At 42.7% G+C, this 42,345-nt stretch carries 28 protein-coding genes, 1 rRNA gene, 2 pseudogenes and 1 CRISPR repeat array (1 of these 32 cut by a window edge); of the genes and pseudogenes, 13 read left to right on the forward strand and 18 right to left on the reverse strand.

All coding sequences use genetic code 11. The features are described from left to right. A protein-coding gene (gene thrS / locus CIK89_RS07690; RefSeq protein ID WP_094390801.1) for a threonine--tRNA ligase crosses the window boundary here: on the reverse strand, window positions 1–751 show its beginning. 1,193 nt of this gene lie to the left of the window's left edge; only the first 751 of its 1,944 coding nucleotides appear in the window; it begins with the start codon at window positions 749–751; its stop codon lies off the left edge, out of view. 164 nt (window positions 752–915) lie between these two features. On the opposite strand from thrS, the gene ligA reads away from it, so the two are divergent. Further along, window positions 916–2,934: an NAD-dependent DNA ligase LigA gene (gene ligA, locus CIK89_RS07695; RefSeq protein WP_254046235.1), complete on the forward strand. Its 2,019-nt coding sequence runs from the start codon at window positions 916–918 to the stop codon at window positions 2,932–2,934. A gap of 34 nt (window positions 2,935–2,968) precedes the next feature. Continuing rightward, on the forward strand, window positions 2,969–3,271 hold the full coding sequence (locus tag CIK89_RS07700; RefSeq protein WP_094390802.1) for a DUF4491 family protein: 303 nt from the start codon (window positions 2,969–2,971) through the stop codon (window positions 3,269–3,271). 93 nt (window positions 3,272–3,364) lie between these two features. On the opposite strand, the gene CIK89_RS07705 is transcribed toward CIK89_RS07700, so the two are convergent. The 3 genes from CIK89_RS07705 to CIK89_RS07715 form a co-directional block, all read right to left on the reverse strand. Continuing rightward, window positions 3,365–5,791, reverse strand: a complete 2,427-nt coding sequence (locus CIK89_RS07705) for an ATP-dependent helicase (RefSeq protein WP_094390803.1) — start codon at window positions 5,789–5,791, stop codon at window positions 3,365–3,367. A gap of 138 nt (window positions 5,792–5,929) precedes the next feature. Further along, on the reverse strand, window positions 5,930–6,967 hold the full coding sequence (galE, locus tag CIK89_RS07710; protein WP_094390804.1) for a UDP-glucose 4-epimerase GalE: 1,038 nt from the start codon (window positions 6,965–6,967) through the stop codon (window positions 5,930–5,932). A gap of 78 nt (window positions 6,968–7,045) precedes the next feature. Then, window positions 7,046–8,170: a transglycosylase SLT domain-containing protein gene (locus CIK89_RS07715; protein ID WP_158214654.1), complete on the reverse strand. Its 1,125-nt coding sequence runs from the start codon at window positions 8,168–8,170 to the stop codon at window positions 7,046–7,048. Window positions 8,171–8,269: 99 nt separating this feature from the next. On the opposite strand from CIK89_RS07715, the gene hisG reads away from it, so the two are divergent. The 8 genes from hisG to CIK89_RS07755 all read left to right on the forward strand — a co-directional run bounded on the left by hisG (window position 8,270) and on the right by CIK89_RS07755 (window position 17,730). Continuing rightward, window positions 8,270–9,121 (forward strand): ATP phosphoribosyltransferase, encoded by an 852-nt coding sequence (gene hisG, locus CIK89_RS07720; RefSeq protein WP_094390806.1) that lies wholly within the window; start codon window positions 8,270–8,272, stop codon window positions 9,119–9,121. 130 nt (window positions 9,122–9,251) lie between these two features. After that, entirely contained in the window at window positions 9,252–10,538 is a 1,287-nt protein-coding gene (hisD, locus tag CIK89_RS07725; RefSeq protein ID WP_094390807.1) for a histidinol dehydrogenase, read from the forward strand. Beyond that, window positions 10,535–11,578, forward strand: coding sequence for a histidinol-phosphate transaminase (gene hisC / locus CIK89_RS07730; protein WP_094390808.1), 1,044 nt, complete (start codon window positions 10,535–10,537; stop codon window positions 11,576–11,578). Before hisD ends, hisC begins: the two co-directional genes overlap by 4 nt. 11 nt (window positions 11,579–11,589) lie before the next feature. After that, a complete protein-coding gene (locus tag CIK89_RS07735; protein ID WP_371593350.1) occupies window positions 11,590–12,777 on the forward strand; it encodes an MFS transporter in 1,188 nt (395 codons plus the stop codon). 43 nt (window positions 12,778–12,820) lie between these two features. Further along, entirely contained in the window at window positions 12,821–14,290 is a 1,470-nt protein-coding gene (locus tag CIK89_RS07740; protein ID WP_254046644.1) for a Na+/H+ antiporter NhaC family protein, read from the forward strand. Further along, window positions 14,287–14,700 carry a secondary thiamine-phosphate synthase enzyme YjbQ gene (locus tag CIK89_RS07745; RefSeq protein ID WP_094390810.1) on the forward strand — a complete coding sequence of 138 codons (414 nt, stop codon included), beginning with the start codon at window positions 14,287–14,289 and terminating at the stop codon, window positions 14,698–14,700. Before CIK89_RS07740 ends, CIK89_RS07745 begins: the two co-directional genes overlap by 4 nt. 27 nt (window positions 14,701–14,727) lie before the next feature. Further along, window positions 14,728–17,154, forward strand: coding sequence for a glycoside hydrolase family 2 TIM barrel-domain containing protein (locus CIK89_RS07750; protein WP_254046645.1), 2,427 nt, complete (start codon window positions 14,728–14,730; stop codon window positions 17,152–17,154). Between the two features lie 189 nt (window positions 17,155–17,343). Beyond that, window positions 17,344–17,730 carry a rhodanese-like domain-containing protein gene (locus CIK89_RS07755; protein WP_094390811.1) on the forward strand — a complete coding sequence of 129 codons (387 nt, stop codon included), beginning with the start codon at window positions 17,344–17,346 and terminating at the stop codon, window positions 17,728–17,730. Window positions 17,731–18,092: 362 nt separating this feature from the next. On the opposite strand, the pseudogene CIK89_RS13845 reads toward CIK89_RS07755, so the two are convergent. The 8 genes and pseudogenes from CIK89_RS13845 to CIK89_RS07800 all read right to left on the reverse strand — a co-directional run. Continuing rightward, window positions 18,093–18,287 (reverse strand): annotated as a pseudogene (locus tag CIK89_RS13845) (KilA-N domain-containing protein); the annotation flags it as partial. A gap of 703 nt (window positions 18,288–18,990) precedes the next feature. Next, a CRISPR array of direct repeats spans window positions 18,991–19,929; the repeat unit is 36 nt; unit sequence ATCTACAATAGTAGAAATTACTTAGGCATTATAGCC. Window positions 19,930–20,106: 177 nt separating this feature from the next. Beyond that, a complete protein-coding gene (gene cas2, locus CIK89_RS07770) occupies window positions 20,107–20,367 on the reverse strand; it encodes a CRISPR-associated endonuclease Cas2 (protein ID WP_254046646.1) in 261 nt (86 codons plus the stop codon). Between the two features lie 8 nt (window positions 20,368–20,375). Then, the gene (gene cas1, locus CIK89_RS07775) at window positions 20,376–21,353 is read right to left on the reverse strand and encodes a type V CRISPR-associated endonuclease Cas1 (protein ID WP_094390814.1); all 978 of its coding nucleotides are present in this window, start codon (window positions 21,351–21,353) and stop codon (window positions 20,376–20,378) included. After that, the gene (cas4, locus tag CIK89_RS07780; protein WP_094390815.1) at window positions 21,340–21,909 is read right to left on the reverse strand and encodes a type V CRISPR-associated protein Cas4; all 570 of its coding nucleotides are present in this window, start codon (window positions 21,907–21,909) and stop codon (window positions 21,340–21,342) included. Before cas4 ends, cas1 begins: the two co-directional genes overlap by 14 nt. Further along, window positions 21,902–25,723 (reverse strand): type V CRISPR-associated protein Cas12a/Cpf1, encoded by a 3,822-nt coding sequence (gene cas12a / locus CIK89_RS07785; protein ID WP_094390816.1) that lies wholly within the window; start codon window positions 25,721–25,723, stop codon window positions 21,902–21,904. Before cas12a ends, cas4 begins: the two co-directional genes overlap by 8 nt. Window positions 25,724–25,808: 85 nt before the next feature. After that, entirely contained in the window at window positions 25,809–25,988 is a 180-nt protein-coding gene (locus CIK89_RS07790; RefSeq protein WP_094390817.1) for a hypothetical protein, read from the reverse strand. A gap of 11 nt (window positions 25,989–25,999) precedes the next feature. Next, a complete protein-coding gene (locus tag CIK89_RS07795; RefSeq protein WP_094390818.1) occupies window positions 26,000–26,449 on the reverse strand; it encodes an HTH domain-containing protein in 450 nt (149 codons plus the stop codon). Window positions 26,450–26,452: 3 nt separating this feature from the next. Further along, on the reverse strand, window positions 26,453–27,445 hold the full coding sequence (locus CIK89_RS07800) for a helix-turn-helix domain-containing protein (protein WP_158214870.1): 993 nt from the start codon (window positions 27,443–27,445) through the stop codon (window positions 26,453–26,455). 3,071 nt (window positions 27,446–30,516) lie between these two features. On the opposite strand from CIK89_RS07800, the gene rbr reads away from it, so the two are divergent. From rbr to CIK89_RS07820, 3 genes are all read left to right on the forward strand, one after another. Then, entirely contained in the window at window positions 30,517–31,056 is a 540-nt protein-coding gene (gene rbr / locus CIK89_RS07810; protein WP_094390821.1) for a rubrerythrin, read from the forward strand. A 28-nt stretch (window positions 31,057–31,084) separates the two neighbouring features. Continuing rightward, the gene (locus tag CIK89_RS07815) at window positions 31,085–31,249 is read left to right on the forward strand and encodes a rubredoxin (RefSeq protein ID WP_094390822.1); all 165 of its coding nucleotides are present in this window, start codon (window positions 31,085–31,087) and stop codon (window positions 31,247–31,249) included. 83 nt (window positions 31,250–31,332) lie between these two features. After that, complete coding sequence (locus tag CIK89_RS07820; protein ID WP_094390823.1) at window positions 31,333–31,821, forward strand: 3'-5' exonuclease; 489 nt, start codon at window positions 31,333–31,335, stop codon at window positions 31,819–31,821. Window positions 31,822–32,055: 234 nt separating this feature from the next. On the opposite strand, the pseudogene CIK89_RS07825 reads toward CIK89_RS07820, so the two are convergent. From CIK89_RS07825 to rrf, 6 genes and pseudogenes are all read right to left on the reverse strand, one after another. Beyond that, window positions 32,056–32,253, reverse strand: a pseudogene (locus tag CIK89_RS07825) (cell filamentation protein Fic); the annotation flags it as partial. 263 nt (window positions 32,254–32,516) lie between these two features. Then, window positions 32,517–34,391: a leucine-rich repeat protein gene (locus CIK89_RS07830; protein ID WP_158214998.1), complete on the reverse strand. Its 1,875-nt coding sequence runs from the start codon at window positions 34,389–34,391 to the stop codon at window positions 32,517–32,519. Window positions 34,392–34,620: 229 nt separating this feature from the next. Next, window positions 34,621–35,436, reverse strand: coding sequence for a hypothetical protein (locus CIK89_RS07835; RefSeq protein ID WP_094390825.1), 816 nt, complete (start codon window positions 35,434–35,436; stop codon window positions 34,621–34,623). Window positions 35,437–35,446: 10 nt separating this feature from the next. After that, on the reverse strand, window positions 35,447–40,654 hold the full coding sequence (locus CIK89_RS07840) for a DEAD/DEAH box helicase (RefSeq protein WP_254046647.1): 5,208 nt from the start codon (window positions 40,652–40,654) through the stop codon (window positions 35,447–35,449). Window positions 40,655–40,656: 2 nt separating this feature from the next. Then, window positions 40,657–41,724 (reverse strand): DUF1848 domain-containing protein, encoded by a 1,068-nt coding sequence (locus CIK89_RS07845; RefSeq protein WP_094390826.1) that lies wholly within the window; start codon window positions 41,722–41,724, stop codon window positions 40,657–40,659. Window positions 41,725–42,262: 538 nt separating this feature from the next. Continuing rightward, window positions 42,263–42,345 (reverse strand): 5S ribosomal RNA (rrf, locus tag CIK89_RS07850); the annotation flags it as partial.

Raw genomic sequence — 42,345 nt, forward strand, 5'->3', positions numbered from 1 at the left:
CCTTGCCGATCTTACGATGATCGCGCTTCTTGGCTTCTTCCAGCATAACGAGGTATTCGTCAAGCATCTTCTTCTTGGGGAATGATACACCGTAGAGACGTTGCATCTGGTGACGTGTAGCATCGCCACGCCAGAAAGCTCCAGCAACATTGGTGAGCTTGATAGCCTTGATTTCTCCTGTGTTCATGAGGTGCGGACCACGACAAAGGTCGGTAAATGCTCCCTGTGTATAAGTTGTGATGGTACCGTCTTCAAGATCTTGCTCAATGTGTTCACACTTATAGGTCTGTCCTGCTGCTGCAAACTCCTTGAGGGCATCAGCCTTGGCCACCTCTTTGCGAACCACGGGCTCTTTCTTCGAAGCCAGTTCCTTCATTTTAGCTTCAATCTTTGGGAAATCACTCTCTTTGATGCTTTCGCCGTCTTTCAGCAGCACATCATAGAAGAAACCGTTCTCGACAGCAGGTCCGAAACCAAATTGGATGCCAGGATACAACTCCTGCAAAGCCTCCGCCAACAAGTGTGCAGAAGTGTGCCAAAATGTGTGTTTACCTTGCTCATCGTCCCATTTATAAAGCTCAACCTGAGCATCTTCCATAATGGGGCGGTTCAGTTCCACTGTTTCGCCATTCACTCCGCAAGCCAATACGCTGCGTGCCAAAGCTGGCGAGATGCTTTCGGCAATCTGAAGTCCAGTAACGCCCTGCTCATACGAGCGAACAGAACCGTCTGGGAAAGTAATGTTGATCATATCTACAATATATGTTTAAGTTTAAATCGAGTGCGAAATTACAAAGTTTTCGGCAAACGACCAAATATTCCTTCGTGAACTTCCAATTATTGGTGCGACATTCCCCGTATTCTCGTTTTTTTTTCTTAAATTTGCAGTCTATTTATCTTATTCCAGTGTAGATTATGGACAATACAACAATAGCCCCACAACAGCTCCAACGCATGAAAGAACTGGTTGAGCAACTCAACCGTGCATCAGAAGCCTATTACAACGGACAAGGCGAACTGATGACAGATTTTGAGTGGGATGCTCGTTTCGATGAGCTCCGTCAATTAGAACAGCAGACCGCCACCGTGTTACCCGATTCGCCTACCCATAACGTATCGCATGACGATATGGCGGGAAAGAAAGAGGAACATGAATTTGCTGCACTTTCATTGGCAAAGACCAAGCTCACCACAGATCTTGAGAAATGGGCAGAAGGGCTCCCTATATGGATATCGTGGAAACTTGACGGACTGACACTTGTGGTGACTTACGATGGAGGACGTCTGTCGAAGGTGGTGACACGCGGAAATGGTCACATCGGTACCAATATCACCCATTTGGCTCAAGCCATCAGCGGTATTCCGCAACAAATTAAAGAGTTGGGACACACGGTAATACGTGGAGAAGCGGTTATCAGTTATGCCGATTTCGAACAGTTTGAAATGGAAAGAGGCGAAGGGTTCGCCAATCCTCGCAATTTAGCATCGGGAACCCTAACATTGAAAGATACGGATGAAGTACGCCGACGTCATGTACAATGGATTCCATTTACATTAGTCTATTGTGAACACGAAATCGTGTCGTGGGGCGAACGCATGAACTGGCTTGACAGTATGGGATTCAATACGGTGGAGCGAACTGCTGTGCAACAGCCAAACACAAAGAATATACAGGAAGTGATCGACGCGTTCACCCTGCGTGTCACCAACCGGACCTGTCCTTTCCCCGTTGACGGACTCGTCGTATGTTACGATGATACCGACTATGCACAAACAGGTTCTGTCACAGGCCATCATGCCACACGCGCTGGTCTGGCCTTCAAATGGCAAGACGAGGCTGCAGAAACAGAACTCAAAGAGATTGAGTGGTCGTGTGCTGCCAATACCATATCCCCTGTGGCTATTTTCCAACCAGTCAACCTTGAAGGCACGACCGTGCAGCGTGCATCACTCTGCAATATTAGTGAGTGTGAACGACTGGGCATTGGTGGTGCCGGCACACGCATAGAGGTCATCAAAGCCAATAAAATCATCCCCAAGGTCATTAAAGTCTGTCAGACTGTGGGCGAGTTGCATATTCCTGCACAATGTCCAGTCTGTCACGCAGCAACGGAAGTGCGTATCAGCGAGACGAGCGGTACTCGAACGCTTCATTGTACCAACGGTCATTGTCCCGCCAAGCAACTTCGCATCTTTGCCCGTTTTGTATCCAAGGAGGGTATGAACATCGATGGAATTTCAGAGCAAACCATCGCAAAATTTATCAATAAAGGATGGATTAGTGAGTTTGCCGATATTTTCACCCTTGGCGACCATATCCGCGAAATAGCGCAGATGGATGGTTTTGGACAGCGGTCGGCATCAAATATTAAGCAAAGTATAGAAAAAGCACGCCAGACCGAGGCCCACCGTCTGCTCTATGCTCTTACCATTCCACTCTGCGGAGCAGATGTTTGCAAGCGACTACTTGCTGCCTACCCTTTGGAGACACTTGTTAACGAAGCGACAAAAGACGAGGGAGATCTCTTTGCCACACAACGCGAGCCACAAGAAGTGTTTGCCCATGTGGCAGGTATAGGTCCTGAGAAGTCAGCTTCTTTTGTTCGATGGTTCAGAAACACAGACAATCTGTCTCACTATCAGCGACTCATGCAGCAAATTACGGTCAGCCAAGCTTCTTCCCAGCCTACAGGAAGCCGTTGTGAAGGTCTAACCTTTGTGATTACTGGCGATGTGCACCATTACAAGAACCGTAATGCCCTCAAGGCGTACATCGAGAGCCAGGGCGGTCATGTGGCATCGGCAGTCAGCGGTAGTACAAGTTTCCTCATCAATAATGACGTTCAATCAACATCGGGCAAAAACCGTAAAGCACAACAACTGAATATTCCTATTATATCGGAAGACCAATTCGTTGCCGACTACGGAGAATAACCGACTTTCTTATAATTTAAATCATTAAACAACTATGAATTTTTCAGGATTGATAATAGCCGTCATCACCTTTCTGGTTATCGGCATATTCCACCCTATCGTCATCAAGTGTGAATACTATTTCGGCACACGATGCTGGTGGGCCTTTGCCCTTGCCGGTATCGTCTTTATCGCCGCCAGTCTAATTGTTGCTGACAATATCATCAGCCCCATATTAGGCGTTGTGGGATGCTCGTGCCTCTGGAGTATTCTTGAGATTTTCGAACAAAAAGGACGAGTCGAAAAAGGTTGGTTCCCCATGAACCCCAAACGAAAAGACGAATACAAGAAACGTTAAGTGAACTTTGCATCTGCTCTCGATTCGAGGCGCCGTGACCATTGGTCGAGACGCCTTCGGGATGGATTCGGGATTGCTTTATCGTCTTATCGTCTATTGAACAATCTTAAACTTGGCAAATTTCAGTAAGAGTTGCTTGGTACCTGTGTTGCGGAATTCTACTGTAGCTTTGGCATTTTCTCCACTACCGTCAATACGTAGAACAGTTCCCACTCCGAAACGTTGATGCTCGATAACGTTACCTTCTTTTAATGCCGTTGTTGCAGATGATGCTGAAGTAGAAGAAACGACCCTGTTCACGGGTTTGAAACGATTACCACCCGCATTCTGAAGTTGCTGACGGAAGGAGGGAGACAACGGATCAACACTTGACTCCGGTTGACGAGGAGCCACAATACGGGGTTTGGGGTCTGCCTTAAATTGTGAGGCCACCGGATGAGGATTCTGTTGCCATGAAGAACCGCTTCGTGAAGACTGTCCTGAGAAGGAATTCCCATAAACAGATTTTGTTCTTGAACCAGACAGGCTCTCAGCTCGTCCATAATCCTGACGTCCTGACTCCACCCGAAGGAAACGGGTGTCAATATCCTTTATAAACCGCGAAGGAGTGTCATATTCCAACTTACCATAACGCCAACGGTTCTGAGCACATGTCAATATACAATGACGCTCTGCTCTCGTTATAGCCACATAAAGTAAACGACGTTCCTCTTCCAACTCACGTGTAGAACCGGCACTCATGGGAGATGGAAAGATGTTCTCTTCAAGTCCCACGACAAATACCGTAGGAAATTCCAATCCCTTGGCACTATGTACAGTCATCAGCGCCACGCGGTCGTCTTCATCACCTTGTTCGCTGTCAAGGTCTGTCAACAACGCCACATCCTGCAGATAGTCTGCCAGCGACATTTGTTCGACTAATCCCTCTTCACGATGGTTTTCTACAAAATCCTTCAAACTGCCAAGAAATTCTTCAAGGTTTTCCTGACGTGCCACATCATCTGGATTTTTCGAAGCATAGATTTCCTTACTTATACCACTCTCCATGATAATGGCGTGACCTATCTCATAAGCATCTTCAGCAGCCATTCGAACACGCCACCCTTCTATGAGTTGACAGAAGGCATCCAGGCGAGTCAAAGTTGATTTCCCAACAGGAATGGGATGCAGATGCGGTTGTGAGATGACAGACCATAGACTGACGCCATCATGATTAGCAACATCTATAATCTTGCGAAGAGTCGTATCGCCAATGCCTCTTGCCGGATAGTTGATAATACGACGCAAAGCCTCCTCATCGTCGGGGTTGACAACGACACGATAATAAGCCGTAACATCCTTGATTTCTTTGCGTTGATAGAAACTCAGTCCGCCATAGATGCGATATGGGATATTATCTTTCAGCATTTGTTCCTCAAAGGCACGACTCTGCGAATTGGTACGATAGAGTATTGCAAAATCGCAATAACGTCCGTTTTCCGTCTTTCTGATACGTCGGATATCATTACATACGATAATAGCCTCCTCCTTGTCACTATAGGCTGGTTTAAGTACAAGGTGTTCACCTTCGTCATTCTTACTATAAACCGTTTTTGGAATCTGCCGTTGATTATGACGGATCAGACTGTTTGCTGCATCAACGATATTTTGGGTTGACCGGTAATTTCGTTCGAGTTTGAAGAGGCGTGTATTGGGGTATTCCTGTTGGAAATTAAGAATATTGTCGATATTAGCACCACGGAATCCATAGATACTCTGGGCATCATCGCCAACCACACAGATACGTCCTGTGGGTTTGGTGAGTTGCGAGACAATAGCTTGTTGGACGTAGTTGGTATCTTGATACTCATCCACGAGTACATACTGAAAACGGTCGATATACTTCTGCAAGACCTCTTCATTAGCATCGAAAAGCATAAAGGTGTTCACCAGTAAATCATCAAAATCCATGGCATTGGACTGTCTGCAACGCTCACAATACCTTTTATATATTGCAGAAATTGACGGTTGACGACGTATTGCATCATCTTTCGCCCATGCACTCATAGCATAAGTCTGTGGTAACACCAGATGGTTTTTCGCCATGGAGATGCGATCGGCAACAGAAGCGGGTTTATAGATCTTATCGTCAAGATTCATTTCCTTGATGATGTTCTTCACCAGCGAACGGGAATCGCTTTGGTCGTATATCGTAAAGGACGACTGATAACCAATGGCTTCCGCTTCAACTCGCAGGATGTGTGAGAAAACGGAATGAAAGGTACCCATGTGAAGGCCGCGAGCTCTGTCTGTACCAACCAGATTCGCAATACGTTCCTTCATCTCGCGAGCTGCTTTATTTGTAAATGTCAATGCAAGGATATTCCACGGAGCCAGTCCTTTTCTCAAAAGGTATGCTATTTTATAGGTCAGCACACGCGTTTTGCCCGATCCTGCCCCTGCAATAACTAATTGCGGACCATCACACCATTCTACTGCTGTGCGCTGGCTTTCGTTAAGATTGTCGAGTATATCTTCCATTGTCATTTGTTTTTTTTTCAATAGGGTTTTGATAGAATGAGCCCTCGATTCTCATCGGGGGCTCATAACAACACAAACACAAAATAAAAACGCAGTCCCACTATTGAAGACTGGTTAGTCGTAACTATAATTTAAAAATTATTGTATTCCTTCTTCACGAAGCTTCTGCTGCCAGCGCCACGCACTCATGAGCGTGTCTTCCAGAGAAGTTTCGGCTTTCCATCCCAATACTTTGTTGGCTTTCTCTGGATCAGCCCATACCTTTTCGATATCTCCCTCGCGACGAGGAGCGAAAGTCCAGTTGAGCTTAACGCCTGTAACTTTTTCAAAAGTTTCAACGATTTCCTTGGTAGAGCAGCCATGTCCTGTTCCAATATTGAATACCTCAAGGGCTTCGCTGTCGGTATCAAGCACACGCTCCATGGCTTTCACATGAGCCTTTGCCAAATCCACCACATAGATATAATCGCGGATGCATGTTCCGTCAGGAGTATTATAATCGTTACCAAACACTTTGAGCTGTTCACGAATACCCATAGCGGTCTGGGTTACATAAGGTATGAGGTTCATAGGCACGCCATTGGGCAGTTCGCCGATAATGGCTGTTGGGTGCGAACCAATCGGATTGAAGTAACGCAACAGGATAGCCTTGATGGGTGCTCCGCTGTGAATATCGTCGCGGATAATCTCCTCGTTGATCTGCTTGGTGTTACCATAAGGACTCTCTGCCGGTTTGATAGGAGCATCCTCTGTAACAGGAAGGTTCTCTGGATCTGGCTGACCATAAACCGTACAGCTTGACGAGAAAATAATGCCTTTCACATCATGCTTAGGCATGAGTTCCAGCAAATTCACCAAACTCACAATATTGTTACGATAATAAAGTAAAGGCTTCTCAACACTCTCGCCCACAGCCTTCGATGCAGCGAAATGGATAATTCCAGAAATATCGGGATACTTTGAGAACACACGGTCCATCGCAGCAAAATCGCAGCAATCCACTTGCTCGAATGCAGGACGAACTCCCGTAATCTTCTCGATACCATCCACCACCTTTGCATCGGAGTTGGACAGATTGTCAACTATCACCACTTTATATCCGGCATTCTGCAGTTCTACGGTAGTGTGACTACCGATGAATCCTGTTCCACCTGTTACAAGAATTGTTTGCTTCATTTTCTTATGCTTTAAGAGAATCTTTGCAAAGTTACACATTATTTTCTTATAAAAAAAATATATTTGCGGAAATATGACCTATATCTTATATTTCTTTTTTTTATGATGTGCTTTTTGGGGTACTCCTGTGGTATTCATGTGGGCGGCTGTCTTAATGCCACGATAGCCATTCCACCGGCTGATAATACGACGCACATAGTCTTCGGTTTCTGTTCCACGCATATATCCGTTCTTCACCACTGGGTCATTATAATATTGCGGTTGCGATAAAGCAAGGATATACTGACTCACATCATTCCAGCGATGCGGGTCACGACCGTGCTTGCGGGTGAGTGCCATGGCGTCTCTCACATGATACGACCCGCCATTATAGGCTGCCAGTACAAATTTGATACGTTCCGTCCGATTGGGAATATCTCGGAAATGTCCGTCCAGTTCCTCAATAAACTTCACAGCAGCGGCAATATTCTTGTCTGCATCAAACAAATCGGAATGAGCCAGTCCGAGATGGTTTGCTGTTGACGGCATGATCTGCATCAGACCACAGGCACCTGCCCATGAACGCGCTTGCGAGTCGAATGTTGACTCTTGATAACATTGAGCTGCCAAAAGTCGCCAGTCCCATCTGATACGACGGGCATGTTGCTGGAATTGTGCATCATATTTAGAAATCACGCCTCCTTTCGCATTGAGCATCGGCGCAAATACGCGTCGGCGAACCGAACGAGACGACAGCAGATACTGTTCTTCCTTACGTGTCTCGGCAATCAGCTGAGGACGAAACCATGCTTTTATTTCTTTTTCCAATTGAGGTTTATCGGGACCTATCCGCCACGCCAGCCGATCGTCTCGTCCTGCGAACAGCGCCACATCGGCTTCACCATCCTTGATGCGGCGCACCATCTCTGCCGAATCCCGACAGACCTCGACGCGCAGTCCCACGCCAATCTTTTCCGCAAAGCGTTGACACAGCAGGTATTGAGTTCCAAGATAATGACCATGATAATCATAATAGGTCTCTGGACCCGTCATGGTCAAAACAATCATTTCGCCATTACCCACAATCTGCTCCAAGTCAAAATCTGCCGACAACGAATCTTGCTCCTCTCCCCAAGGTGTGAGTTGAGGTTCATCCTGTTGGTGCTTGCATGCAGCACACAAAAGCAAGAGAGCAAAAACGTGTATATATATTCTCTTTCGCATCAATTTATTAAAATTTCGTTGCAAAAGTAATCAATTTTTTGGAAATATTACCAGAATTGCGTACTTTTGCAAAGGAAATCATCAGAAATAGATTTTTATATGTTGAGAATTGCAGTACAATCCAAAGGTCGTCTGTTTGACGACACGATGAATCTGCTCGCAGAAGCAGATATCAAAGTCAGTTCAGGACGACGCACCCTATTGGTACAATCACAGAATTTCCCCTTAGAAGTGCTCTACTTGCGCGACGACGATATTCCACAGAGCGTTGCAAGTGGTGTTGCTGACATTGGCGTAGTAGGTGAAAACGAATTTGTAGAACGTGGCGAAGATGCTGAAATCATCTCACGCTTGGGATTCTCCAAATGCAGACTTTCACTGGCCATTCCTAAAGACATCAATTATCAGGGGTTGGCATGGTTCAACGGCAAGAAAATTGCCACATCCTATCCTAATATCCTGCAACATTTCATGGAGCAGCACAACATCAACGCCGAAATCCACGTCATCACAGGTTCCGTAGAAATCAGTCCGGGAATCGGTTTGGCTGATGGTATCTTCGACATCGTCAGCAGCGGATCCACATTGGTCAGCAACAACCTGAGTGAGGTGGAAGTGGTCATGCAGAGCGAGGCATTACTCATCGGCAACAAGAATATGAGTCAGGAGAAGCGCGAAATACTCGAACAGATGCTCTTCCGCTTTAAGGCCGTCAAAGACGCAGAAGACAAGAAGTACGTGCGCATGAATGCCCCCAAGGCAAGACTACAGGAAATCATCAGCGTATTGCCAGGACTGAAGAGTCCTACTATCATTCCATTGGCCGACGACGACTGGTGCTCCGTACATACCGTACTCGATCAAAAGCGTTTCTGGGAGATTATCGGCAAACTGAAAGAAATGGGTGCACAAGGCATTCTTGTGACTCCTATTGAAAAAATGATACTTTAAGCGAAAGACAAACGCTTCTTTATCACTTATCCTGTCACTTACAGGTTAACCCCCACAAGAGTAGAGCAAGGTAATTGCTCTACTCTATGCTATTAAAAAAGGAAATAACATAACGGAAGGAATTTAAGCTATGAGAACTTATCGATACCCGCAACAAAACGAATGGAAAGAAATTATCCAGCGTCCACATCTGGACCTCTCCAAGCTCCATGCCACGGTGACTGGGGTGCTCAACGACATCAAAGAGCATGGCGATGAGGCTGTCAAGAAGTACGAGGCGCAGTTTGACCACGTAACACTCCATTCTTTGGCTGTTTCAGCACAGGAGATGGACGAGGCAGAACATCTGTTGGATGATAAACTGAAAGCTGCCATCATTTTGGCACATGAAAACATTCATGCCTTTCATGCAGCACAAAAGTTTGAAGGGAAACCCATTGAAACGCGTCAAGGCGTAAAATGCTGGCAAAAAAGTGTGGCGATCGAAAAAGTCGGATTGTATATTCCTGGGGGTACTGCCCCACTCTTCTCCACAGTTCTCATGCTGGCTACTCCTGCAAAAATTGCAGGATGCAGCGAAATCGTACTCTGCACCCCGCCAAACAGCGAAGGCAAGGTGAATCCTGCCATTCTCTATGCTGCACAGGTGGCTGGCGTCAACAGAATCTTCAAGGCTGGAGGTGTACAGGCCATAGGTGCCATGGCATACGGAACGGAAAGCGTACCGAAAGTCTATAAGATTTTTGGACCGGGAAACCAATACGTCATGGCTGCCAAACAACAGGTTAGTCTCGACGAGGTGGCTATCGACATGCCCGCTGGACCGTCGGAAGTATGTGTCATTGCCGACCACCAGGCCAATGCAACATTCGTAGCAGCAGACCTGCTGTCTCAGGCAGAACACGGAATCGACTCACAGGTGTTGCTCATCACCACCTCTGAGGAGAAACTCCAGGAGATACAAGAGGAGGTTAATCGCCAACTGCAAGCATTGCCACGCAAGGAAATGGCAGCAAAAGCGTTGGAAAACAGCAACTATGTCTTGGTAAGCGATCTCGATGAGGCCATGAAACTGTCTAATGCCTATGCACCGGAACACCTCATTTTGCAGGTTGAGGACTATGAGGCCTTAGCAGAAAAGGTCATCAATGCAGGAAGTGTCTTCCTCGGAAAATATGCCTGCGAGAGTGCAGGAGACTATGCAAGCGGCACCAACCACACACTCCCCACTCATGGCTATGCAACAGCCTACAGCGGCGTGAATCTCGACAGCTACTGCCGTAAAATCACCTTCCAACACCTTACAGAACAAGGCATCAGGGAAATTGGCCGCGCCGTGGAACTCATGGCAGAAGCCGAACAGCTTGATGCTCACCGTAACGCAATGACAGTTAGAATAAAATCGCTTAAAGCATGAAACAACTTGAACAACTGGTAAGACCAAATATTTGGAAACTCGCACCTTATAGCTCTGCCCGCGACGAATACTCTGGCAAGCAGGCTCACGTCTTTCTCGATGCCAACGAGAATCCGTACAGCATGACCGACAATAACAGATACCCCGACCCACTCCAGCGAGAACTCAAAGTGGCGCTGTCCAAGGTCAAGGGTGTCGCTCCTGAGCATATTTTTCTCGGTAACGGTAGCGACGAAGCTATCGACCTGCCTTACCGCATCTTCTGCGAACCGGGACGCGACAACGTGGTGGCCATCGAACCTACATACGGCATGTACCGCGTGTGCGCAGATATCAATAATGTGGAATATCGCACAGTGACGCTCAACGAGAGTTTCCAGTTTCAGGCCGATCAAATATTGCAGGCTTGCGACGAGCACACCAAACTGATATGGTTCTGTTCGCCCAACAATCCTACAGGAAACTCACTCGACAGACAGGAGATGCTCCATGTCGTAGAACGCTTCCAGGGTATTGTCATCATCGATGAGGCGTACATCGATTTCTCACGCCAGCAGTCGTTCCGTAGCGAACTGGCAACCCACCCCAACCTCATTGTGCTCAACACCATGAGCAAGGCATGGGCATTGGCAGCAATCCGCTTGGGCATGGCATTTGCCAGCAAGGAAATCATCGATATATTTAATAAGGTGAAATACCCCTATAATATCAACCGGCTGACACAGGCAGAGGCGATGGAAGCCCTTGCCAACCCCTATGACGTGGATAGATGGGTGAAAAGTATTCTCGACGAGAGAGTTCGCATGATGAAAGCATTCCTCGAATTGCCGGTTTGCCAACAGGTATTTCCGTCAGATGCCAACTTCTTTCTGGCTCGCATGACCGATGCACCGTCTATCTATGACTATCTGGTCGATCATGGAATTATTGTACGCAACAGATCACGCATCACACTATGTCATAACTGTCTGCGTGTGACCATCGGACTGAAGAGCGAGAACAACGAACTTATTGCTGCATTACGGCAATACGTACAATAAACCCGATGTCCATGGAAAGACTGTGGAATGCCAATTACGTGAAGGTCATGACAGCCAATTTCTCGCTGTTCTTTGCCTTCTATCTCCTGACACCTCTCCTGCCACTCTATCTCAGCGAAACTTTCGGAGCTACGAAAGACGTGATAGGACTGGTGCTTTCGGGATATACCGTTACGGCATTACTCTTCCGGCCATTCAGCGGTTATTTTGTTGATACGTTTCCTCGAAAGAAGGTGCTCATGGTATGCTTTGCCGCATTCTCCATCTTCTTTGCAGGATATCTGGCTGCAGGAACCTTGTTGATGTTTGCATTGGTCAGAACATTACACGGAGGACCCTTTGGTGCGCTCACGGTTGCCAATTCAACGGTAGCCATCGATGTGCTCCCTTCCTCACGACGTAATGAAGGCGTGGGCTATTATGGCCTGAGCAATAATCTCGCCATGGCCATCGCACCAACATTTGCCATTTATATCTATGCCGAGACCCACAATTTCGAATTGCTGTTTTGGATGGCTTTGATTATAGCGACATTCGGTTGGATGATGGATGCGACAGTTCGGCTAAAGCCCACTACCGTCAATCAGGCACCTAAGCGCATCTCCCTCGACAGATTCTTTCTGGCACGTGGCTGGATGCTGGGGTTCAACATGATATTCTTCGGATTCTGTTTTGGCGTACTGAGCAACTATCTGGCGATCTACGGCAAACAGGTCTTGGGAATGACTGGAGGAACAGGAACGTGGTTTCTGCTCTGTTCCATCGGTCTGATGATGTCGCGACTACAGGGGAGCAAGGCGCTACGCCAAGGCAAACTCACACAAAATGCGACAGAGGGCATGCTCCTCTCGCTGGCAGGATACACCATCTTCGTCGCCTGTCCTGACATGGTCGGCTATTACGGCTCAGCCATACTCATCGGATTAGGCAACGGACACCTGTGGCCTGCCTTCCAGAATATGATAATCTCCATGGCACACCACAACGAGCGAGGCACGGCAAACTCCACCATACTCATCTCGTGGGACGTAGGCGTCGGCATAGGCATTATCGCTGGCGGAGCCATTGCCGAGCACTTAGGCTACGCTACCGCATTCTGGACCGTATCAGTCACTCATGCGCTGGGAGTATTGCTCTATTTCGTGCGAACCAGAAGATTCTTCCTCTCAGGACGTTTAGATCAGCCATCGGCATCCTGACATCGGACAAACGACATCCATCACCCCTATAATTCTAATAAAATTGGAAAAGAAGAAAAAGGAATTGACGCTCAAGAAACGACCATCGGTCTTTCTGTCTATACTGCCGCTAATTGTATTGGTGGTCATGCTGACCTTCACCATCCGATCGTTTGGCAGCGATTCTCTCGAAGGAGCAAGCCAAATCACACTACTCTCTGTATCGGCGCTTTGCGTACTCATCGGAATGGTATTCCTTCATGTGCCGTGGGCAAGTTTTGAGAAAGCCATCACGAAAAATGTGGCAAGTGTGGCAAGTGCCCTCACCATCCTGCTGTTCATCGGTGCGTTAAGTGGCGCATGGATGGTCAGCGGCGTTGTCCCTATGCTCATCAGCTACGGAATACAGCTTATCCATCCCGATATTTTCCTCGCTTCTGCCTGCGTCATCTGTGCCTTGGTAAGCCTTATGACGGGTAGTTCGTGGACCACCATTGCCACCATCGGAATAGCACTGATGGGCATCGGACGCGCACAGGGATTTAGCGACGGATGGATTGCCGGAGCCATCATCAGCGGCGCCTATTTCGGCGATAAGATTTCGCCCCTTTCCGAAACCACCGTATTGGCGTCTGGAAGCATGGGCGTTCCCTTGTTCCGCCACATCCGATACATGCTGATCACCACCATTCCTTCCTTGACCATTGCGCTGATACTCTTTACCATAGGCGGTATTGTGTGTACCACCAACGACAGTCAGAACATCATGTCGTTTACAGTCGCTTTGGAACAGCGTTTCCATATCACCCCATGGCTTCTGGCAGTCCCTGTACTGACCGGCGTGATGATAGCACGCCGATGGCCGCCATTGATCACGCTGTTTCTCTCCACCTTGACAGCCATCATCTTCGGTCTGATCTTCCAGACCGATGTGTTTCGCGACATCGACCCGTCACTCTTCAAGGCTGCCATGAAGAGCGTTTACGGCAGTACGTCTGTGGCTGACGACATCCCCGTGCTGACTGAACTTGTCTCCACGCGCGGAATGGCTGGCATGATGAACACCATCTGGCTCATCATCTGCGCCATGTGCTTCGGAGGTGCCATGTCGGCAGGTGGCATGGTAGGCGGCATCACACGCCTTTTTGTTCATTTGGTGAAGGGACGCACCACCATGGTAGCATCAACAGCCTGCACCGGAATGATGATGAATCTGGCGGTGGCAGACCAGTATCTGTGTATCCTGCTGACGGGAAATATGTTTAAGGATATCTATGACCGTCAGGGTTACGAGCGCTGCCTGTTGAGTCGCACGACGGAAGATGCCGTTACCGTCACTTCCGTCCTCGTGCCTTGGAACACCTGCGGCATGACGCAGGCCACGGTATTGGGCGTTGCCACGTTCACCTATCTGCCCTATTGTTTCTTCAATATCCTCAGCCCGTTGATGAGCATCTTCATTGCTTCCATCGGCTATAAGATAGTGAGACACAAGCCTGATTTATCCACTGACAACAACAATACGCCATCATGATACAGCAAACCACCTTTTCCCTTGCCCCCAAACGCAGGGGGTGCCATCTGGTGACCAACGAGATACTGGCAAACCTCACCGCTCCGTTGCCTGAAACCGGACTCCTCAACCTCTTCGTACAGCACACCTCGTGTGCACTCTCTATCAACGAAAATGCCGATCCAGATGTGAGAACGGACATGGAAGAGATTCTCAATCATGTTGTAAAAGAAAACGAGTCATACTACCAACATGTATTCGAAGGTGCTGACGACATGCCTGCCCATGCCAAATCATCACTCTTCGGTGTGAGCCTGTCTATTCCCATCACTCACGGCAGACTCAACCTTGGAACATGGCAGGGCATCTATCTCTGTGAATTTCGCAATCATGGCGGATCACGACGTATCGTCGCCACCGTCATATCATGATCTGTAATTCATAACCGCCTAAGCATTATGCAATTTCCTAAATCTATTAAAACAAAGTCTTTAATGCTGATCATGGCAGGCGGACTACTGTTCCAACCGCTTCAAGCCGCCGTACGCGACACCATTTCCCTGTCGCGCAACTGGCAGTTTTACAGAGGCGATGTGGCCCACACCGATGAGTTGAAAGACAAGAGCATGGAAGTGGTTCATCTGCCCCACGATTTCCAGATCTCGCAACCATGGGTTGCTCCGCAACAAGATGAGAAGGTCAACAAAAATGATGCTGCCAACAATACCAAGAGCCGACTCAGCAGCAGAGGATTCAAGGAGATGGCTGTTGGTTGGTACAGGCGTACCGTCACCCCAGACAACAGTTGGAAAAACAGACGCATCGTGCTCGATGTTGAAGGCATCATGCTCGTGGGCGATGTCTATCTCAACGGACAACGGATAGGAGGCACAGACTACGGCTATCTCGGTTTTGAAACCGACATCACCGACAAGCTGATCTTCGGTCAGGAAAACGAAATACTCGTCAGGGCAGACACCCAGTCTCCCGACAATTCACGATGGTACACCGGTGGCGGCCTCTATCGTGACGTGCGCCTGATCATCAGCAATAAAGACACGCATTTTGCACGCCACCCTTTATTCATCACAACCGTTGACAACCGACAGGTGTGCATTCAAGCGGAGCTGTTCAACAAAAGAAAGGCAGAACCCCTGACCGTCGGAGTAACGATCGTTGACCAGAGCGGACAGACCGTTGCCCAACACGAACAACCCCTCCACTACTCGCCACGCTGGCGACAGCGTGAATATCCGTTGGACACGATAACCCTTCAGCATCCACAGCTCTGGTCGTGTGAAAGTCCGTACCTTTACACCGCCATCGTCACGATCTACAACCGTCAGCACCAGCCCCTCGACCAGGTATCGCAGTCCTTCGGCGTGAGAACCATCGCGTTTTCTCCACAATATGGCCTGCGCATCAACGGAAAGAAAGTGCTGCTCAAGGGCTTTGCCAATCACCATACACTCGGCGCATTGGGAGCGGCAGCCTACCCTCGCGCCATTGAAAAGCGCCTGCAACTGATGAAGTCGTTTGGCTACAACCACGTCCGTACTGCCCATAATCCATATAGCGAAGAGTTTCTGAACCTCTGCGACAAATACGGAATCATCGTGGTCAACGAACTGTACGACAAATGGCTGCAACAGTTTGCCGGAGGACGCACGTCCTGGCAGAACCTATGGCAGAACGACATCACAGAATGGGTGCAGCGCGACCGCAACCACCCCTCCGTCGTCATGTGGAGCTTAGGCAACGAACTGCAACAGCGGTCCGACCTCCCCTTCAACGATTGGGGTGTTACCGCCTACCGCCTCATGCGAACCCTGCTGCACCGTTACGACACCACACGTCCCACCACCGTAGCCATGCATCCACGCTATAGGAGTCTCGAAACCGATTCGTTGCCAGCTCCGTTGGCTATCGCAACAGACATCGCCTCCTACAACTACAGATACCAATACTTCCCTGGAGACCGCAAGCGTTATCCCGACCATATCTTCTATCAAAGTGAAGCCAACACCTCGATGATAGGCACCAACTTTTTCGGCATGAACCACGATTGGGTGGTCGGACTGGCATATTGGGGTGCTATCGACTATCTTGGCGAAAGCATGGGGTGGCCCGTCAAGGGATGGAACCAAGGGGTGTTCGACATCTCCTTGCAACCCAAGCCATTGGCATATCTCGTCAAGAGCATGTTTACCACCGAACCCACTGTTCACATCGCCATCCTGGATCATGCGCAGCATAGCGAAGAATGGAACGGCATCAATGTGGCTGTTGACCAATTATCAGATCATTGGAACAGGACAGCAGGCGACACCCTCTCGCTCTACACCTATACCAATGCCGAGGAAGTAGAACTGCTGCTCAACGGAAAGTCATTAGGCAGGAAGCGCAACACCCTATTGCCCACACAGCGCAACCGCATCTTCTGGCGAGGTATCGTCTATCAGCGAGGGCGCCTGGAGGCTGTTGCCCGCAACAACGGAAAGATAGTGGCTCGCCACAGGATAGAAACCACAGGAGCGGCGACTGCCTTACAGATAGAAGCCGACAACAGCCAGTGGAAAGCTGACGGAAAAGACCTGCAACATCTGCGCATCACAGCCATTGACCACCAAGGACGTCGGGTGTGGGATGTCAACGACCCATTGGTGTTTAAGGTAGAAGGTCCGGCAGAGATTGTTGCCACAGACAACGGCGATTTGCAGTCCGATGAGGTTCATGTCGGCAAGCGGCGACACCTCTACCACGGCTCAGCGTTAGTCATTCTGCGTTCCACCGGCGACACCGGCCATGTAAGACTCACCGTTGACAGTAAAGGACGCTATCCTCAAACCATCTGGAAAGGCAGCACATCGCACTCACGAAGATAAAAAAATTTAAGTTTCGCAACTGATGGAATTGATTGAAGTTAAAGTTATCACTCCCCACGGTCGCTCGGGAAGTTAAGAGACAATAGCCTTTTGCCGTAAGACGTAGGACATTTGTCCCTTAACTTCTCTCTAACTTCCCTAACTTCCCTTAACTTCCCCACATGCGAAAGTTCAGTAACAAAACAAACAATGAAAAGAAAGATACTATCCCTCGCCGCCATGGTCCTGACGACCATCACCGGCAACGCCCAAAGCCAGGCTTTCAAGAGTCTGACGGTAGAAGCCTACGAACAAGCTATTGCCGACACAACAGTCATCCGTCTTGACGTGCGCACGTCAGAAGAGTTTGTCGCAGGTCATATAGACCGCGCCATCAACATCGACGTTCTCAATCCCGACTTTGAGCAACGCGCCACCACAACCCTTCCCCTCAGCAAGACCATCGCCATCAACTGTCGCAGTGGCAAGCGAAGCAAGCGTGCCGCCCAAATTCTTGTCCGTCACGGCTATCGCGTCATTGAGCTCGACTCCGGCTATCTCGGTTGGGTGGCAGCCGGCAAGAAAATCATGCGATAATACCACACAGCTCCGTTTCGCCAGAAAGTCAAATGAAGCCCTTGCTTTTGCTTTTTGGAAACTGTAATACTGTAACTGTAACGTTTGTAACGCTTAGGACTGATGACATGGACCTGTTCCTATGACATCCTAAAAAAAATAAGCCCCAAAAAACTTGGAACATATCGTTAATATTCGTATATTTGCAACGTACAATGGTACAAATACAGAAATTAATTTTTCATATTTAAAGGATTTTAAAGAGGCCGTATGCGAATACCGCCTCTTTTCTATTTGTACTATCGCCTTCAACGAAATTTCCGTGTTCTCCGTGTGATCCGTGGATTAAAAATTTCTGTGAGACATTAGATCTTTGTCAGCCCATCAATCCATCTTGATGGCGACATTGTGAAGGCATTGAGTCCTGCCTCTTTTCTAAACCCCTCGAATTCGAGGGGATTAAAACTTGGATTGAATAGTTGTTCCCAAATACCCAGGAATTCTATCGTGTTGCGATTGCGCATCCAATTTGCTATTACACCATTTGGGTCACCACTATTTTTCTGGCGTGCAATATCTTAAAAAAGATTTCCTCCAAAGATTTACCTATGGTTTGTTTTGTCGTGACTCAGCATAGTGAAACCGAACGTTTTCGTTAAGCCAGATGAGCAGAATAAAGCTCGCTTTAATTCTGCCATGGCGAGAAAAGGTGCCATGAAATGGAACTCTCACTCTGTCTTCGCTACTCCAAAACATCTAGCCTTCAGGCTACTAAAAAAATTCACGGAGCACACGGAGTACACGGAATCACGGAACAAGCAGCCCCGGGCTGGAAGCCCAACGGCTTCCTTAGCCCAGGGCGACACCCTGCGGACACAACAAAACATTTTACAATCGTCCTGTAAGGACAAAAGTAAAATCCGTGCGACTAAAACATCCGTGTGCAACCTTAAGAGGCTTCACCTACCATACATCTTTCATCATCCAGCTGATGGTGATAAAAACGGCAAAAGCTACAAATAATAATATGTACATAATCTATATTTAAATTGTTGATAATCCAATGTGGTTTCGTTTAACCCCATTTTCCTTCTATATCATAGTAAGGTTTTCGCCTCCAAAATTACACATTTTTCTTCAATCCACAAACTATTTCCACCTTTTATTCCATTTATATAGGTATATTTGAGGCTAAAACGATAATCCATAGTTTTGCTTTATCGAAACTGTTATCTGTAACGCTTGTAATTGATGACATTGACCTGAACCCATGACATTTTAATCTACAATAGTAGAAATTACTTAGGCATTATAGCCTACCACGGTTGAACTCGGCGGTTACTTGTGATCTACAATAGTAGAAATTACTTAGGCATTATAGCCCTACACACATGGTGACGTGACGATGGAATCTACAATAGTAGAAATTACTTAGGCATTATAGCCAACAATCATCCATACGTGTTCTGCCATCAATCTACAATAGTAGAAATTACTTAGGCATTATAGCCCAGTACGAAGAACTCTTTGATGCCGAATCTACAATAGTAGAAATTACTTAGGCATTATAGCCCAAGATATTCGTATCGCCGCTGCTGTATATCTACAATAGTAGAAATTACTTAGGCATTATAGCCCGGAATGGCGACCGTGGCACGCACATTCAATCTACAATAGTAGAAATTACTTAGGCATTATAGCCGCCTCCGATAACGCAGACGGGTATCAAATCTACAATAGTAGAAATTACTTAGGCATTATAGCCAGGAAAGCATGAGACAAGAACAACACCAAATCTACAATAGTAGAAATTACTTAGGCATTATAGCCACGAGTCGAACAACCTGCTGGCCACCAAGATCTACAATAGTAGAAATTACTTAGGCATTATAGCCCTAAAGTCCAGATCGTTGATGCTTTGACCGATCTACAATAGTAGAAATTACTTAGGCATTATAGCCCTACACCAAGGCACAGGCCGATGCTGCCAATCTACAATAGTAGAAATTACTTAGGCATTATAGCCGCTCAGCAGGACGTGGCAGACACCATCACATCTACAATAGTAGAAATTACTTAGGCATTATAGCCTCTTCGCTGATCCACATGTCGCAGTCAGATCTACAATAGTAGAAATTACTTAGGCATTATAGCCGTCCATAGGGATGAGAACGCAATGCCCAAATCTACAATAGTAGAAATTACTTAGGCATTATAGCCTCTATTCGCGTGCAAAGATACAAAAAATATAGCAACTATCAACTATTCAAAGGGTATTATTTTCGACATGTTATACCCCCTATCAACAAAAATCGCACTTCGCAGATTGCGCAACTGATTGTGTTATAACAAGATGTATCATATTTCGCAATTACATATAGACAGAGGTTTGTACTCTCAAAAAAAGACGATTGGTTTGTCTCGATGAATCGCGCTACCATATTTTATCATTCTGTTAGTGTCTGCTTCGAAAACAATCACGCTATCATCTGGCATAAAATGGTTAGCATAAGCCTGTATTTTAGCAATAAGGTTATCCATTATCCTTTTGGAATTGACAACTTCATATACAGAAAGCTGAAGTCTAATAGCGCCATTTTTCTTCAACATTTTTGAGAAATTGGTGCGCATTTTATCGTCTTTTATGTCGTAACTCACAATAATCATTAGAACGAGAAAATAGGATATGATTTAACAGATTTTCTTCCCATAAAACAACGATAATACTGTTGAATATATGCGAAAATATCACTTTTCCTGACTATCAGTGAATCGTAATATACTCGATAGTAATCAGCACAACGTTCATATTTCAAAGAATATTCTCGTTTATTAAGAACAAAATCTTTCTCCGAAAACTGCTTACGATTAAATGCTAATAAAGTTGCATGGTCTATTATACAACGGAAAGGTTCCATTAAATCACAGACCAAAGATTTGCGCTTAAACCAAAGACGATGATACACACCTACATAAAGATCAAACCCATACATACGCACGAAACACTCTATAAAATTAAACAAAATGGTATAGCCTATATCCAAAGCAACATTAAGAACATCAGTTTTCATCCTTGCATGCCTACCGTGCCAGCCATAGTTTTGAAAATAGGCTGCAAAGAATGTTCTTGCAATTGCCCCTTCCAACCCCATAAGTTGGTTATAATCATCAATATCAGAAAGAGTATCAAGAGCAGCAGCACACTGCCTGATGGCTTCTGCCGTCAGTTCATCTTTTCTACGAGTCTTTTGTAAAACTAAACTTTGATTTTGTATCTTATTGCGAACAATTTGTAAAGCTAAAGCCAAATCTGTATCTTTTTGTTCGTGTTGACGTTGCCGAAGCAAATAATTCGCTTCTGCTGAATCCGACCAATAAAAAACTGGACGAAGATTTGGCTTCATAACTACCAAAGCTACTCCATACTTTTTGCATTTATCAATCAATGGAGTTGTCACTGTGATGTGACCAATAATGAAAAGAGCCAACAACTTTTGGAAGGGAAACTTAGTCAAGGTCTTTTTCTTATCACCTTCAATTTCCTCTAGCATCAGTTCTCCGCTATTTACTCGAAGACTTCGGTCGTGCTCAATACAATTGACCACGAATATGGTTCGCATTTCTATGTCTTTATGTGTAAACATTATCCGTATTCGTTTTATCGCAAAGATTGCAATAAATGCAATGGATGCACTTATTTGGATTTACCAGTATCGTAGTAGAAGCAGGATTATAACGTTTGAACTGTTCTATGAATCCTATCAATTCCTGTTTACCAAGCTCTCCCGGCAAGTCAACCGGAATCATTTTATTGGTAGATATTTCATAGAAAGCAAGCTGTTCAACTTCATATCCCATTTCCTTCAAGCAGAAGTATTGTCCCCACAGCTGATAAATCTGACCACGAAAGATGCGTTTGAGATTGTTCTTACGTTCTATCAACAAACGCTTGTCCTGTTTATAGACATCAATCTTGCCAGATATGCCTAACTCATCGCAATAAACCGGGAGCGCCATAATATCACTCTTTCGAGTACTCCCTTTCTTTTCATCCACGCCTTGGTGCGCTAGAGTACCTTTGGTCTGTGGAGCGGCTTTATATAAATCTCCGTCCGACTCCATATACACACAATGCAAGTATATGGAGTACGGACAGAAGATAAAGTCATTCAACGTTGAAAGCTGAATATAATCATCCATTCTTATATGGCTTTTGTTGTGCAAAATTGAGCCAAGCCTTATTGGATATATCAAACTTGACGTTATTCAAATCCTCTGCATTCTTGATTTGCTCAATCAGCATCAGTCCCTTGCGAGCGATGTTGTAAGCACCATTAGCATCCGCATTCTCCGGAAGTTGATCACCACAAGAACGGCTATCGTAGAATATTCCATTCTCATCAGCAACTGGAGAAAGGATATAATCTTCGTCAGTACCAGCCTTACTATTACGCAATTGTAGCAGCAATTTCATAAACTGCATCAAAGGTTCGAGATACTTCTGGCTTTTACCTTCCAAATTACAGATTGCATCTTTTAGATTCTCATGAATATCAATACCTGCTTCTCCAAGTATTCTTTTGAATTCTTCGGTAAGCGCTACTACCTCTGAATCCCAATTATATTGTTTTGCAGAATTTTTAAATGAACGCAAACGCATACCATAAGTACAGAGCGTCCACTTAGTACGTGTACCATGCGCCTTCTGAGTGAATTTATCGTAATCAAATTCAAACTCAAACCAATCTTTCTCCTCGTTGTAACGAATCTCGTCAAATTTACTAAAGAACTCCTGCGCCTCAACTGCATTCGTATATTTCGTATTAAAGAGATTGACAAAACCTGTTGCAGGATCTATTTTGCTAGTATTCCATGCAGGAATATAGAAAAGACACCCATTCTGATGCTCACTTTTCTTGAAATTTTTAAATTCAGAAGTAAGCTGAAGTGCATGCAACAAACCTCCCGTTTCATTGGCACCTTTATGCTTGTCAACATAAAAATTCAACTTGTCAATTAGCATTCTTTCGAATTGTTCATATACGTTACGCTCGATTTTTTGTCTGCCTCTGATAAAACCTGGATTTAAATCTTCAAGTACAACAATTGCATTGTATTCTACCATCATTTTACTAATGATATGTACTACCTGACTTAAATAACCTCGTTTTAAATCTTTGATATTCGCTATCTTCTTCCAATTGCGGCGAGCTTCTTTATTTTCTCCTTCTCGTTCTGTCAGCAAACCTTTATAATCAGTTTCCTTTGCATTATGATCATCCTTGAGAATATTGAGAGACTTCTGCATGACAATATTTCCCTTCAGATCTATTAAAGACAGATAAAGTAAATTACGTTCACCACGATCTATGCCAATAATATTCTTTATACCTCCATTACTAATTATTTCACGAACTTTAGAATTTACATCAATTTTATTGTTATTTGGTTGCGAATAATTCAAATTCATAGACAACTTAAAAAGGTACTTATCTACCGTAAAACGTTTATTCTTCACTATCTCATAGCCAAAAATACTCTTTTTCTTGTCATTAAGCTTGTTCTTATTAGCAACAAACTCATTAGCTTTATGTCTTGCCGTTGTTTCTGCCAAACCTTTAGTTTGGTGACGAAAGAATACCATTCCACTTCCGATATCAAAAACACTCTGTGTCATCCCCAGAAGAGCTTTGAGATACATTGAATGAAGATTCTCTGTTCCTCGACCTTTTCTTAACCCTTTAGAAGCTGTTGCTGCATAAGAAAGATCCTTGTTACTCATCTTAAAAAGAAACAAAGGTTTATTCTCTCTCTTGTTAGCTTCTTCTATTGCTGCAGTGACAATAGGGAAATAGCCGAATGACTTGGACGGTAAATTCATTATTTCATCAATCAATTCGTCAATACCCAATTCTTTTTGAGTAGCTAACTCTATTGCCGCAGGTACACGAATCGAAGAAGTCAATGTCGCAAGAATATGCTGCTTCATAATCTTGTAAGCATCAACAACCTTATCATCATTCATCAAAATTTGATAAAATCCTGCATAATCCAGTTTTAGGCGCTTGAGATATTTTGGCACATTCTCTTTATCTTTAGGAACCACTTCCTTTTCAAATTGGAACTTAACTGCAGCATTTTTAAATGCAGAAAGCAAATTCATCGAATCCAGTCCATAATCTCCAACATAACTATTTCCGAGTAAAGTTTTTGATTTCAGCTGATAATAATCTAATCTCTCGTACATGCCATCATCATAACTGATGGCAGCATCACGACGAAACAGTTTTGTATCAGCAGAAATACCCAAATAGAAATCGTATTCACCAATTTCATTCTTCTTTCTAAAGATATACCCTCCATATTGAGTACCATTATCGGATTTAGTTCTGCTGTCAACCCATCCAGATAACAACTTGCCATTATTCTCAAAACATAGCTTTATTTTCTCAGGGTTATATATCTTACGAGAGAGCCAATTGCGTACTTTATCATAAAGCGGTGTAATGATGTCGAGTTCATCCCATACTTTACGAAGTTTTGCATCAAACTCATTGTCTTTATCAGCTTCATCACCATGACCTAATAAAGGCTTGATAAAGCGTTGTAACCCCTTATAGGCTTCGAGCAACTTTTGGATAAGCTCAACATCTGAGTCTGACTGGGCTATTTCGCCATGTTCCCCAAAGAAAAGATGTGATATAGCACAATAAGCACCATCAATACGCTTAAAGAAATCATCTTTTTCTTTTCCTTCTTCACGACAATAAGCTCCCAACTGCTTATAATATTCATTAATAGTAAAATGCCCTTTCGCATCGACTAACCGATTAAGATAAGCAATAGAAAAACTACCCACCTTTTTATACAATTTATCTATACGTTCATCATACAAATCAGGAGCTTCTCTTTGCTTCTTTGTTGCAGGATAATCCCTTTGTAGTTGGTCTTTGATTGCCAAAGTATAAGTATCATAACATCCAAATATTTTCTGTGAAATGGAAGTCAATCCGGAATCATTTGCAATGTAAATATGTTCAAGATCATAATGCTCTATATTGAGCAATAAGTTGCGAAGACTTTCATCATTATCACCTACTAAAACTTCTCTCAAAGATTCGTAAGCAGCTTTGATGGCAGTCAGCATCTCTTCATCACTTTCAAAACGTTCAGGTAACCATGACGGAGTAACTCTATCACTCAAGATCATTTTATATAATGGTTTGAGCAATGGAACACGAACTGTTTTGTGCTGTTGCTTATAAAGATTTACAGCTTTATTGACTGCCCCTACAATATAGTTATAGTTGCCTATCTTTTTCTGAGTCAATGTATTATTAAAAAAGTCAATCTGAAAAAACTCAGTCAGACGCTTTCCTTCAAGAGTATCAGTAAATTCTGTCTCTATACTAGAAAAGTACTCATTTACTCCTATCCCAGAAATTGCATTAAAGGATGCTATATTATCAAGAAACATCGGCAAATTCTCATGAATAAGTCGATAAGCTATCGTACCGGATTTGGCATCGCCTGAATATAAATTTTTACGATTGTCATTAAACGCATCAAAGTAAGTGGTAAATTTGCTAAATTTGTTCACCACACTCTTCTCTTCCTCACTTACAAAAGCAGGAAGATACTCCTTAATAAGATTTTTCTTGAATAAATTAGTAAATAAAGAATTCTTTCTGAAAGCTTCAGTTATCTGATTACGCATTTTGGTCTTGATTTTGTCAAAATCCTCAGCATCTCTATTAGAGTTTTCTGCCAATGACACATATTTCTCCAAATCATCTTTTTTGATTTTAACACAGTTAAGACACTTATCGATAAAATCCTTATGATAACGATCAATAATATCCTTTACTATTTTGTAATCTTCGGCACGCTGATCATCCTGCTCAATAAGCTTTTTAGCTTCAATGAGCTCTTGCGTCTTACCCACTGGCTTTAATTCTACCCCAATAGTCTTAGTTAAAGAATACAAGCCTGTTAGTTCTTTAATTTCTTTCATATAATTCTCTTTTAAAATGTTCACTAACTAATTACTACTACGAAAAAACAAAATTGAATTTCCGATTTTCCGGTAGGAGTTATTATTATGTACCTCTCATTTTTTCCAGCAAGTTCATCCTTGCTTTATCAGCAATCTCTTTCGCCTCCTGATAGCACCCATCAATTTCTTCATAGGTGTATGCATTCCGAGCCTCAGCGATGCTTTCGGTTGCAACCTCTTCGAACATATCGAAGACAATTTGCTCATTATTTTTTTCCTTCATATCTAACACTATTAAGAATTAGTATTTCCTTGTTCGAGTATCACCCAAACACCGGTTTTATCACTTCCTTCGTGTCTTATGATACCTGCTTTTTGCATTAACGCCAAATCTCTTTCTATAGTTCTTACTGTCACCGACAATGTTTCAGACATTTGCTTAGCTGTCACCATAGGATTTGACTTAATAACAGACACCATAATAGTCTGTCGCTCTGTTAGTTTCACATCGGATGTTTCTCTTGAATTTACACCGACATTTACACCGACATTTACACCGACATCCCCGCCACGCTCTGCGATAACTTCGTCTATCGTCTTGCGCTGAATTATCGCCATCACACCACCTCCATTTTCTTCTATCGTTGGCAATGGCAAGCTGGCACGTTCAAACTCCTCGGCAATCTTCTTGAAACCACGTCCCCATGACTCCTTATATTCTATATTTTGACTTTCATTCTGCATATTCTATTCCTCCATACTTTTGATGATTGAGTTGACTCTCTTCTCCCTTCCCAATGTCTCAGGAAATGCATAGTGGCCATTACCTATTTCTCGAGGATTAGGCTCTATATGCTCGGCATACCATGCCCGTTTATACTCGGTGGTAATAATGCCGTAATCTCTGGTGGCGATGATGGAAGCGGCGAGAGATGCGCCATACAGTTCCTTGATGTCAATCATCTCCTCCAGCGTTATCTTCTCACGCTTCTTGGAACCCAACTCTTCAATAAGCTCCAATTTAGGAAGAAGAAAGAAACTGGCAAAGAGATCACAACGCTTCTCCAGCCTCAGCGGACTATCTTCTGGGAAGAGGAGAAGCAGATGGGCCAGTTCATGTACTGCCGTGAAGCGAAGTTTCTCTACGCTACTCTTTTCCGGATTGAAATCGAGAATCATCAACGGATGCTTCTTATCTGCCCAGGTGCTCATTCCGAAGACATACTCTGGAAGATTAGCAGCAAGTATCATGATACCTTTTCTTTCCAGAAGTCTCAGGATACTGGCAATGGGTCCATCACCACAATGCCATTTTTCACGAAGAAGACTGGATGCCTGGATGGCATCTTCCAGCGTTGATATCTTGGTACCTTTTAGCGGATTCTTGAACTGGGTAGGAAAACCCGCTTCTTTCTCCTTGGCTAGATACTGCTCTGCCCAAAACGAGAGTTTTGCTTCAAGGGCTTGCAACTCGTCTTCGGACAACTTACCATTGGAGGTGGTGCGAAGCATAGGCATGTCTATCTTGAGATTGGTTCCTTCGAAATATTCCTCGCTGATATTGAGGGCTTTGGCTATGGCTTGCAGGGCATCACGCTTAGGGCGCATGATGCCTTTCTCATATCGGGAGATGCTCTGCTTGGTGATGGCTCCGTTGGTCCGCTCTACGAGTTTATCCATACTGAGTCCCATCATCAGGCGAGCTTCCCGCAATCTTATAGAAAATGAGTTATTAGTCATATTTATTAGTCCTTTGATTTGTTGACAAATATAAAAAGAATATCTGAAATTGTCACTAAACAACATAGAAATTTAACATAAAAAAGCACTTGAATACAAGAAGATTTAAGAAAAAATCCGTGTCATCCATGTGAGATTAAAATTTCCGTGATTTCTGTGCGACATTAAAAAATCCGTGTTCTCCGTGTGATCCGTGGATAAAAGATTTCCGTGATTTCTGTGATTTCGACATCATCCAGACATGATATGATGCCTTCATCAAAGAGGAGTTGGACAAAAGAGGGCTTCCGTGAAATAATGGATTGAATTGATGCCAAAATCCGTCGTTCTGTAAATATATCAAACTTACATTATGTTTCATTTGTAAAGTTACAATACCCACATTGTACAAAATGACAATATTGAGGGTTCTTGTAAGGCTTTACATGATTTTTATGGTTTGACCTGTGGTTGAGCCTATAAAGATGGGCTGTTGGGCTTATGGTAGGGTGTTTAGGGGTGGACTCTGGATTCTCTCCGTCGGTTATTTGGGGAACAACAAGGCGTTATAAGCCCGTGGAGGGAGTTTAGGCATGGTTGGGCCATAGGATCCGTCGGGATAGACGAAATGGCTTTATTCGCCGAGAAAATGCTCAGTGTGGGACAGGAAGTGCAGGGTCCCACCTCGGCAGGTTTGAGGTAAAAGGCATTTTTCTGGTTTGTGGTTGCTGAAGGGTACTTTGCCAGCCATAAGCCAGCCATGACGATGGCTACTCGTCGAGTTTTCGATAGTTTCTCGACCGACATTCGTTGCTCTTTCGTTCGTTTTTCGCTTGTTCCTCGTTCGGTTCTCGATCGGTCTTCGATAGACTAACGAATAACGAACGAGAGACGAACGAGAGACGAACGAGGACCTAACGAGAAGTTAACGGGAACCGAACGAGAAGCGATCGGGAAACCGTGGTCTTTCTGTCGGGACCAGATGGTGTGTTGAATTACTTGTTTTGTAAACATAAGCAGCTTTTTAGTTGTTAAATTATTTATTTGATTTTTTGGTTTAAAGTTTTTTTTCTTGTTTTGGAAATCATCCTCGACTTGAAACACAAAGATACAACATGGCCCCCCCGAAATGCAAGAGTTTTGGCAGTTTTGATTCAATATTTAATATTATTTAACTTTATTATAGATATTTTTATTTCCGACTTCGCATAGTTTTTCATAATTCTCTCCTGACAATATAAGCCAAGCGCATATCAAAGCAAATAAATCAAAGACGAAAATGCACTCGAACACCTTCCTCAGAGCGTTTCTTTAACTTTAATCTTTTCCGTGTTCTCCGTGTGTTCCGTGGATAATAAATTTCTGTGATTTGCCTTTGGCTTATTCTGACGCGACTCAACAGAGCAAAACCGAACTTTCACTCTGTCTTCGCTGCTCCAGAATATCTGTGTGATATTAAAAAGGAAGGAAACTTGCAAATAAAAATCCGTGTCATCCATGTAATCCGTGGGACATTTTCGGAGCCCAACGCAAAAATATGGTTTATGGAAACTGTTATACTGTTATATTGTAACGCTTGGATGATTTTTTGCTTTTCCCAAACTGTCAACTGTCAACTGTAACGCTTTAGATTGCAATTCCAATCATACAATTCATTTCCACATCATTGGTATTCCCCTTTCTGTTCCTTGTACCTCCAATCATTGTCCGCCAATTTTGGGACTTAGTGCGGAGTTAGTTATGACTTACTTATGAGGCAACCATGAAACAGGGGGATGAAAAAGGGGAACAGATACTGTTTCACTTGTTTTCATATTCCGGAGCATACCCGTTCAGCTTTCCGGAGTTGCAGTCAGCAGCTATGTCATGAATACAGATCAATGTCATTCCAAAACTATCCGTAGTCAATATCATCATTCACAAGCGTTACAGTTGACAGTTGACAGTTTTCTGAAACGATTTTTTATGGGGTTGCTTCGCAAGAAATCTTTGGGGGAAATCTTGTTTAAGATGTTGCCTACGGCAAGAAATATTTTAGGAAGATAGCAATCTTAAATAGATTTCTGGACCGTTTAGGTCCTTAGATTTTACATGAAGATTTCCTCCAAGATTTCTTGCCGGCAGGCAACTAAAATATAATCTTTAACGAAAATGCAGTCTGAAGTCTGAAGTCTGAGGGAGTGGTCTTTATCATCCTACGAAAATCTTAAGAAAAATCTTTAACCAGAATCTTTCCGTGTGCTCCGTGTGATCCGTGGATAAAAAATTTCTATGTGTCCTTTTCCGGAGCACCAACGTTTCCGTGTCATCCGAATGTCACGGGATCAGGTCATTGACATCATGACTTACAATTCTTACAGCTTACAGTATTACAGTTTTTCGGAAAGGAAAAATAGGTTTCACGAGGACTGGTTTCTGTTTTTGGGGACAAAGCCAATTCACACCAGGCGTTACAGTTTGACAGTTTTGGAAAATAGATTTTTTTAGTTGCCTACGGCAAGATGTTTTGGAGTAGCGAAGACAGAGTGAGAGCTCGCTTTCACTATGCTGAGTCACGACAAAACAAACCATAGGTAAATCTTTGGAGGAAATCTTGTTTAAGAAGTTGCTTCGCAAGAAATATTTTAGAGAGATAGAGGATGTCATTGGACAACGCCAATTCACATCAAGCGTTACAGTTTGACAGTTGACAGTTTGTGGAAAGACACGGATGAACATGGATCTTTTTAAAGTCACACGGAAATCATGTAAAACAGGGGAGAGATACTGTTTCAGGGGTCTGTTTCACTCTTCGCGGTATTGCCTTGACGCTTCCTCCATGTCGTCCACCAATGGCATTAACATACGCACGATTTTATCATCTATAATATAATAAGGTGTAGAATCTTAAGTTCTTCTGTTGTCATAATATATCTGTTATTTGGGCATAAAATTACAAAACAAATGGTAAATTTCAGCAAGCTAAGCGTACAAATATGTCGCAGTACCGAAATTTACTATCTGTTTGCCGATATTTATTTTGCTAATTTAATGATTATCAGTAACTTTGCATCAGATAAAGAAAACAATAACATTTTTTAAAAAATACGACTATGGCAAACAAATATTCAGGCACACAGACAGAAAAGAACCTCGCTGCTGCTTTTGCAGGCGAATCACAGGCTCGCAATAAATATACATATTTCGCATCACGTGCAAAAAAGGACGGATTTGAGCAGATAGCTTCTATCTTCCAGCAAACTGCCGACAACGAGAAGGAACATGCCAAGATGTGGTTTAAGGAGCTTAGTGGCATTGGCACTACAGCTGAGAATCTTGCAGCTGCTGCTGAAGGCGAGAACTATGAATGGACAGATATGTACGAAAACTTTGCCAAGACTGCCGAAGAGGAAGGCTTCAATAAATTGGCACAAAAGTTCCGCCTTGTAGCTGCTATTGAGAAGCGTCACGAAGAGCGTTATCGTGCACTACTGCGCAACGTAGAAGCTCAGGAAGTGTTCAAGAAGAGTGAGGTTAAGGTATGGGAATGCCGCAACTGCGGACATATTGTAGTAGGAACCGAAGCTCCAGAGATATGCCCTACATGCTCACATCCAAAGGCTTACTTTGAGGTACATGTAGATAATTTCTAAATATAAACCACTAAAAAAACAACGAACTATGAAGAAGTATGTTTGCGACGTATGCGGTTGGGTATACGACCCAGCTGTAGGAGTACCAGAGGCTGGAATACCAGCAGGTACACCATTTGAGGATCTTCCCGATGATTTCGAGTGTCCGCTTTGCTCAGTAGGAAAGGACGAGTTCTCTCCTATAGACGACTAAGTTAATAAAAACACATCTACAACCCATAATGCTTCAAACGTGTTATGGGTTGTTTTTCCGTATAATAAAAAATACATCTTACAATGCAGGACTTTGCAGCAATAGATTTCGAAACAGCCAACAACGAGCGCAGTTCGGTATGCTCTGTAGGCATAGTTATAGTTCGTGGTGGCAAGATAGTGGACAAGTTCTACTCACTGATAAAGCCTGAGCCTGATTATTACAACTATTGGTGTAGTAAGGTTCATGGCCTTTGTGCTTCTGATACCGACAATGCTCCTATATTCCCTGAAGTATGGAACCAGATAGAACCCAGGATAGCTGGCCTTCCGCTCATAGCCCACAACAAAGCCTTTGACGAAAGTTGCCTAAAAGCCGTATTTCGTGTCTATCAAATGGAATATCCCGATTACGAGTTCTACTGCACCTGCATGGCATCACGCCGAGTATGGCCAAAAGGACATCACAACCTCGATGTTATTGCTGCACGTTGCGGATACGATTTTACCAAGCACCATCATGCTTTGGCGGATGCAGAGGCATGCGCAGCAATTGCATTGCAAATACTATAACATTATTATCTGGCCGCAAGAACCAAGTATATTACCTTATGAACCATTAGATACCGCGGAGGACAGGTCAATGCCATCCCCACAAGCTATCCGTATCATCAGTTCCAAGCGTTACAGTATTACAGTTTTTGAAAACGATTTTTTTTTGCGTTACAAGCGTTACGTTACAATATTACAGTTTTGAAAAACGATTTTTTGCGTCAAGAGTGAAACGGGAACCTGTTCTCCTGTTTTTACGGCAATGATAGCATCAAGAGAATAATATGTCGTTGTATAGTTCTTGCCATCAGCGGCAGTTGTTTCCATTTTGGAAATAACTGAATCCGCAACAAGTTCACCCTCTTCAAAGATGTTCTTTAGGTGCTTGCTGATTGCCGGTACGTCAACGCCAAATAGTTGTGCCATAGTCTTTTGTGTACGCCAAAGCGTTTCATCCGACACTTCGTACTTGTAGCTCTGACACTATTGCATTGAGCAAGCTCTACTTTTTTGTAGTTGAACCGCAAGTTGCGAAGAATGCAACAAGCCCGACTAACGCAAATATGTTTATGAATTGTTTCATAAGAGGATATCCGATGCTTGACATCTTTCCCACATAGTATTATATTTCCATTTGTCATACAGGTAAGCAAAGACAAAGGATAGTACGGCAATAACTGCCAAAACTATTTTGTTACTTTTAATATTTATAATATTTAATCCGTATAATTTAATTCTTTTAGTCGTAGTCGGGAAGGCTCATCTAAATGCGTGCAACCACTAAAAGTTTCAACTTCTATCTTCGTTACAGAGTTCGGAATGGTGACGCTTTGAAGAGATTCGCAACCACTAAAAGCTTTATCTCCTATGCTCGTTACAGAGTTCGGAATGGTGATGCTTTGAAGAGAATCGCACTGTGCAAAAGCGTAATCTCCTATGCTTGTGACTGAGTTCGGAATTATATAATTGACGCAATCTTTTATTCTACTAACAATAGCTGTCTTATCCTTATTGAACAAGCAAACATCATCATTTTGGAAATATGTTGAGTTACAAATGAAAAAACACATATTGCAACCACGAAAAGCGTTATTTCCGATATTTCTTACAGAGTTTGGAATGGTGATGCTTTGCAGAGATTTGCACAGAATAAAAGCTCCATCTCCTATGCTTGTTACAGAGTTCGGAATGGTGATGCTTTGCAGAGAAGAGCAACCGTCAAAAGCGTAATTTCCTATCTTCGTTACAGAGTTCGGAATAGTGACGCTTTGAAGAGATTCGCACGAGCTGAAAGCTCCATCTCCTATGCTTATTACAGAGTTCGGAATGGTGACGCTTTGCAGAGATTCGCACAAATAAAAAGCTTCATCTCCTATGCCTGTGACTGAGTTCGGAATGGTGACGCTTTGCAGAGATTCGCACAAATAAAAAGCATCACCTCCTATGCCTGTGACTGAGTTCGGAATGGTGACGCTTTGCAGAGATTCGCATTCACTAAAAGCACCATCGCAAATAACTTCTGTTCCTTCTCTTACAGCATATTCTTTCTCGCAGAATGATAAAGAAGCCTTTAATAGCTTTTTCCCATCGCGACTATACTTAACTCCATACCCATCTATAATAGCATACTTAAAATCCTCTTCCGTTGTTTCTGTAGAAAGAACTTCTTCAATTGGCTTTTCTACCTTATTAAGCAAAAACAAGCGGAAAGAAACAGCTGATAGTTCTTGCTGTGAGTGCGCCAAGAGGAACAAAGCATATAATTTCGAAAATTCCGCATCATTCAAAAGAGCACATAGTGATTTCATCATCAGACATTCACCGATGTCCTGGAAATCAGATTCTGAAAACAGAAGTGAATCAGTTTTCGCATTATTCTGCAACAAAGAGGTGTCTAAAGCTATTGCTTTCAGAGACATACCAATAAGCGCCAATGGAAAATCATCGATATGTTCATTGAAACAATCTTCTGTACGCAATGGATGGCGATAGTCAGGACTGCCCAATTCTCGCGCCTTTTGTCCTTGCATAGCGGGCACGTACATACCATCATAGTCAACCAGTACTAATGCCCCATCTTCAGTAACTAAGATATTATCGGGCTTAAGGTCTCCATGAGCAAATGGTTGTGACATCAGCCAGGCAGCCATTCTACAAAACTGATATGTGATAAGCTGCAAAGCATATTTATCGGATATGTGTTGATGAACATACTTATCAAGCGTAACTCCTTCTACCCAGTCCATGAGTAAAACAGGAAATTCAGTATCAGAAGAAACTGTAGAATCAACAAACAATTCTTTTTGGAAGTACTTGATGGAGCACAAATAGTTTGATGACACATATTCCAATTCATCTGTTATCTGCTGATATGCAATATTACGTCCCTCTTGCTCTTTCAAAAAGCACTTCACTGCATATAGTTTCCCAGAGCATTCATCTTTCATCTTGAATACCACAGCAAAGTTACCGCTGGACATCACTATCTCACCAGCTTCATCGTAAACAGGACGAAGATTGGTAAGCTCATTAAAATTGTCTTCTGCATTCTTAATGGCATCTATATATTCTGAAATCAGAGGATAGTTCATAATTATAATGTTTTGAAAAAAGACGCAGTTCATTATATGCCCATTTGCGATCGGCTTTGCCGGAAGAAAGGAATGCCAAAAGGATTTTCTTCTGGTCATTCCAGTCAAGATAAGCAAAACGTCGTTGAATCTCGGAACGTGCATCAACTACTTTGCCCTTCTCACGATTGACAAACCTTTTAATCAGTTTTGCTATAGGACGATTGCGCATACAATTACGGTTTACTGTTTAATGAATGAAATGCAAAGCAGCAAGAATAATGATACCGGCAATAATAATCCAACGATTGATGTTAATTGCTTTAGTCGTAGCTTCGGAAGAAGTCGCTAATTCATTTTGCAAATTCTTAATCTCGTTATTTATATTATCAGTGGCTCTTTTAATTGTGTTGCATGAAGTCTGTATGCCATTAACTGTATTGGTAACGGCATCTACTTTTGTTTCAATGGATTTTATCGTAGGAGTAGTATCTTCGATTATGTTTTTCAACTCCTGATTCCATTGATTCAACTTCTCAGTAATGCTGTCAGCATATTCCTTAATCTTGGAAGGAAGGCCATCAACCTTTTGTTTGATTGATGCAATAGCGACATCTTGACCCTTTTGAGAATCCTTCAAATCCTTGGAAATGGCAGAAAGAGACTCTTTAATGGTTTGAATCTCTTTTGTGGTAGTTTTTATCTCCTCACGAAGGGCATTAAGTTCTTTAACCCTTTCTGCCAACAAGTTATTCTGCTCAGTAAATTTCAGTAAAGAAGCATCGACTGAAGAAGTGAATTTGGAAGTAATAGACTCGCAAGCAGAAGTCATTTTATCCACTGATATCTGCAATTCTTCTGATATTCCAACCTGTGCTCCTTCTAATTGTTTCTCCCATTCTTTGATTTCCTTAACAAAGGAATTGATGGAAGCGACATAACCAGCAACGGCATTTTGCAATTCTTCACTTGCTTGAACAGTGGTTTCAACTTGTTTTCTTGCAGAATCAAGTTGCTTTAGGTTCTGTTCTAACCTTTCCAAAGTAGCGTTAATATCGTATGCCATTTTGATATAATTATTTTAGATATTTCTTTGTTATTTCATTTAATTTATCCTCATGGACAAAAAGTGTTATCGTCTTCTTACCATCGTCAACCAAGTTCTGCTTGATAAACTTGTCATCTTTACGAACTTTGGTTTTAAGATAAGATGTAAATGTGTCAATGTCACTCCAGACCTGCTTATTATCTCTGTTATATAAAGTCATAAAGCCTTCAATATAATTGTTATAAGCATTATTTTTCAGCTTCTGGTTATTTCCTGCACCTAAGAAAGTAATGCAATAAGCAAGCAAAAGTTGCAAAGCAGCATTATCAGGATGTGCTCTCAGACAAAGTAAGGTCGCGCCATACAGATGTTTGACATTATCCACTTCACTGCCAGAGTTATCATTAACAGGGTCAATGATTTCAATATACTTCTTAACGACATCGAATCCATCTTTTCCCTCTATATCTGTATCATCCTTCAGGGAATAAGGTTTTCCGTTGACTTCATAGCCTGTTCGTGCATACTTAGAGTTGAAGTATAAATGAATAAACTCTTTCAGCCATTCGTCGTTACCATTTGCTTGACGTTCAATGATACTGTCCTCACATGCTATACACATGTCCTCGATGGCACGATAACGCTTCTTTTCGAGGTATTCATACACAAAGGCAGTTAAATAACCCAAGCAACGGTCTAAATAATTGCGCCCTGGCTGTTTGTCAATTTCATCCACCTTCTTCTGTGCTTGCTCCAAAGAGTAATACTTACGGAAGAAATTCAACATATACTGTTTGAACTCTTCATCAGTGCGTTTGTGGATTTTAAGTTCGTATGTTTGTGACAGATAATCAATGGTCACATCATCAACAAGCCCTATGCAGCACATTCTGTATATGGCTTTATCTGTATCGTCTTTATCTCTTTTCTTACAGAAAGCCATTCGTATTCTCTTATAGATGCTTTCATTTGCATGATTGCGAAGCCATCTGGTATCACCAGAGCATCTGGCTATCTTAGCGATTAACTCATTGAAATCGCCAATCTTTTTCAAATCCAACTTACCATATCTGTCCTCATTGATGTTTTGCCATCCCTGTTCCTTTGATATAGCAAGGATCTCATTTTTGATTGAAGCTTCAAAGCCTTCAGGATCTTGTTGAACATTATTTTCCCAAGAAACGACAATACTGGCATTACCGTCTTCGTCGGCATGTTCCATTGCCTTATATATACCTTCTGTTATGTTGTCTTCTCCCTCCAATGGGCGCATAAGTGCTTTAGCAGAATAATCTTCATATGATTGGAGTATCTGAATCAAACAATTAGATATATACGAACATAACATATAATCAAATCCCAGATAATTATATGTTGGGCGCAGGGTGTCGAGGAAGATATAACCGTATTGTCTGTTATTATCTTCTTCCGAAATGATTTTAACTGCATTTTTTCTTGTATCTATCTTTAAGCATACATCCTCGTTTCCTGTTTCGTCTCTCAACTTTGCCTGAATCTCTGTTAGAAGCGTAGGCTTAGCATTGATAATCCTATCTGTGAGTTCAACAAGAATGACCTTCTCTTTGAATAGACCACGGAAAGAATTATTATGGAACCACAAGTTAATGTCCTTGTCTATGTTCTCCAGGAATCCCTGCTTTCTGATAATATCAAGAATCTTATCTGTCTGTTCTTTGGTACAGTTATTATATTTGCACAATGCAGGAATATCGTCTGCAAGAACAAATCTATTGATATACCGTTCAAGCCATGTTGGGTCTTCCTCTCCCATCAAATACCGAATATCATTTATTTTATCTATAGTAAATTCAATGAATTCAGTTGGATCATATAACACATAAGATATGGCATGCTTCTTATCACGACCACCACGACCTGCCTCCTGAACATAACTTTCTATGGATGAAGGGTGATTGATATGAATTGTGTATCTGATATTTGGCTTATCTATACCCATACCGAAAGCTTTAGTGGCCACCATCAGATTTTGGTCATTTTCATTAAATGACTTCATATCACCAGAAGGCTTGTCACCACCAACAAACGTACCCATAGACAAATCCCGCTCATGCTCTCGCAATTCAGTGGAGATACCTTTCCTGGTTCCCCAGACATTATCTTCTACGCCGAAAGTTCCATGCGCATGGGGACAGAATACTATACCGGCATTATTATAGTGTTGTTCACTATCTGTCGAATAGAAATCATCAGCAGAAAAGTCCTCTATATGAGCAACCCTTGATTTCTCAGTCTCATGCTGATTGACTTGCACTATGTCAGAAGGAATTTCATGCAGTAGCTCATACATCTTATTCTTCTTTGCTGTTGCTACAACATCTTTAAGTTCCCAATCTGATTTTGCTTTAAGCAAGAATTGCTCATTAGGCTCTCTCAATTCATCAAAATTAGAAAAGACCTCAATAATACGGTATGTTAGTTCTGGACGTGAATCAGACTCAGGACGTACTATTGTTTCACTGTCAATAGTAAGGTTTCCACCAAGAGTTAATTCACGCTCAATATCAGCAAGAACATCAAATGATGCAGTAGCCGTCAAACCAATAATAGACAATGGACGACCTGATTTTGTTTTCATGAAATTTATCATGTTTCGTCCAAGGTGGAGATAAGAAGTACGGAAATCATGCCCCCATTCAGATACACAATGAACCTCATCGATAATTCCATAAGAGAAATAGACATGATTCTTCTCGGTCATGGTAAGCAAACTTGAACGGAAGTTCTCCATCATAAATCTTTCCGGAGAAAGGAACATGAACAAGACAGAACCATTTTGCATAAGATTCAGTTTTTTAGCCTTCTTTTTGGCATCCATTCCACTGTTAACACATTCACAAGCATCGATTCGTGCTTCACGCAACCCCCGAACCTGGTCAACCATAAGTGAAACGAGAGGATCAACTATTATTGAAACACCTGGTTGTAAAATGCAAGATAACTGATATGTCAAAGACTTACCGCCACCAGTAGGAAGTAATCCGATAGTAGTCTTATCAGCCAAAGCATGGCTAAGAATAGGCAACTGACCAGGACGGAATGAAGGCTTTCGGAAAATATCTCGCAGGAAATATGTTAGGACATCTTCCCTTTTCTTTATATTTACATAAGACCCTGTACCATCCTTTGTAACCAACGGAGGATATTGTATATTGTCTGCAGCGCAGATTGTGCGTTCACGTTTCTTGTAATGAGAGGAACGGATAAGATAGACTGTATCTGCATCGACATTCAAAGGCAGGGCGTCAATGTTGTCTCTAAGCAACATTGATATATCCAAGCAAAGGTCAAAATGTCCTTCTGGCATTTGAGTAACAACATGGTTTCCCAAATGCAATGGAGATTGTTTGAACTCTTCTGTTGATATAATCTGAAGCTTTATTTCCGGCAGTTTATCTGATGAACCTGCTAATTCACAAAAATACTTATATTTCTCAGAAAGGTCTTTTATAGCCAAGGCAGAACATGGAATGTCACGTTCAACAATGGCAATATTCCAAACATCACTATCGAGACTAAGAGCACCAGACATCATCGCCTCCACTAACATTCGTTCAACTCGTGCAATAGCCATTGGTGCAAGAACTATTTGCAAAGTGTTCAACCAATTTCCAGACAGTGTCTTGTTATAATTAGCCTTTATTATCTTTAAGTAGTCAACTGAAGCAGCGTCATTTTCCCAATTTTGCATGAACGCCATATTTTTCAGTTGTTCAATACGATATGTGTCCCAGCCTCCATTGAGAGCCATTCGGTCACGTCGCTCATCGTTAATTCGACGGAATATATTAGAATGATAACGCAGACCGTCCATTTCAAGAATGAAGCCGGTTCTTGCATCACCATAAGGAATCTCTAATGCGAAATCTACTCGTTGGTCTTTGCTGAATTTTCTATCTGGAATATCTACAATTGATGAAAGATTACGTTGTGGCTCAAAAACTTGAATCAGATATTCACTTTGAGAACCTTCCAAGTATTTTTCAATAAAATCTTTCTCAAAGGAGCTGTCAAGCATATCTCCATTATAGAAATCTACATTGAAACGAGGATCTATAATATGCAGGGCTTCATAAATTTCCTGCACCAAAACTTTATGATTGGACTTATAATCAAGTATTGCCCCTTCCTTTGGCTTGGTTGAAATATGGAATAACTCTGCAAAAGTATTCTCTAATAACAATGGAGCCTTTGTTGGCAAACCTCTTGATATGATATTCGCCAAGACTGCAAGTTTGGAGTCTGTGTTTGAATTATAAGCAAGAGGTATATTTGATTTGACATCGAAAGCTGAAAGAGAACGATAAAGTCCTTCTGCATTATCTGCCTTATCTGATTTACTATATTCCTCTGCGACTGCATCAAGTACAAATCCTGCAAAGAACTGTTCTTTCTTATGCGAATCTTCAATACGTTTACGAATATTCTCAACAGTCTCAATATGGCCGAAATGTTTGAAGAATATACGCATTGAAATTGTCCAGTCACCCTGCCATGTACCACGCTCCTTGTTCATCGTGGCATACATAATGTCAGGTGATGTAGCAGCTACAAATTCATCAACACGTCTGTTGTTACTATAATATGGACCGACGCACACAAAATAGTTATCACTTCCGAATAGCTGTTGGAACAAGTGAATGAATCGTGCAAGGTCAAAGGCTTCTACATCGAGTATATTACTGAAAAGATGTACTTTTCTTATATTCGATTTTTTGAAATCTTCCGGACTCAAAGAGTCAAAATCCTTAGTAATGGACTTTACAGAATATTCAGAACTGAAACTTTCTATAATCTGTGTTGCCCTTTCGACAGCAGCAGTTGATGGTTCTACCAAGCAAAAATGCTTGATATTAGGTGATATATTCTTTGAATGGAGAAAATCCAATAAGCATACAGAGGCTGTTCCTTGACCACAACCCCAGTCGTAAATCTCCACTTCTTCAGAGAAGATTCCAGAAATATCAGGAATACTACTAAAAGTAGTTTCAAGCTTCGCTTTGTGCATTTTACCAAAGCTATGTAGATACATATTAAGATGGTCTTCATCATCCAATATGCCTTTTCCACGCTCTAAATCCTGGTACAACTTATTACGACTCGTTCGATCAGTAGGAAGAAGTGCCAATGCAGCATTTCTCATACCGACAAACGAGATATTCCCGTTTCTTCTGAATATATCTATAAAATTTGGCATAATTATTTTCCTGTTATTGTATCAGCATTTTTATTCTGCTGATGACGTTTCCAATTCTCCAGAGCTATTTGCTTAGTTGTATTTGCATAGCAGTATTCACATAAATGTGGACAAGTGTTATATTCACCAATGTCTTTTGCTGCCATACATCCACACAAGGCTCTTTGTCCAGGATCCTTCTTGTGAGCACTCAAGAAGAATTGATTGTGTGGCAGAATAATTGCGTCATCAGGTAATGATGGTGCATCATCAAACAATGACGGTGCCGGCATCTGCTGAATTTTAACCTTCATGAAATCCATAAGCACCTTATCGTCCCACGCCAAGCGAGTGATTAAATCCCCATCAATACACCTATTATGAGCTATTCCATATTTATCAATATCTATCTGCTCTCCGCAAGTGGCAAGCTGGAAATTCCAGTTTCTTTCGCTATTCATTTTTGATAATTTCATAGCGAACTCCTCCATTTGGGCAGTTTCCCACTCATGATATGGAATGCCATTCTTTTCAAGATTCAATTTAACCTTTTTGTAAAGCTTGATGTCAGCATATGAAAACACCAATTTCTCCGTATATCCTTTGAGCTGGTCACCAATCTTCTCAACTTTATGAATAAGGTCATCTATAGTAATGTCATCCGTAAGAATCATCGGGTCGAAACGCCAAACAACAGCGTTCGCACCAAGTTTATCAGATAACATTTTGAATGTCTCAATACGATTTGAAAGTGAAGGAACTTTCTCCAATCCTTCCTTTTCATAATCATTCAATGTGTATTGTATATAGCACCTGATATTTCTTTCTTTGAGATAATCAAGATATGGAAGAAGCGGACGAGGATTCTTTGACCAAAAAACGATAAAGCGAGTTTTGTCATACGACACATAGGACTTCACACCATTAAATGGGTTAGTCCATGCTGAGTAACCTTTCTTTAAGCGGTCAAAAAACCAATCGGCATAGAATGCAGGAATATCCGTACTTCTACTTGCCGAAACGATGATGGGAGCCTGCGCTTTCACAGGCTGCCCATCAACGATTATGTCTGTATGTTTCCAAGATGCCATATTACTAAAAATCTATATCTTCTTCTGTCAATACTTTCTTGCTAACCTTAATTCCTCAACACTATTATAAATTAAACTTTTTAAGTACCTGAGCAACAAAAAGCGGCCCAGGATTTTATCATGTCGAAGAATTCACTTATCTTAGTGTTGCAAAACAAACAAGAGAATTCAACGATAGACATGGCAAAGGTAAACATAAAATCTGAGAAACTTACTCCTTTTGGAGGAATATTTTCATGGTTCACGATTAATGGTTCACGGTTAAGGGTTCACGGTTAAGGGTTAAGGGTTAACGTTACAAGCGTTACGTTACAATATTACAGTTTTGAAAAAACATTTTTTTTTGCGTTACAAGCGTTACGTTACAATATTACAGTTTTGAAAAACAAAAATCTCACATGGCTTTTACTTTTGTCCATACAGGACGTGGTTGAGTATGCTGCATGATGTCCGCAGGGCGATGCCCTATATAGTAACCTTAAATATAGTAACGAAAAAAAGCACCTTGCTTCATTGCTGAAACAAGGTGCTTTGTAAAAGATGGCGGCCTCCTACTCTCCCGCATTGCATTGCAGTACCATCGGCGCAAGTGGGCTTAACTTCTCTGTTCGGAATGGGAAG

This window comes from Prevotella sp. P4-119, assembly GCF_002251345.1.
Taxonomy (GTDB): Bacteria; Bacteroidota; Bacteroidia; order Bacteroidales; family Bacteroidaceae; genus Prevotella.

Excerpts from the sequence above, each read along its gene's own strand:
- ligA (WP_254046235.1), top strand. The coding sequence starts at position 916 with ATGGACAATACAACAATAGCCCCACAACAGCTCCAACGCATGAAAGAA.
- CIK89_RS07700 (WP_094390802.1), top strand. The coding sequence starts at position 2,969 with ATGAATTTTTCAGGATTGATAATAGCCGTCATCACCTTTCTGGTTATC.
- CIK89_RS07705 (WP_094390803.1), bottom strand. The coding sequence starts at position 5,791 with ATGGAAGATATACTCGACAATCTTAACGAAAGCCAGCGCACAGCAGTA.
- galE (WP_094390804.1), bottom strand. The coding sequence starts at position 6,967 with ATGAAGCAAACAATTCTTGTAACAGGTGGAACAGGATTCATCGGTAGT.
- CIK89_RS07715 (WP_158214654.1), bottom strand. The coding sequence starts at position 8,170 with ATGCGAAAGAGAATATATATACACGTTTTTGCTCTCTTGCTTTTGTGT.
- hisG (WP_094390806.1), top strand. The coding sequence starts at position 8,270 with ATGTTGAGAATTGCAGTACAATCCAAAGGTCGTCTGTTTGACGACACG.
- hisD (WP_094390807.1), top strand. The coding sequence starts at position 9,252 with ATGAGAACTTATCGATACCCGCAACAAAACGAATGGAAAGAAATTATC.
- hisC (WP_094390808.1), top strand. The coding sequence starts at position 10,535 with ATGAAACAACTTGAACAACTGGTAAGACCAAATATTTGGAAACTCGCA.
- CIK89_RS07735 (WP_371593350.1), top strand. The coding sequence starts at position 11,590 with ATGGAAAGACTGTGGAATGCCAATTACGTGAAGGTCATGACAGCCAAT.
- CIK89_RS07745 (WP_094390810.1), top strand. The coding sequence starts at position 14,287 with ATGATACAGCAAACCACCTTTTCCCTTGCCCCCAAACGCAGGGGGTGC.
- CIK89_RS07750 (WP_254046645.1), top strand. The coding sequence starts at position 14,728 with ATGCAATTTCCTAAATCTATTAAAACAAAGTCTTTAATGCTGATCATG.
- CIK89_RS07755 (WP_094390811.1), top strand. The coding sequence starts at position 17,344 with ATGAAAAGAAAGATACTATCCCTCGCCGCCATGGTCCTGACGACCATC.
- cas1 (WP_094390814.1), bottom strand. The coding sequence starts at position 21,353 with ATGTTTACACATAAAGACATAGAAATGCGAACCATATTCGTGGTCAAT.
- cas4 (WP_094390815.1), bottom strand. The coding sequence starts at position 21,909 with ATGGATGATTATATTCAGCTTTCAACGTTGAATGACTTTATCTTCTGT.
- cas12a (WP_094390816.1), bottom strand. The coding sequence starts at position 25,723 with ATGAAAGAAATTAAAGAACTAACAGGCTTGTATTCTTTAACTAAGACT.
- CIK89_RS07790 (WP_094390817.1), bottom strand. The coding sequence starts at position 25,988 with ATGAAGGAAAAAAATAATGAGCAAATTGTCTTCGATATGTTCGAAGAG.
- CIK89_RS07795 (WP_094390818.1), bottom strand. The coding sequence starts at position 26,449 with ATGCAGAATGAAAGTCAAAATATAGAATATAAGGAGTCATGGGGACGT.
- CIK89_RS07800 (WP_158214870.1), bottom strand. The coding sequence starts at position 27,445 with ATGACTAATAACTCATTTTCTATAAGATTGCGGGAAGCTCGCCTGATG.
- rbr (WP_094390821.1), top strand. The coding sequence starts at position 30,517 with ATGGCAAACAAATATTCAGGCACACAGACAGAAAAGAACCTCGCTGCT.
- CIK89_RS07815 (WP_094390822.1), top strand. The coding sequence starts at position 31,085 with ATGAAGAAGTATGTTTGCGACGTATGCGGTTGGGTATACGACCCAGCT.
- CIK89_RS07820 (WP_094390823.1), top strand. The coding sequence starts at position 31,333 with ATGCAGGACTTTGCAGCAATAGATTTCGAAACAGCCAACAACGAGCGC.
- CIK89_RS07830 (WP_158214998.1), bottom strand. The coding sequence starts at position 34,391 with ATGAACTATCCTCTGATTTCAGAATATATAGATGCCATTAAGAATGCA.
- CIK89_RS07835 (WP_094390825.1), bottom strand. The coding sequence starts at position 35,436 with ATGGCATACGATATTAACGCTACTTTGGAAAGGTTAGAACAGAACCTA.
- CIK89_RS07840 (WP_254046647.1), bottom strand. The coding sequence starts at position 40,654 with ATGCCAAATTTTATAGATATATTCAGAAGAAACGGGAATATCTCGTTT.
- CIK89_RS07845 (WP_094390826.1), bottom strand. The coding sequence starts at position 41,724 with ATGGCATCTTGGAAACATACAGACATAATCGTTGATGGGCAGCCTGTG.